Source organism: Microbulbifer halophilus, from assembly GCF_026183675.1.
Classification (GTDB): Bacteria; Pseudomonadota; Gammaproteobacteria; order Pseudomonadales; family Cellvibrionaceae; genus Microbulbifer; species Microbulbifer halophilus.
In genome coordinates, this window is the sequence record NZ_JAPIVK010000034.1 from 1 (window position 1) to 45,122 (window position 45,122).

Consider the following 45,122-nt stretch of genomic DNA (forward strand, 5'->3'; position numbering starts at 1 on the left):
TAGCCAGAGCCCAAGGACAGATACAAGGGTGCGCCGTGCGCACCGGTCTCAGAGCCGGTGCGAGTTACAGGCCGTTTTGGTGCGCGCGGCGCACCCTACAATCAGATGAGTGCAAGCCAGATTTGAATTCCGCTTGCGTCGGGCATGGTCCGATGGCCGCTCCCGGCCGGACTGCTCCCGCCAAATTATCCCGTCTCTCAATAAACCTCCAGTCTCCAAGCAAATAGCCGTAACCGGTAGCGCGCTGCAGCCCCTGCAGGCGCAGGTAACGGCCGCTGGTATCCAGATTGATTTCGTCGACACTGCCATCGCCGCCGGTTACCGAAGCCGCCGTGGTCCAGTTGTCGCCGTCAGTCGAAACCCGGATTTCGTAGGCGCTGCCGCAGGCCGCTTCCCAGTCTGGCACGACCTTACTGAGCGGTTGTACCGACCCAAGGTTCACCTGGATCCACTGGTCATCGCTGAAGTCGCTGGACCAGCGGGTGCCGGCATCGCCATCCGCGGTGTAGTTGGCGAGCCTAGCCGCCTTCTTCGGAAGAGGTGGAGACGTTCTTGCCGCAGGCCAAGTCTTCGGAGGGGTCCACTATAGCGGGACGGCGGATCGGGAGCAGAAATTGTCAGAGTAATGAAGCTCCAGGGTCGGTACGGGGCGCTGCGTTCCGATCGGTCAAGAGGAAGCCCAACCCGTTATCGAAGATATTTTGCTTAATCCGGGTGCGGCGCAAAACAGCTCTGAAGAATAAAGTATGACAATACCAAGAATATCGCGCCAACCGACTGGAATTGGTACGACCAGCCCGGTATAGTTCGCGCCGCAATTCAGGCAGAGATGTCTATTGCGCGAAATCCCAACTCCTGGCAATAGTTTGTCAGAACTGTAGTCTTCGCAGCAAAATAATCCTAATTCTAACAATGGCAGTCCACGCTTTTCCCGATCGGAAAAGGCGATGGACTCTTATTGCTCGCCATTGGGTATGGGGCTTCGCTGATACTCCCAACTGATTTCAAGGAAAGTACAAATGTTTGAGATAGCTTTGATCAGCATACTCGCGCTGGCCCTGGCACCGCCCCTGTATCTGTTGCACCAAGTGTCGGTGCTGAAGAAAAAAATCAACCGGGCGCTTTTGGTCGATGCGAACCGGGAATTTTCACACAACCAGGCCGCAGTACAGCGCGAGCTGGTGCAGTCTTTTCATGTCTTCGACACCCTGCTGGCGTCCGTGCAGTACTGGCCGGATGGATTGGACGACACGGCCCGCGACTTTATCTCCACATTTCGCGAGCGTGCGGTCGCCTATGTGGAGCGGGGCTGCGAAGGTAGCCTGTTGTCTACCCAGCTGCGCGATGACCGACTGAAGTTGCTGGCCCTTCAGCTATTGAGCAAGCACCGTGAGACTTCCCGGCAGCGTGCAGTGATCAGCCGGGACGCGATCGACAATGGCGATTTTACCGAATACCTGAAACTGCTGAACGAGCTGGTTCAGTGTCACCTGGGCTATATGGACGGCGCAAAAGACGAGCGGCTCTCGTTGTCCGAACTGCGGTTCGCGGCGGTCTGAGGTGGCGATGGAGCAAACATCAACAGCCCTTTCGGCCTTTATCGCACAGTGTCGGGTCTGGAGTAGGGAGGCGGAGGAAACAGGGCCGCGTCTGCACCGTTTTGTAGAGCAGGTGGGGGACTTCCTGCGCGTACATGAGGCCGGTGGCTGGATACCACGGGAGTTGCCGGAAGATACCGACACAGTATCGGAACTGGCTTACTGGCAGGTACAACAGGTGATGGGTATGGGGGCGGCGCAGGTCTGCGACAGCACTATCGCCATTGCCGATGCATGCCGCGTGTTCCTCTTCGCCGCCGAGCTGGACCCGGATGCACTGTCAGCAGAGGTGCTGCAGGTCTTCGAGGCACTGCTGGAATACACCCAGCAGGTGGAGATTGTGCTGCTGACCTGTCCCCTGGGGGACGCCAAATCCTTTCAACTGGTGCAGCTGGTGCAGGCCATCCACGACAACTGCCACTGCCCGCCGCGGTACCGGACCGGTGAGTGGTTGGCCAGAAGCCCGAAACCGGTAATGGGACGGCTACCGGGCTAGCTCCTGGGCCGTGCTCCAAGCGCGCGGCGCTTAGTCTGGAGTGATTCTTCCGGGTAACGGATTTCGCTTGGCGCTGACAGCATTCGGCATCCCGTTGTGCGATGCCCCTGAATCTTGAGGTGCCGTCTAGACTGTTAGTGCTTTTTGGCAGTTTCGGCGCCTGGTGGAAACCGTCGCCGACAGGAAATAGAGGCATCGACGCAATGGAATGTGAGCGAAAGACAGCCACCCGGTGTGGCGGGAACCAATCCATTTTTATCCCGGCCCTGCTCGCAATTGCGGCGGCTTTTTCCGGTACGGCGCGGGCCGATTGCGAACCCTCGCCGCCGGCATCCGGAGACACGGTGACCTGTACCGGCAATCCGCCCGGTTATTCGGTCAGCGGACTCGGGAGCCTGACAATAGACATTCTCCAGGGCACCAATCTCAACGGGCCTTTCAATGCATCCACGATAGGCACGCTGGATGTCGATAACAGCGGCAACCTGCAAAGTGTCACTTTTGAAGACAATGGCACTGTCACTTTTATCAACCGCAGCAATATAAACAGCGGCCTGGAAATCATCGGCGACGGCGACCACAGGGTGACCAACGTTTCCGGCGGTAATATCAATGCCTTTTTCACCTTCTCTGGTGATGGCAATAACAGCGTGATCAACCGGGGCACGCTGAATCCGGGGATTACCGTTAACGGCAACGGCACCATGGATATCCTCAACGAGGCCGGTTCCTTTATCAACCAGGGCATCTCTGTTACCGGCTCTACTGATACCGCCATCGACAACTACGGCACCATCCAGGGCTCGGCCATCTTCCTGGATTCGGGCAGCGACCAGATCATTAATCGCGCCGGCGCCAATATCAATGGTGAGGTGAACCAAGGCAGCAACGACGACGATTTCCTGATGGAGGGCGGCACTGTCAACGGCAATATCCAGCAGGGTGCCGGCAGCGATACCGCCACCATCCAGGCCGGCCAGATTTCCGGCTACCTGCGCGCCGGCAGTGGTACAGACGACCTCCTCTGGACCGGCGGCCTGGTCGGTGGCATCGATATGCAGGAGGACGACGACACTGCGCTGTTTATCGACCTGACTGACACCGAGCTGCGCACCATCGAAATCAACGGTGGGCTCGGCAACGATGTGTTGACCTGGCAGGGGGTGATCGGCAGTCGACCGGACCGCCTGCTGAACTGGGAGTTGATTCAACTGCAAAGCAGCTCCGAACTGACCATGGGCGGTGACCTGGTACTGGGTGACAGCGGCACCGGTACCGGTCGATTGACCATCGACGGCTCCAGCACACTGCACGCCAGTGAGGGCCAGTACAACATCGATCCAGCCGCTTCCGGCGACGGCGTCACCGTGGTCAATGCCGGCACTATCGATATGACCAGCAGCGGCGACTCGGTAACTGATGTGCTGCGGATCGACGGCGACTATATCGGCAGCGGTGGCTCCCTGTTGCTGAACACCTATCTGTTCGAGGACGGTGCGCCGTCGGACAAGTTGGTAGTCACCGGTGACGAGTCCGGTACTACGACAATTTTTGTAACCAACGTCGGCGGCCCCGGTGGGCTGACCACAGGTGACGGGATCCTCGTGGATCAGGTTATCAACGGTGTCAGCACCAGCAATGCTTTCGTGCTCGGTGATGTCGTGGCGGCCGGGCCCTACGAGTACCTGTTGTTCCGTGGCGGATCGACTCCGGACACTGCGAACAACTGGTATCTGCGTTCGCATATTGAGGACCCCGATGATGGGAACGGCGGGGACGATGGCCACGAACCGGATGGTGGCGGCGATAACGGAAGCAGTTCGGGCAGCTCCAGCGGGGGGCATGTTCCCGGTGGCAGCAGTTCCAGCGGTGGTTCCAGTAGCTCGGGCAGCAGCTCCAGTGGCGGCTCCACCAGTTCCAGTAGTGGCGGCAGTGGCTCCAGTGGCGGCGGAGGCCAGGGCGGCGGAGATATCATTCCCCTGTATCGCCCCGAAGTTTCCACACACGTCACCATTCCCGGTGTAAGCCGCGCACTGACGCTGGCGACCCTGGGCACCTTCCATGAACGCGAAGGCGAACAGGCCTGGTCGCGCCGCGACGACGGGCGGAGTTCAGTGTGGATGCGCGCCTTCGGCAATCACTACAAACAGCGCTGGGGCGGCACCGTGGATCCCAAGTTCGACGGCGATTTCTGGGGCGTTCAGATCGGCGTTCCACTCTACGGCGCCGATAGCCGCAACGGCCGTCGCAACGCGGCCGGACTGATGCTGGGCGGCGGTCGCGCCAGTGGCGACACCCGCGGCTTTGCGATCGCAGTGGAGAATGCGGACACCGGCGACATATCCCTGGACAGTTACAATCTCGGCGGTTACTGGAGCCACCACTGGGCAGACGGTGGCTATCTGGACGGGGTGCTGCTGCTGTCTTCCTTTGACGGTGACAGCCGCTCCAACCGCGACCTCCACGCGGATATCGATGGCGATGAGGTGACCGCCTCCATCGAGGGTGGCAGGCCCTTTCCATTGGATGGTTTCTGGAGCCTGGAACCCCAGGCCCAGTTGATCTGGCAGTACCAGGACATGGACAACACCGAAGACCGCTATTCGAGCATCCGCTTCGATGACGTCGATGCATTGACCGCGCGTGTGGGTGGGCGCCTGGTCGGCGATATAGAGCGCGGCACATCGGTGTGGCGGCCCTATATCAAGGTGAACATCTGGCACGAGGTGCACGGCAGGGACAAGGTGATGTTCAACACCACGGCCATCCGTACGCACCGCGGTTTCACGACGCTGGAGGCCGGTGTCGGTATCACCGCCGATCTGGACGGCACCACCAGCCTGTTCGGGGTGCTGGACTACACTACCGACCTGGATTCCGAGGAGTTCGATGCCGTGGAGGCACGCATCGGGTTCCGCAGGCGCTGGTAGCGCGGTTGTCTTCGCGAGCATTCATCGGACTGCGTGTCCCACTTACAGAAACAGGGCGGTCGGGGCCGCCCGAAAGGTCCGTCTTATAGCGAGTCGACCGAGAATCATGCCAGTTGCGCCAGCTGCTCCTGCGCCGCCTCCAACGCCTTCTGCCGCGGTTCATCGCCGGTAGCCAGGCCCTCGGCGTGTACGAACGCGACGTCGTCGATACCGATAAAGCCCAGAAACTGGCGGATGAAAGCCGTCTGCGGGTGCTCATCACCGTAGACGCCGCCGCGGGTAATCACCACATAGGCCCTCTTGCCTTTGAGTAGTCCCTCCGGTCCGCTTTCCGTATAGCGGAAGGTTACACCCGCGCGGGCGATATGGTCGAAGTAGGCGTGCAAGCTGGAGGGGATGCTGAAGTTATACATCGGGATACCCAGAACCAGCACGTCGGCGCTGCGGATCTCGTCGATCAGCGCATCCGAATAGTCCACCACTGCCTGCTGTTCCGCGCTGCGCTCCGCCGGATCGCTGCCAAAGGCCTGGAAACGGTCGAGCGTCAGGTGCGGGACCGGCGCTGCGGCCAGGTCGCGGGTAGCGACTTCGGCACCGGGGTTGGCAGCCAGCCAGTTGTCGGCGAACTCATCGGTCAGTTGGGAAGATTGCCCATCATTCCGGAACAGGCTGGTCTGGATCTTGAGTAGTTTGGCCATGTGAACTTCTCCATATCGGTTCTGCGTTTCAGATGACCCTATTTAATCATTGAATAATTAGATTAAAAATTATAAAAATACGCTCAAATTAATCAGGTTAATCGATAAATGCCCGACAAATACAGAGAAAATGGCGGCCTGACACCCCGTATCAGCCTCGAACAGTGGCGTTGTCTGGTCGCTGTGGTGGAGGCGGGCGGCTACGCCCAGGCGTCGGAGCGGCTGCACAAGAGTCAGTCTTCGGTCAGCTACGCGGTGCAGAAACTGGAGTCGGTGCTGGATATGAAGGCCTTCTCCATCGAGGGACGCAAGGCGGTGCTGACCCCGGCGGGCCAAATGCTCTACTCGCGCGCCCGCCTGCTGCTGGACGATGCGTCGGGACTGGAACGCGATGCACGCAAGGTGTCCGCCGGCTGGGAGTCGGAGATCGGCATTGCCGTGGAGGTACTGTTTCCCACCTGGCTGTTGCTGGACTGCCTGAGCCGCTTCGGCGAAGAGAGCCCGCAGACCCGCATCGAGCTCTACGAGACAGTGATCGGCGGCGCGCCGGAGGCGTTGCGGGAGCGGCGCGTGGAGCTGGCCATTTCTCCTCATGTACCCGGCGGCTTTATCGGTGAGCCCCTGGCGCGCCAGGTGCGCATTATTCCGGTGGCCCATCCCGATCATCCGCTGCACCAGCTCGATCGCGATATCACCATCCGCGACCTGCGCAAGCACCGGCACCTGGTGGTGCGGGACTCCGGCTCCCGGCGCGACCGGCAGACCACCACGGTGGAAGTGGCCCAGCGCTGGACCGTGACCAACATGGCCACTTCCATCGGCGCCGCCTGTCGCGGTTACGGCTTTGCCTGGTTGCCGGAAGAAAAGATCCGGCGGGAGTTGACCGACGGCATTCTCAAGCCGCTATCCCTGCGCGGCGGCAGCGAGCGCTATCAGCAGATGTATCTCATCTTTGCCGACCGGGAATCTCCCGGGCCTGGGGCGTTGCGACTGGCGGAAATCATCCGCAGGGAAATGGAAGTGAATCGCTGCGGGGTCGAGGACCGCTGATCGCTCAGCTTTCCGTATCCAACTCCGGGGAGTGTGGCCCGCTATACCAGAAGTTGTAAAAATCCTCGGTCACCCGCTGCTCTATCTCATGTGCTTCCTCGCGCGGGCAGAAGAGGGTGATTGTCACCACGTCGTGGCCCAGTTCGTTGGTGGTAAAGCTGACCTTGGGGTCGGTGCCCACCAGCTCCACTCCGGTGCGGTGCTCGATCATCTGGCAGTAACGGGCCGCCACCTCGCTGAACGCTTCGCTGTGCTCGTGGATGCGCCCGATCAGGAACTCCTTGGCGGCAAAGGGGTTGCCTCCCTTGTTTTCCCGCACGATAGAGAAGGTGTGTTCAATATAGCGGCGCATGAAGTTCAGGTTCTGGACCGATTTGGTAAAGAACACATTGTTGGGAATGTACAGGGTGATGCCGGTATAGCCGCTACCCAGCCCGTGGGGATCGATTTCCAGCAGGGTGGTGCTGAGCCAGTCGCTATCGATCACCTCGCCGAACTGATCCCCGACCTTGATCCAATCCCCCACCGTGAATGCGCGCATGCTGGCCTGGTAGATACCACCCACCAGGCACTGCACTACATCCCGCAGTGCGATCACGATAGCAACGGAGAAAGCGGCGATCGACAGGGCGAAGTCGCGCAGCTCCGAAACCCAGATGGCCACCACACCCAGGACCAGCAGCAGGTTGGAGATGTTGTGCACCGTGTTGATATGGCGCCGTTTATTCTGCTTGCTCCAGCCGGTGCGGGAGAAGATAAAGGACAGAGCCATCCGCAGTAGCACGATCGCCACGATGACAATACCCGTCTGGATGAACTTGTTGTTGAGTAGCTGTTCCAGCATCCCGAATCCTGCAAAAATTAGAGGGGATAGTTGCCTGGCCGACAGGAGTCGGTCCCGCTCAGCTTGGCCGGACGCAACGACTGGTCGAATGCAACGCCGTACTGTAGCCTGTCGTACAGCGAATTATAAGTGGCATGATAAAACTGCCATGCCCTGTATGTATTTGCCGGGCCGGGGTAATCCAACAACAGGAGTGCGTGTGAGTAACCTGACCAGGACTGCCGAACAGGAGTGCGACGTCATAGAGGGTTGCGGTGCCATCGAGGTCATCGTCGAACCTCGGGAGAAAGAGCTCGGCGGCTTTTCCGTCAGGCGTTCATTGCCGAGCCGGCAGCGGCGGATGGTAGGCCCGTGGATATTCTTCGATCATATGGGGCCGGCGGACTTCCCGGTGGGAAAGGGCATCGATGTGCTCCCCCACCCGCATATCGGTATCGCCACCGTCACCTACCTGTTCGAGGGCGAGATACTGCACCGGGATTCCCTGGGCAGCGTCCAGCCGATCCGGCCCGGCGATATCAACCTGATGGTGGCCGGCAGGGGAATAGTGCATTCGGAGCGGGAGCGCCCGGAAGTTCGCGACTCCGATCACTGCCTGCACGGCCTGCAGTTGTGGCTGGCGCTGCCGGCGGAGGACGAGGAGATGGCGCCGGAATTCCACCACTATCCATCCGATGGGATCCCGGCCCTGACGGTGGGCGGTGTTTCCCTGCGGGTCATGATGGGCACGGCCTACGGCGTCACCTCGCCGGTCCGGACCTTCGCCGACACCCTGTACGTGGAAGCCAGGCTAGAGGCCGGCCAGACTCTGGAACTGCCGGATGCCGAGGAGCGAGCCGTGTATGTGGCCAGTGGCAGCCTGAAAGCCCGGGACACGGAAATACCGGAGCATTCCCTGGCGGTTTTCTCGAACCGGCCCGGCGTGTCAGTGGAAGCCACCGGGGACAGCCGCATCGCGATCATCGGCGGCGAGCCGCTGGGTAAACGGTGTATCGTCTGGAACCTGGTATCCAGTCGTCCGGAGCGCGTCGACCGGGCGGTGGAGGATTGGAAGGCGGGGCGCTTTCCGAAGGTGCCGGGGGATGAAGCGGAATTTATCCCCTTTCCCGACAAGTAAGGGGTCGGCAACCGCTTACCGCCAGGAAGAATTCGACTGCCGGCCCGGTCGCGGTATGCGGCCATCGGGTAATCGGTCTCGAGGTTGTGGGGCTTCCTGTGCTAGGGGTTCATGCGGTCAATTCGGTGACTCTAGCGCACAGCCACAGGTTCCAGGGCAAGGCGAAAAAGCGCAGGACTAGCAGCGCTAATTCAAGCTTTTTCAATGCAGCACTGGGGCCTGTGGCGAAGAGATAGTGTTACTGAATTTACCGCATGGACCACTAGGGGTCAGTTCGCGATACGCAGCTCCGGCATCGCCGGGAGTTCCAGGTAGTAGGACATATAGCGGTGGGTGGCGTGGAACGCCGGGGCATTGCCGTTGATGGCGCGTTCAAACGCCGGGTCGCAGGCGATGATCTCCGCCATCCGCAGGTGATAGTCGTCGCCGGAAAACTGCCGGAGCGACTCCGCCGCGATGTGCGTCATCTCCATCGCATTGGGGATCGGCGCCCCGTGCGCCACAAGGGTGTCGCGGAACACCTGCTTGAACTGCTCGAAATAGGGCTCTTCGGCGCTGAAAAATTCAACGGCGTTATAGAGTTTCTGTGCAGTGGTCATCTTCTTTCCCCCGATTAAAGCAAGCGGCGCATACTAACGGAGCCGGGCCGGTGGATAGAAATATTTCACGCGCCAGACCATGAAATAGGCGACTTTTTTGAACAGACTGTTTGCGTGATGACGTCGGAGTGGCTACCGCGCAGCCTCTTGACGCTGCCTGCTTTTCCTCGCTGATCTGGTCGCACAGGTCGAGTGTCGGACTGCTTCGGGAAGGGAGTGGATGGACGTACTCACCACTCGACGCAGATCTTGCCGAAGTGGGTGGCACTCTGCTGGTAGCGGAATGCCGCAGCCAGTTCCTCAAAAGCAAAAGTGCGATCGATGACCGGGCGAATGCCCGTCTCGTTCAGCGCCGCCACATAGTCCTGCTGCTGGCGGCGGGTGCCGACGATCAGGCCCTGCAGGCGCGCCTGTTTGGCCATCAGCAGCGCCGTGGGTACCTCGCCGGCGCGGCCGGTCAGCACGCCGATCAGGGCGATATGGCCACCTGCGCGCACCGCATCGATTGATTGCGCCAGGGTGCCCGGGCCGCCCACCTCGACAATATGGTCGGCGCCGCGGCCGCCGGTGAGTTCGCGGACTTGGCGGCCCCAGTTTTCCTCGCGCCGGTAATTGATCGTGTGGTCGGCCCCCAGGGCCCTGGCCTGTTCCAGTTTTTCATCGGAGGACGAGGTCACGATCACCGCTGCGCCCATGGCCTTGGCGATCTGCAGTGCGCAAATGGAGACGCCGCCGGTGCCGAGCGCCAGCACGGTGTCGCCGGCCTTGAGCGGGCCGTCACCCACCAGTGCCCGCCACGCGGTCAGGCCGGCGGTGGTGATGGTGGCGGCTTCGGCATGGCTCCAGCCATCCGGCGCCAGGGTGAAGGCGCCGGCGGGTCTGACGGCATGCCTGGCGGCGAAACCGTCCACGCCGTCGCCGGGCGTGCCGGCAAAGTTGCTGACGCTGTTTCCCGGTGCGCCGTCCGGCCAGTGCGGAAAAAAGCCGGATACCACCCGATCCCCCGGCGCGAACTCTGTGACATCTTCCCCGACCGATTCCACGATGCCGGCGCCATCGGACATCAACACCCGGTCTTTTTCCGTGGGGATCTGGCCCGAGGCCACGAGGAGATCGTGAAAATTCAGGGAAGTGGCGTGGATGGCGACCCGGATCATACCCGGGCCGGGTTCGCCGGGGTCCGGAATATCCTTGACTGCGAGCTGATCCAGCCCACCCGGCCCCCGTACGACAACTGCTTTCATTGGGCTCCTCCGTTTAGGTCCTGTCGATGGGTATTGGTCGTGTTCCCGCGCTGATACATTACCAGCACCGGGAAAGGATGTGTCACATACCAACCGCTATCAAGGTAATCGCCGGGCAATCCCATGGAATGCCCGCCAGGCGGTTGCCGGTCGGATATCGATTCGGCTACTCGACGGTATGCTCGCCCATCAGGCGCGCCACTTTTTCCATCAATGGATCGGTGGCATTCTCGGTCAGTTGCTGGCCCTCCTCGATATACTCCCAGACGGTCGCATCACTCTTCCAGCCGCCCTGTTTCTTGATCAGTTCGAAGTCCACCTTTTCCCGCGCAGCAGAGGTGGACAGGCCGCGGCGGAAGCTGTGGCTGCTCAACTCGCCGGCGAATGCAAATCCGCAGGTCGTCCCCAGTTTTTTCAGCAGTTCGTTCACGGCGCCCGGGCTCAACTGCCGGGGCTGTATCTGGTCCCAGCGGTTGATTCCGCGAAATACAGGTCCTTCCGAAATCCCCGCTGCGTCCAGCCACTGCCGGAGAGCGGTAGCGGGACACACCAACGGATCGCCAAAGGGCAGGGCGCGGGTAACTCCCTGTCCGCTCTGATCGGTTTTCGATCTCGGCAGGTGCACGAGCAACCCCTCCTCTTCCCAGGCCAAGTCCTCGACCCGGATCGCCACCAGCTCGCTGCGCCGGAAGGCGCCGAAGAAGCCGGTCAGTAATAGCGCCAGGTCCCGCCGCCTCTTTTTGTTGTCCGGCTGTGTGCGCAGGTAGCGAGTCATGGCCGCGATATGTTCCAGGCGCAGGGCCCTGGCCTTCTGCTTTGGCCGGCCGTGCAGGCGTCGGATGCCGTCCATGGTTTTCCGCACCAGCGGATCGGTTACCGGGTCCGCGATGCGCTGGTAGCGGTGCCACTGGCCGATGGCGGTCAGGTGGAGTTCCAGCGTGCGCGGATTGACGGCTTCGGCGCGGTCGCGCAGGTAGCGCACCAGTTCTCGGCTGTCCGTGGGCAGCCGCCCGCCCCATTTCTCGAACTGCCGGATGGCCGAGCGGTAGGCCCTGCGCGTGCTGTCCGAGGTGGCTGCCCGCAGGTATTTCTGTGCCACCTGGGCGGATGGCAATGTCGTACTGGCATGGGCTTCGGCGAGAGGACCGTCCCGGACGGGCAGCTCTGGGGGTTTCTTGTTCATAGGCTTAGCGATCGCGAGCTTCTGTACCGGCGTTGAAGAGCATGGAGAGTTAGCGGGATTTATAACCTTCGATAAGTTTCATTATCGATGGTTAGATTGGGTGCTTCAAGGAATGATTTAAAACAGAAAATAATGTTATATTACATAACACGTAATACGTTACCAAAAATCGAGGAGCACGATGATGGCGCGTACGGGGGTCACTTATCCGGATGTAGCCCGGGCCGCTGAGGCAATCAAAGGCCGCAGCGAGGAGCCGACCGTGGACAGGGTCCGCGCGGAGCTGGGTACCGGCAGCAAGAGCACCATTGCGCCGCTGCTGAAGCGCTGGCGATCCGAGGCCGGCGATCGGGCGGATACTGGCGACTTGCCCAAAGATCTTCTCGATGCGCTGAAGGCGTTACACGAGCGGGTGCGGGAGGAAGCCGGGCGGCAAGTGGAGGCGGCCAGGGAGAGCTTCGAGGCCGCCGAGGAGAAGCACCGGGCGGAAGCCGAAGAGGCGTGCGCCAAGGCTGCGACCTTGGCGCAGGATCTTCGTGGGCTGGAGCACCGGTTACGGATTTCCGGGGAGCAGAATCGCAACCTGAAGCGGGAGCTGCAGGAATCCCGGGCGGCGCTGGACAAAAGCGAGTTTCAGCGGCAGCAGGGTGCAGCGCGCATTTCCGAGCTCAAATCCGAAGTGGATGGGTTGAAACAGGAAAACCGCGATATCCGCGATCACTTCGAGCATTTCCAGCAGCGTACGGCCGACGACCGGCAGCAGGAGCGAGAACAGTTCCGGCTGACCAATGACCAGCTTCGGGGGCAGGTAGAAAGCCTCTCGGAACAGCTGTCCGACGTCGGCCGCAGGCTCGCCGAGCGCGAGAATTTGTGCGAGCAGCGAGAGGCTGCCATCGCGGAACTGGGGGCCGAAAAGCAGCAACTGCTAGAGCAGGTCTCCGGGTATCGCTCCGAGGTCGATAGCCTTTCCCGAAAGGCCGACGCCCAAGCGGATCAGGTCAGCGAAAAAACGGTCGAGATCGCCACTCTGCAGGACAGGGTATCCGCCCTGTCGAATAGCAACGCTTCCGCCAGCAGGGACGCCGAGTGGTTGCGGCAGTCGCTGGCCAGGGCGGAGTCCGGACTGGAATCGACCGGGGAGAAGCTGGAGGCCCTGGTTGAAGAGAACCGGGTGCTGCTGCAGGAGAAGGCAGTGATTCAGGGGCAGTTCAATCAGTTGCAGCGATCCTTGGCGGAATAGAAGCCGGAAAGCGGGTGGCCGCTCACCGGATGCCCGGAGTGTTGCGCCCCAACTCTTTCGCGCCGGAAAAGAGTAGGGCTGTTGCGAGTGGTGTTGTCGAAGGCGGGCCGTCAGTTCCAGCCCGGAAACGGATCCGGCAATGTTTGCCATGATGCCTCACCGGCACGGAGCTCCTCGCTGCTCAGCAGGCAATCTTCCAGCTGCTGTCCCAGCCACTGGGGATTCAGGTGCTGGCCGATGAAAACCAGTTCCTGGCGCCTGTCCCCGAACGGTTCCTGCCAGTTATCCATGATGTACTGCCGCTGCTCCGGGTTTTCCGGCCACTCCTCCCTGGGTACGGCGCTCCAGAAGTAACCCGCGGCGCCGTGCCGGGCGATACCGCCGGCCTGGCTCCAGGTCCCCGCGTAGTCGGGGCGGCTGGCCAGCCAGAAGAAACCCTTGGAGCGCAGCAGTCGGCCGCTCAGCTGCGGGTTTGAGAAGAAATCGTGGAGTCTCTGCGGGTGAAAGGGACGCCGGGCCCGGAAGCTGAAGCTGCTGATGCCGTATTCCTCGCTCTCGGGTGTATGTTCTCCGCGCATCTCCCGAAGCCATCCCGGTGCCAGCTGCGCCTGTTCAAAATCGAACTTGCCGGTATTCAGCACCCTGTCGATGGGCACCTCGCCTTTCACCATGGGAATAATGTCCGCCCGGGTGTTGAGGCTGCGCAGTACCGCCTTCAGTTCGGCGAGCTGCTTGTTGTCGATCAGGTCGGCCTTGCTGATCAGCAGGGTATCGCAGAACTCCACCTGGTCCACCAGCAGGTCCGCTATATTGCGCTCGTCCTCCTCGTCGAGATGCTCCTTTGTCTCTTTCAGTTCCCGGGCGGCGCGGTAGTCGCGCAGGAAGTTCGCACCGTCGACCACCGTGATCATGCTGTCGAGACGCGCGATGTCGGACAGGCTCTGGCCGTCCTCGTCGGGGAAGGTGAAGGTCTCGGCCACGGGCAATGGCTCGGAAATGCCGGTGGACTCGATCAGCAGACAGTCGAAGCGTCCCTCCCTGGCCAGGCGTCCGACCTCGATCAGCAGGTCCTCGCGCAGGGTGCAGCAGATGCAGCCGTTGCTCATCTCCACCAGCTTCTCTTGCTCGCGCTGGAGCCGGACCTGGTTGTTGAGCAGCCCGGCATCGATATTCACTTCGCTCATATCGTTGACGATCACCGCCACGCGCAGATCGGCGCGGTTGTTGAGAATCCGGTTCAGCAGCGTGGTCTTTCCGGACCCCAGAAAGCCGGAAAGAACCGTTACTGGTAAGCGCTCTGACATATTGGCATCTCCTCCTGTTGTTGCCTGCCGGGCCTGCATGTCGGTGCCACGGTAGATGGCAGGCCCGATTGTGTTGATATGATACATTGTATCATAATAAGATGAGTGGCAGCGTTGCAAACCGGGGCAGCACCGGGCGTTCGCTACTGAAACTGAAATGGATCTGGAGAATTGATGATGAAAGATACTGCGGGCATGTTGGTTTCCGGGTTGTGCCTGGTGCATTGCCTGGCGACACCGCTACTGCTGGCTCTCGGGGGTGCCGGGATGCTGGGTGCATTGCTGGGGCATGAACTTTTTCACCTGGTGCTGTTGGGACCGGTATTACTGCTGGCCCTGGCCAGCTTCCCGGCAGCCTGCCGCCACCACCGCCGCCCGGTGGTGATGGTCTCCGGTTTCTCCGGCCTGTTGATACTCATAGTGGCTCTGGGCCTGGAAGGACACTGGGAACTGCTCGCCAGTACGGTTGGCGCGGGCCTGCTGGTGGCGGCCCATTGGGCGAATCGACGCCTGCTGCAGCGTGGGGCCCTCGCCGGGCAGGGCGAAGATGCGATTCAAGAGTGCCGTTCTCACTAGTGGGAGGGCTGACGTTCGGTAATAAAAAGGTTGATGTGGTGAGTGATTGGAGAGCGGGAGAGGGGCAATGGACCTGAGGGTGATCTTTATCTTGACGCTTGTTTTTGCCGGCGCTGCCGCTGCCGACGGTGGTGCCCATGTGCACGGCGAGGCGCGGCTCGATATCGCCGCTGAAGCGGACAGCGTTTACATTGAGTTTGAATCCCCGGCGGCCAACCTGGTTGGCTTCGAGCACGCGCCGCAGAATTCCCCGCAGAGGCGGGCCCTGCGGCAGGCGGCGCGGACGCTGGCCGGTGCCGAGGATTGGCTGCGCTTCGCCGGCGCCGACTGCCACCTGCAGGAGGCCGGGGTGGAGGCGCCCCACGGTGAGAAAGAGGAGACCCGGCACCGGGCGCATTTCAGCTTCCATGCCAGCTACCACTTCCAGTGTGATAATCTGGCACAGCTCGACAGCGTTGCCGTGGCGCTGTTTGCGAGCTTTCCCGGCATTCACGAGATCGCCGTGCAGTGGCTGGCCCCCGGTCGCCAGGGGGCCGTCTCGCTCACTGCACAAGACAACGAGCTGCAATTGAAATAGTCCATGAAAGCATCCCAACTCAAACAGACCCTGGGGGCGGCGGAGCAGAGCTGCCGCGTTTCCGGGGCCCGCCTGACCGAGAAACGCAGGAGTGTCCTTACCATACTATTGCGCTCCAGAACCCCACTGTCCGCCTATGAGATTGCGGAGCAGTACAGCCGGGATTACGGCGAGCCGATCCCGGCCATGTCCGTGTACCGGATGTTGGATTTTCTGGCAGAGGAGAATCTGGCGCACAAGCTCAATTCTGAAAACAAGTACCTGGCCTGCGCCCATATCGCCTGCGATCACAGCCACGAGACGCCGCAGTTCCTGATCTGTAACCGCTGCAACAAGGTACGGGAAATCGGTATCAAGCCGGAGGTGATCGCCGCGCTGCGTGATACGGTGGAGGGGGCCGGCTATCACCTGCAGACCTCGCAACTGGAGCTGGACTGCCTGTGCGACGAGTGCGGTCGGAGCGCCGCCTAGTGACACAGAAGGAGCCCATACGTGAGGTGCCGGCCAATGTGATTACCGGTTTCCTCGGCGTCGGCAAGACTACCGCTATCCGCCACCTGCTGGATAGCAAGCCGGCCGGCGAACGCTGGGCGGTACTGGTCAACGAGTTTGGCGAGGTGGGCGTCGATGGTGGCCTGTTCGGCCCGGAGAAAGACGGCGAAGTCTTTATCCGTGAAGTGCCCGGCGGCTGCATGTGCTGTACCACCGGCCTGCCCATGCAGGTGGCCCTGAACCAGCTGCTGGCCAGGGCCAGGCCGCAAAGGCTACTGATCGAACCCACCGGTCTCGGCCACCCCCGGGAGGTGTTGTCGACCCTGTCTGACGCGGTGCGTGCCGGCGTGCTCGACCTGCGCGCCACGCTCACTCTGGTGGACGCACGCTGTATCGAGGATGAACGCTACCTGCGCAGCGATTCTTTCCGGCAGCAACTGGAGGTGGCCGACCTGGTAGTGGCCAACAAGTCAGACCTCTACGGCCCGCAGGAGCTGGAGAGCCTGCGTCGCTATCTCTCCTTTTTGCAGGACGACACGGAGATAACGCTGCAAGCGGTAGAGCAGGGGCGCATCCAGCCGGATTGGCTGTACGCGCCCAGCGGTTTCCGGATAACAGCCGGCCACAAACATGGACATCGCGCTGCGCCACTGCCAGACGAGCAGGAACCGCTGTCGGAATGCGGTTACCTGCGGCTGGAAAACAGCGGCGAGGGATATCACAGTTGCGGCTGGCGCTTCGACCCGACGCTGGTTTTCGACTACGAACAGCTTTTCTCCCTGATCTCCGGTGTCGACGCGGAGCGGGTGAAGGGCGTATTTATAACCGAGCAGGGCGTATTCGGTTTCAACAAGGCGGATTCGGTGTTGAGTGTGCTGGAACTGGACGATGCGCTGGACAGCCGGGTGGAAGCGATAGATCCCAAACGCCGGGACTGGGACAAAATGGAGTCCGGCTGGTTAAGCACACTGAGTACCGGTTGATTTTCGGACTCGCCGGCCCCTTCGCCGGGCACCTGCGGGGTGATCTGTCCGGGGAGTCAGGGATACTCCATTGGGATGAATGGTTGCGTTACCGCGACAAACGACGTGGCGCAAAATTTCCAATTACGCATGAGATGATATAGTGTTTCACTATTTGGCTGCCATCAGTTTCCGGAGCCCGGGGGCACGCCCAAACACTCGAAATAGAAAAATCGGAGAATGCAATGCGCAAATCCCTGCTCGCCGTAGCCATCGTGGCTATTGCTGCCTGTTCAGAGTCGCCCGAACCAGGTTCAAAGAAATCTGCACAGGCATCTGAAGCGGAAAACACACAAGTAACTGGCGATCCTACAGACCCGGCAACGCAAGATAACCCCTTGCTCCACCCCAGCTCCCTGCAATATCAGGCGCCGGATTTCAGCCAGATCAAGGATGAGCACTTTCAACCCGCCTTCGCGCAGGGAATGCGCGAGCATTTGCAGGAAATCCAGGCGATTGCCGACAACCCGGAACCGGCCAGTTTCAACAATACAATTGTGGCCATGGAGCAAGCCGGCTCTCTGCTGACCCGGGTATCGCGTATCTTCTTCAACCTGGTAGGTAGCGACAGCAACGAAACCCGCCGGGCCCTGCAAAGCAAACTGGCCCCCAAACTTGCTGCCCACTCCGATAGTATTTATCTGAATGCCGACCTGTTTTCCCGCGTGGGAAATCTCTACAACCAGCGTGTTGAGGAGGAGTTGGATGCGGAATCCGAGCGTCTGCTGGAAGACTATTACGAAAAGTTCGTCAAGGCAGGCGCCAAGCTTTCCGACGAGCAGAAAGAGACCCTGCGCGCGCTGAACGAAGAGCACTCCAGGCTCACCACGGAATTCAGCCAGAACCTGCTGAAACTCAACAAAGCCATCGCCGTGGTTGTCGATGACAAGAGCGAGCTGGATGGCCTGTCGGACAGCAAGATTAAAGCCGCCGCGGAGGCTGCCGCCGACGCCGGCCATAAAGGCAAGTATCTGATCAGCATCACCAATACCACCCGCCAACCGGTACTCGCTTCGCTGAACAATCGCGCGCTGCGCCAGCGTATCTGGGAGGCTTCGGCAAATCGAGGTACATCCGGCGAGCTGGACAACCGCCCGTTGGTCAAGCGCCTGGTGCAGATCCGTGCACAGAAAGCCGGTCTGCTGGGCTATGACAACTGGGCCGAGTACCAGTTGACTGGCACCATGGCGGAGAATTCGAAGAACGTCATGGGCATGCTGAATTCCATGGTGCCCGCGGTGGTGAGCAACACCAAGGAAGAGCAGGCCGATATCCAGGCCATGATCGAGCGCGAAGGTGGTGATTTTGACGTGCAGCCCTGGGATTGGGCCTACTACGCGGAAAAGGTTCGCCAGCAAAAGTACGACCTGGATGAAAGCGAGGTCCGTGAGTACTTCGAATTCAACCGGGTGCTGGAAGACGGCCTGTTTTACACCATGAACCGTTTGTACGGCATTCGCTTTGAACCCCGCCCGGACCTGCCGGTCTATCACCCGGATGTACAGGCATTCGAACTGTTCGATCACAACGGCGAGAGCCTTGCGATTTTCTACGCAGATTATTTCGCGCGCGATGGCAAACGCGGCGGTGCCTGGATGAGCTCTTTTGTGGGGCAGTCAGGTCTTTTGGAACAGAAACCGGTCGTGGTCAACGTGATGAATATTCCCAAAGGCCCGGAAGGCGAGCCGACATTGGTCAGCTTTGATCACGTTACCACCATGTTCCACGAGCTGGGACACGGCCTGCACGGCATGTTCTCGAATGTTCATTACCCCAGCCTGGCTGGTACCAGCGTATCCCGCGATTTCGTCGAGTTCCCGTCCACTTTCGAAGAGGACTGGGCGAGCGATCCCGAGGTACTGGCCAATTACGCCTACCACTACAAGACCGGTGAGCCCATCCCCGCAGAGCTGCTGGAGAAAGTGTTGAAGGCCAAGAACTTCAACATGGGCTTCGATACCCTGGAGTATATGTCCGCTGCGCTGCTGGATATGGAATGGCATTCCCTGCCCGCCGACGCACCGCAACAGGACGTGGAAAAGTTTGAAGCCGAGGCCCTGGCAGAGCATGGCGTCGACCTACCGGCGGTGCCGCCGCGTTACAAGTCGACCTATTTTGCCCACTCCATCGGTGGCGGCTACTCGGCCGGTTATTACGCCTATATGTGGAGTGAAATCCTGGCCGCCGATGCCTTTGCCTATCTGCGCGAACGCGGTGGACTCACCCGGAAGAACGGTGACTTGTATCGCAAGCACATCCTGGAAGTGGGTAACTCCCGCGCACCAATGGAATCCTATGTAAAATTCCGGGGCCAGGAACCGACTACCGAGGCGTTACTGATCCGCCGTGGACTCAATCCAGAAGGCGAATAGCCGCTGACGGGGTTGCGCAGGGAGGCGCAGCCTGCCGGTCCTTCCCGGTGGCCTGAGTCCCATCCGGTGACAGAGAAGATCCCATTCTGATGAGCGAGATCTTCCAGGCTGGATTCACTCGGGCACATACACCATTTTGCCATCGGGCAGCTTGTAGGTGACGCCCGCCTTGATACCGTCACCTTCGCCGATGGCACCGTTGCTTTCGTAGCGGGTCAGTTCCTCGCCATCCTTGATCGTTATCGTCATATTGTCCTCACCCGGGTTCTCGACCACCACCACGTTGTCACTGGAGAAGGGGTTGAGCGGATTCCTGACCACAATGATCAACAGGATTACCGTGATCACCAGGAACAGGTCGATCAGGTTGACCACCGACAGGATGGGATCGTCGTCGTCGTGTTCGAGAAAACGTCCGGCCATATCAACGCTCCCCCGTGTTGCCGGATTCACTGGCCTGTTCGATCAGGCGCAGCTCCTCGAACAGCCAGCGACGGCGGATGTTCAGCACCACAAAACTGAGACTGGCGGCGATCAGTGCCAGCGTCACGCCGGAAAAGGCGACGACCATATTGCTGCCGACGGAGGCAGTATCGTTTTCCGAAAGCGCCAGCAGGGCAGGGCCCATGGGGATCAGGGTGGCCACCAGCCCCAGCATGGGCGTTACCCGGGAGGTGAGCCGCAGCAGTTCGAGCCTGCGCATGATCCAGAGCTCCAGGTCATCGCTGCGGATGCCTTCCCGGTTGGCATGGCGGCTGAGGCTGGAGGCGAGTCGGCCCCTGTGCCGCAGACTGGCCTCTGCCAGCAGGGCACCCAGGGCATAGAGGGTATATGCCAGGGCGGCGACGATAAGTAACAGGCACGGCACGAGAAATATTGCCGATACCTGGTATAGAACGCTTTCCAGATTATTGATGAACATTGTTTAATTCCACTCTAGTTTGCGATTCAAGTTTCGTAGTTCGGAAAAGTTAAGAGAGTTGGGAGGTGCACAGCTCCGGGCCGTATGGCCCTTTGCGGGACCTTCTGCGGCCATGGATGGCCGTGGAGAGCGTACAGGGATGTATTCACAGCGTGTCCCGCAAAGGGTCATACGGCCCGGAGCCCCCGACTTGAACTCCGAAACTTGAGTAGTAAAAGTTCCGACGGCGGGTCAGGACCCGTGCCATACCGGTAGTGAAGCAGGCCAGCAGGAAAAACCAGGCCAGCCACAGCAACCAGTTGGCGTCGGGCTGCTGCTGTGGTTCTGCCGATACCTGTTCCAGTATCTGCCCCTTCACCTGGTTCTCTGCCTGATCCTCAGGCTGGCCGGTCTGATCGGCTGCGGCGGAAACCAGCCCGAAACCGGCCGACTGCTGCTGGATAAATTCCACCGTCTTTTCCGCGCCGGCATCCGCACCCAGCTCGTCGACCAGCGTCTGCCAGCGCTCGATCATCTCGCGGCGGGTCTGTTCACTGGCATCCCAGTAGCCCTTGCGCACCGCCTCCATCATGCGTTCGATCAACTGCGCCTGGGCCGTGGCATTGTGTTCGGCGAACCATTGGTTCAGTTCGAGATCCCGCCGGTCCATTACGTAGGTGTCGTGCATCGCCTGCCACTGGTCGTCCCGCACCATATTACGATCCATGACCTGCCAGCCGAACAGGTTGTTGGCGACTTTCAGCATCTGCACGGTGCCGGCATAGCCTTCGGCCTTCATGCCCTCGATCCACTGCGGGTTCTGGTAGCGGGTGCGGAGTTCGCTGCTCAGGAAAGCATCGGCCCCGGTGATACTGGCGGTTTTTGATCGGGCATCGGACACATAGAGTCGCGGGTTTTCCCCCGTCACCTTTTTGACCGCCGACGACAGGCCGCCGAGGTATTCGTAGGGGTGGTCGGTGGACAGCAGCCCGTGCAGGTTGGAGGAACGCGATAACAACACGGCGTCCACGCCCTGCAACTGGGATTCCAGCAGGCCGAGCGACTGCACCGGCGTTCCCCAGTCTTCCTCGGTGTACATATGGGATTGGCTTCGAATAAAGGTGTCGGCGAGCACACCGTCGTCTTCCCAGCCCGTGGAATCCATGGCGACATCGGTGACGCCGCTGCCGTAGTCGTCAGGCGGATTGCTGAAGATTCTCGCGTGTGCGTAGCGGCTGGCCTCGGCGGCGGGCAATCCCTGTTCCCGCAGGGATAGGGCCAGGCGCCGGCTGTTGCGGGCAATCGGATTGGTATCGCCTGCGTCCTGCCGGGACAGTTCCGCGATTACCCGGGCCAGTTTTTTCATGATGCCGTCGAACTGGTCGCGGTAGACGCTGGTCGCCTGGATCAGTGTATCGATCCTGGGGTGGCCGAGTTCCGACTCGGGGATGATCTCCAGCCCGGTGACCCGGCCGCCGCGACTCCATACCGGTCGTACGCCCAGTGCGTGCATTATCTGCGCTTCGCTGAGCCCCAGAGTGCGGATGGTTTCCGAGGACCAGAGGGAGAATGCCAGCTTGTCCGGCCATTGATCGCCGTGCTTTTCGCGGTAGTCCGTGACCAGCTCCATAAACGTCGTTTCGGCAGCGCGATAGGCCTCGCGGCTGGGTATCTTGTTGGGGTCGAGCGCATACAGGTTGGTGCCGCTGGTGGTCTGGGGGTTGCGCACCGGATCACCGCCCGCGCCGGGTGCTACAAAATCGCCGCGCAACGCCGTCAACAGCGCCTCGATCTCATTATTTTCTTCCAGCTTCTTGTGATAGATCTGCGCCTTTGCCATCAGTGTTTGCAGGGCGTCGGTCCGGGCTTCTGAAGGTGCTTTCTCTTCCCGCAGATAGGGTTCGAGATACTGGTAGGCCGGTTCGCTGAACAGCTCGTCGTAACTGGCGGCAAAGATTTCGGTCTGGTCGAGATCCAGGGCTTGATAATAGTCGCTGCCCAGCTGCTGCATGACGGTCGCAATCCGGTGCTCGATGGTCGCCGATTCGCCAAAGCTGTGCAGGCCCACAGGGGTGCTGCTTTTTGCCAGCGTGTGCAGGTGATCGTGAAGCAGGGGAATAAACTCGTCACTGCGCTGGCGGATTTCCTCCGGCGTCCAGCCCAGGTCCCGATTCAGATTGTGTTCCTCGACTTTCGCCAGCATGCTGGCGAGCGTGGTATCGCGCACGACACCGCTTTCCAGCTGCAGGTAACGGTGCATCAGGTCGTGGATATCGCGAAGCTCTCCGTAAAATCCGGACGGCGCGAAGGGCGGCGTCTGGTGGCTGATGACGGTGGCGCGGCCGCGCCTCTTGGCCTGCATCGCCTCGCCGATATTGTCCTGGATATAGGGGTAGAACACCGGCACATTGCTCACCGCCAGGTTGGGGTAGTCGCGAGCCCAGAGACCGCGGTCCTTGCCCGGCGTCCACTCCTGGGTACCGTGGGTGCCCAGGTGGATCAATGCATCTGCGGCGAAGCTCCTGCGAAGGTAGAGATAGGTCGCCAGGTAGAAGTGACCCGGCGGTTGGAGCAGGTCGTGGGTACTTTCCCCGAGCCGGTCGGCCCGGGGCGGCTGTGGCAGTATGGCCAGTTTCCCCGCGCGCGCCAGTGGAATCACGAAATGATTTTCACCGTCGATCCGGCGCAGGCTCCAGTGGTTTTCGGGCCCGCCCCAGGCCTGTTCCAGTTCCTCGCGGACAGCCGGCGGCAGGCTCTGCAGCCAGCTTAGGTAAATATCGAGCGGCAGTGTTACGGCCAGGCCGTCGGCGAGCAGCGCGTCGAGTTTTTCCGGGTGGTAGTAGGCGGACAGCAGCCGTTGCGCGGTGGAAATGATCTCCCGTTCTTGTGCCGGCTCCACCGCGTATCCGCTGTCTTCCAGGCCGCGCAGGATATTTTCGATACTGCGCGGCACATTCAGGTTGGAGGCGGAGAGGTTTCTCTCGCCGCTAGGCGTGTTCCAGAACAACAGTGCGATATTCAGGTCATCGCGCCTTGCATCGCGCAGGCGGGCCATGGCCCGAAAGCGGCCGATCAGCAGTTCCACCTGTTCGGGTATTATCTCCGGCGTGCCGTCTTCGATCGCGGTCAGCACCAGCGGGTCTGACATGCCCCAGCTTTCCGGAACCATCATCAACGCCGCGGCCGAACCGGCGGACAGGCCCTGGGCCGCGTCGCGCCATTCCCGAATACTGCCGCCGCGATAGTTGAGTCCCATCACCACCGGAATATCCAGGCGCTCCAGGTCCCGCCGGAGTTTTTCGCCCATCATATGGGTGGTGTTGACCAGCATCACGGGATCGGCGTCGGCGATCAGCGGCGTCAGCGGTCGCGCGGCATCGCGGTCGTACCAGAACACCAGCGGAACAGCGCCCGCGTCTTCAATGGCTCGGATCAGGTGGTCGTAGGCGGCAGTCTCGCCGTCGGACACACTGCCGGAGGACATTGCCACCGCGAGCACCGGCGTATCCCTGTGCCAGCGTTTTTTACCCCAGTCCAGGTAGTCGGACAGCCGTTCGAAATGTTCCGGCGCCTGCGGATGATAGAAAGCGGCTTCGGGCAGGGCCTGCGGAGCCGGCACGTCCGCTGTGCCCTGGCCGCTCTGCCAGGCCTGCACAAACGCCATCATATGGCGAAAGTTGGTCTCCCCCCCGGCGCCGTAGTAGGCCAGCAGCGGTCGCATAATCTGCGGTGGCAGGTTTTTGCCGAGCGGCTTGCCACCGCCGACTGCCAGCCAGGGGGTGGAGGTGCTCTCCAGTGCACCGCCGACAAACTCCATCACCCGGGCGCGATCGTTGCCGCGGGGCGTGTCGAGAATGACCAGATCGGATTGCGAAAACCAGGTCCGCGGCGCGCCGGAAGACCGCTCGATGCGATAGCCCGTCAGCTCGATTCCCCGGGGTTGTGCGATTTCCCGCAGCAGGGAAATTTTTCCGGGCAGTACGAAATCGTTGCTGACGACACCGATCTTAATGGGTTCAACCTGCGCAAAGGCGCTGCAGGCGGCCAGCCACAGTATCAGCAGCCAGCCGCCCCTGTTCTGTCTTGCCATGGGCGCCACCTCAGAATTTCGCCGTCAGGCCCAGGCGGATTTCGCGGCCGGGCTCGGCCAGGCTGTACTGGTCCGAGATTTCCAGCAGCCGCTCGTCGAGCAGGTTTTCTATTCCGGAATACAGCGTCAGTGAAGGGGTCAGCTCGACGGTCATATCGAGATGTTGCAGGTTGTATCTCGGCGCATAGTGGTCGGCGCCGACGTATTGCTTGCCGACAAATTCGGCGCGCCAGCGCAGCTGCATCGACTCGAAGGGCGTCCAGGCCAGCACCATGTTGCCGATGTACTGGGGCCGGTTCTCCAGCGGCTCGCCGCTGCCCAGGTCCTCTGTGTCCAGGAAGGTGTGGTTGACGTCCAGCCGGAGTGTATCGGTCAGCTTGCGGCTGGCTTCCAGTTCGAAGCCGCGTATCTGCGATTCACTGATGTTCTGGTAATTGCGACGCTCGCGGCCGCGTATGCCACAGTCGACATAGCACAGGGTCTGTACAAGATCGTCCAGCTGGTTTTCATAGGCCCTGGCGGCCATCGCCCAGACATTCCCGGAATATTCCGCGCTCATTTCGTAAGTGCTGGAGCGCTCGGGTTCCAGGTCCGGATTGCCTTCGACCCAGAAACGTCCGCCGGCGGCCAGTACCTGGTAATCTCCGGACAGCTCCGTCAGGGAGGGCGCCCGGAAGCCTTCGCCGTAGCCGCCTTTCAGTGTCCAGGCATCATTCAGGTTGTAGACGGCGTACAGGCGGGGATTCACCTCGCTGCCGTATTCCTCGTGGTTGTCCAGACCCACTCCCGAGACGATTTTCAGCGGCTCTGACAGTTGCCACTCATCCTGCAGGAACAGGCTCTTGTGGGTTGCGGTGGACTCGCCATCGGTGGATGCCAGAGTGTCGACCAGTTTTTCCTCGCGCAACTGGCCACCGACGCTGACCAGATGCCCGGGGACCAGCGACAGGCCGACATGGCCGTCGATGATGCGGTCCTGCACCTCCTGGGGCCGGGAGGCTTCCGCTCCGTTTGTGCGGCTGTTTTCCCGTTGCAGATCCGCCTGGTAGGCATTGGCCCGCGCGTGTCCCCACTGCCAGTCCCCCTGATAGGAAAGGCCGTATTGCTGGCGCTCTATCTCGTCGGTGGAGGTGTAGTGGCCGGAGCGGGCGGCGACGCCGCGCTCTCTCTCGTCGTCGTTCCTGCTGTAGGTAAACCGCACCTTCTGGCCGGCGGCGGGTGTCCACTCCAGGGCCCCCTGGGCGGCCCGGGACTCCCGCTGCTCGATTTCGGAAACGGTCTCGTTTTCCCGCATGGGCAGGTTGTCGCGATTGAAAAACTGCCCCGCCAGCGTAAACGCCAGGGTATCCGCGACGATCGGGCCCGACTGGTAGAACGAGGCCTTGCCGGTACCGCCCTCGCTGGATTCATCCAGCTGCGAGACGGACGCCGAAAGCTCGCCGTAATAGGCGTCGCCGGGGTCCCGGGTAATGACATTCACTACACCGCCCAGGGCATTGGCGCCGTACAGGGAGGACATGGGGCCGCGCACGACTTCGACACGCTCGATCGCCGACTGGGGAAGCCAGTTCAGCTCGTAGTCCGAGTGCGCAATCACGCTGTTGCTGGAGCTGATGCGGCGGCCGTCGATCAGGTACAGGGTGTGTTCCACGGGCATGCCGCGAATGCTGATGCCGCGCCGGGTCTGTCCCACGGAAGTGACGTTCAGCCCCGCCTCGGCGGTGAGCGCGTCGGCCAGGTCGTCGGCGTCGATCCGCTGCAGCTCCTCCGATGTCACCACGGAAATGCTGGCCGGCGCCTCCCGCAGGGTGGTTTCCTGGCGGCTGGCCGTGACGACGATATTTTCCAGCCTGGAGGCTTCAGCAGCGCCGGCGACCACGGCGTTAAAGCTCAGTGCGGAGAAGCTGGCGGTCAGCAGCAGGGATTTTGGTGCGTTCATAATTTATACATTCTTGAGAGATATTATTGTGTCCGTAATCAGGGCAAAACCCGGGTGCCCGATCCGGATAGGGGTTTATCCATAAGGATATGATGCAACATATCTTTATGGTTCTGCAATAGATCTGTCTGCAGGAGGTGCTATTTCAAGCGTGTGGTTGTAGGGGTGAAGGGTAGGGCGAATAAGTGAGCGCGGGATTTGCCGGCCGGCTCTGTATCGGGTTGGCCGCTTGTTACAGCCGGTAAGATATGGCCGGCCCGAAAGCTTCCTGCCGGGCCGGGTTGTGCTAAAGACCGAGATATTTAGCGTGAAAACGCAGGTGCTCGCCGATAAAGCTGGCGATAAAGTAGTAGCTGTGGTCGTAACCTTCATGGCGCCTCAATTGCAGCGGATAGTCGCTGGCAGCGGCCGCTGCTTCCAGGGCTTCCGGTTTCAGTTGCTCGACAAGGAAATTGTCCGCTTCGCCCTGGTCCACCAGCGCCGGCACTCTGTCATCTGCATCCCGCATCAACAGACTGGTGTCATACTGCGCCCACTCGGCGGTATCCTCTCCCAGGTAGGCCGCAAAGGCCTTTTTGCCCCAGGGGCAGTTCACCGGGTTGGCGATGGGACTGAACGCGGACACCGAGCGATAGCGCTGCGGGTTGCGCAGCGCCAGCACCAGCGCGCCGTGGCCGCCCATGGAGTGGCCGGCGATCGAGCGCACGGTGGCGACGGGGAACACGGATTCCACCAGGTGCGGCAGCTCGTCCAGCACATAGTCGTACATGCGGTAGTGGCGATTCCACGGCGCCTGGGTCGCGTTGACGTAAAAGCCGGCGCCCTGGCCCAGGTCGTAGGCCTCATCGTCCGCCACCGTTTCGCCGCGGGGGCTGGTGTCCGGAGCCACCAGTGCCATGCCCAGCTGCGCGGCCATCTGCTGTGCGCCGGCCTTCTGCATAAAGTTCTCATCGGTGCAGGTCAGGCCCGACAGCCAGTAGAGTGCCGGCACCTTCTGGCCGCCCGCCGCCTGGGGCGGCAGGTAGATGGCGAAGCGCATATCGCAGTTGAGCACTTCGGAGCGGTGGCGGTACTGCTTGTGCCAACCGCCGAAGCTTTTGTTGCTGCTCAGGTTTTCAATGGTCATCGCAGGCTCCGGTTACTGGTCGAAATGGATCACGGAGCGGATGCTCTCGCCCTTGTGCATCAGGTCGAAAGCGTCGTTGATGCCATCCAGGCCCATGGTGTGGGTGATGAAATCGTTCAGCTTGAACTCGCCGGCCATATAGCGCTCCACATACTCGGGCAGCTCGGAGCGCCCCTTGACGCCACCGAAGGCGCTGCCTTTCCAGACCCGGCCGGTGACCAGCTGGAAGGGGCGGGTGGAGATCTCCTGGCCGGCGCCAGCCACACCGATAATCACGGATTCGCCCCAGCCCTTGTGGCAGCACTCCAGCGCCGAGCGCATCACGTCGACATTGCCGATGCACTCGAAGGAGTAGTCCACGCCGCCGTCGGTCAGCTCGACGATCACTTCCTGGATCGGCTTGTCGTAGTCCTTCGGGTTGACACAGTCGGTGGCACCCAGTTGGCGGGCCAGGTCGAATTTGCTCTCGTTGATATCCAGGGCGATGATGCGCCCGGCTTTGGCCATGGCGGCGCCAATGATCGCCGACAGGCCGATACCGCCCAGGCCGAAAATGGCCACTGTGGCCCCTTCTTCCACCTTTGCAGTGTTCATCACCGCGCCCATACCGGTGGTGACGCCGCAACCCAGCAGGCAGACCTCCTCCAGCGGCGCGGCCTTGTCGACCCTGGCCAGGGAGATTTCTGGCAACACCGTGTATTCGGAAAAGGTGGAACAGCCCATATAGTGGAAGATCGGCTCGCCATCCTTGGAGAAGCGGCTGGTGCCATCCGGCATCAGGCCCTTGCCCTGGGTGTCGCGGATCTTGCCACACAGGTTGGTCTTGCCGGACTTGCAGAACTTGCACTCGCCGCACTCGGGCGTGTACAGCGGGATCACGTGGTCGCCCACGGCAACACTGGTCACGCCTTCGCCCACGGATTCGACGATACCGCCGCCCTCGTGGCCGAGAATCGCCGGGAAGTTGCCTTCCGGGTCGTCGCCGGAAAGGGTGAAGGCATCGGTGTGGCAGACGCCGGAGGCAATCACCCGGATGCGCACCTCGCCCGCCTGCGGCGGCATTACGTCGACTTCTTCGATTGACAGGGGTTTTCCGGGGCCCCAGGCCACGGCGGCTCTGGACTTGATTGTCTCGGTCATAGCGTACTCCTTGATCGTTGGGCCGCGGCGGTCCGCCGCGATTGGGGGAAGTCTATCCGTTTCCGTTTTGTTTATAATCGCCAAATCATGAAATTTATATTTTCTGTCTCGTAATAATAGAGGACAAGGGCAAAGATGCAGAACTGGGAAGGGGTCAGCGAGTTTGTGGCCGTGGCCGAGTCCGGCGGTTTCACTGCCGCGGCGGGCAGGTTGGGCATTTCCACTGCCCAGGTCAGCCGCCAGGTCAGCGCCCTGGAGGCCCGGTTGTCGACCAAGTTGCTCTACCGCACCACGCGCAAGGTGTCGGTGACCGAAGCGGGGCAGATCTATTACCAGCACTGCCGCCAGGTGCTGGATGGGCTGGCGGAGGCGGAGCGCGCGGTCACCGATTTACAACAGGTACCCCGGGGCAGGCTGCGGCTGACGGCGCCGGTGACCTACGGCGAGACCACCCTGGCGCCGCTGGTCAACGATTTTGCGCTGTGCCACCCGGAGCTGCAGGTGGAGATGCAGCTGACCAATCACAAGCTGGACCTGGTGGCGGAGGGCTATGACCTCGCCATCCGCCTGGGCAGACTGGAGGACTCCAGCATGATGGCGCGGCGGCTGGGGTCGCGAACCCTGTATGTCTGCGCCTCGCCGCAATACCTGTCCTCCCGCGGCGAACCCCACAGCCTGTCGGAGCTGGGGCAACACAATTGCCTGCCGGGCACCCTCGATTACTGGCGCTTCCGCGAACAGGGGCGCTCCAGGAATATCAAGGTCAGTGGCAGCATCCGCTGCAACAGTGGCCGAGCGCTGGTGGATGCGGCGTTGAAGGGCATAGGTATTGTGCAGCTGCCGGACTACTACGTCGAGGAGCACCTGAGGGCGGGCCGCCTGGTTTCGCTACTGGAACATTACCGGGAGGAGGACGACGGCATTTGGGGGGTCTATCCCCACAATCGCCATCTGTCGCCGAAGGTGCGCATGTTGTTGGACTATTTCAGCGAATCCCTCGGCGAATAGATAATCCCTGAGCAATGGGGCGGGGGACGACAGGCGCAGCGGAGTGGTTGAGTGCTGACTTTGACAGGAAGGAATCATTCTGAGATAGTTATCATGATAACTATGGAGGTTTCTGTGAACGATCATCTTTTTGTCATTGCCAAAATAACCCCGAAGTCCGAGTACTACTCGGTTGCCAGGGAAGCCATTCTGGGCATTGTTTCCCAGACGCGATCTGAAGCCGGTTGTAAAGCTTTCCATCTGCATGAGGACAGCGACGGTGGCACTCTCTTCCTTTACGAGGAGTGGAGTGACGAGGGGGCTCTGGAAGAGCACTACCGCCAGAATTATACGAGAGCGGTGTTTGAGCAGTATAAGGAGTGGCTTGCCACTCCCGTTGAAGTAACCAAAATGCGGAGGGTTGCCTGATGAAAGAGACCGCCATGCAGCATCCCGTCAGGGATCGCTCGGCCATCGTATTCATTGAGTTCCAACGCGAATGGGTATCGGAGGCCGGCCGGCTGCGGCGGCTTCTGGTGAAGGACGACGGGCACTTCCAGCAGGCAGTCGATCGGGCGGCGTCCCTGCTCGCGAGCGCCCGTGCAGAGGGCTTTCGCGTGGCCCATGCCCCGCTCGATCTGCGCCGCGACCCGAACTACAGGCTGTTTGGCGGGGGGCGCGATGTAATCGGTCTCAGGCGTGCGATCCCGAACGCCGGCACCTGGACGGATGAGGGGGCGGAATTCGTAGAGCCCTTTGTACCCCGGCAGGATGAGTTTGTCGCGGCAGGTAGGTCCGGGGCGAGTGTTCTCAAGAACTCGACCCTGGATCCTTACCTTCGCAACAATGATGTCCGGACATTGTTCCTGGCCGGTTTCGCAACACATGTCTGCGTTGAGTCCACGCTGCGCGAGGCGCATGATCTCGGATACAACGCCTATCTTGTGTCCGATGCCTGTGCCGCATTTGAAGAAAGCCAGCATGAACACGTACTGGACCATGTTGTCCATCACTTTGGGGGCGCCGTCGCGACAGACGACCTGATCGCCCAGATGCGTGGGGCATCCTGATGTTCTTCCTGAAAGAACTCCCGTCGCGCGAGATGATGGAGCGCTACGGGTCGCGCTATCCTGAAATGAATGTGAATGCCGTCAGTGATGCGCTCGTCATGATGCGTCGGGCCAGCCTGCTGATCCGTGAGCTGGAGGCATATTTCGCCCGCTTCGATCTCTCACTCCTTCGCTTTCTCATTCTTATCATCATTGATCGCGAGCCGGGAAAGGAGGCGTTGACAATGGGAGAAATCAAGGAGCGTGTCGATGTCTCGAAACCGGTCATGACTCGGACAATAAAGACACTTGATAGCGATGGCCTAGTCGCTGTCTCTCATAGGGGGGCAGATCGGCGGTCGAAACTTGTCCTATTGACAGAAAGCGGAAGACGCACGCTCGACAAAGTGTTGCCCGGATATTTCGAGCTGATCGGAAACTTCATGGGAGCAGGCGATGGCTCCTCGTAAACTGTTGCGCACGGGCCTGGTTTGGCTTTGCGTCTATCCCCTGGTAACGATTGGCCTGGTCGCGCTGAACCTGGTAGCGCCGACGATACCATTAGCTCTGAAGACGCTAATCCTTACCCTGGTCCTGGTGCCACTCCTTAATCTGTACATCGGCCCTCTCGCTGTAGCGCTGTTGCCAGAGAGGTGAGAGAGCGACGGTTAACCCGGATTCGCCGAACTGGCGCTTTTACACAAAAATGATATAAAGTATCTTTCTGGTGCCAGGAAAGGACGCCTGTAGTGGATCGGGTGAAGGAATCCCAAGGTGCTATCCGCCTGCGCCGAGAGTTATGTAGAATCTCTTGAGTATAAAAAAAGACCGGAGTAATCATGAAAACAAAACATCCCGCTGTACTGGCCGCAGCCGCGCTGCTTGCCGGTGCTGCCCACGCCGCACCGGCAGATAACAGTATTTCCACCGAGGGCATGTGGCAGCCGCACCAGCTGCCGGAGCTCTCCGATGAGTTGCGCAGCCTGGGGCTGGAACTGGACCCGGAGAGCATGACCGAGCTCACCGACTTCCCGATGAATGCGGTGATCAGCCTGGGTGGCTGTTCCGCGTCTTTCGTCTCCCCAAAAGGCCTGGTGATTACCAATCACCACTGCGCCTACGGTTCCATTTCCTACAACTCCACCGAGGACCGGGACCTGCTGGCCAACGGCTTTCTTGCCGGAGACCTGTCCGGGGAGCTGCCGGCGGCGCCGGGATCGCGCGTCTATGTGACCGTGTCCATGGACGAGGTGACCGACAAGGTCAACAGCCGCCTGTCCGACGATATGGACGGCGCCGCGCGCTTTGCGGCCATTGAAGACGCAGAGAAATCGCTGGTGGCGGAATGCGAAAAAGACCCGGGGCACCGCTGCGAGGTGTACAGCTACTACGGCGGCCTCAACTACTACCTGGTCAAGCAACTGGAAATTCGCGACGTGCGGCTGGTGCACGCGCCGGCGTCTTCCATCGGCAAGTTCGGCGGTGATATCGATAACTGGATGTGGCCTCGCCACACCGGCGACTACGCCTTCTACCGTGCCTATGTGGGGAAGGACGGCAGCCCCGCGGATTATTCTGAAGACAATGTGCCCTACAAGCCCAAACACTACCTGCCGGTGGCGGCCAAGGGGCCGGAGGAGGGCGACTTCGTGATGGTGGCCGGCTATCCCGGCAGTACCAATCGCTATCGCACTGCGCAGGAGGTGAAGAGCAACTTCGACTGGTACTACCCGACCATGCAGAAGGTGCTGAAGGAGTGGTCGCAGACCATCGCTGCGGCCACTGCCGACAACAAGGATGCGGAGCTGAAATACGCCAGCCTGGTGGCGAGACTGAACAACTATTCCAAGAATTTCACCGGCATGATGGAGGGCTATCAGCGCAGTGATCTGCTGCAGCGCAAACACAAACTGGAAAAGGACCTTCAGGCCTGGGTGGAATCGGACAAAGCCCGTCGGGAAAAATACCAATCCACCATCGACGAACTGGATGCGCTGGTTGCGGAAAAACAATCCACCCGCGAGCGGGACCTGGCATTGGACTATATGGATCGCTCCGCCATGCTCGGCGCGGCGCGCAAGCTGTACCGGCTGGCAATGGAGAGCGAAAAGCCGGATGCCGAGCGCGAACCGGGCTATCAGGAACGGGACCTGACTCGCTTTACCGAGGGCCAGAAACGCATCGAGCGCAGCTTCCACCCGGCGGTGGACAAGCAGATCTGGCTCTATTTCCTGCAACGCTATGGGGCACTGCCGGAGAAACAACGTATCGCCAGTTTTGATGAATTCCTGAACATCGACGCTGGAAACAGCGACCTGGATGCGGCGCTCGACAAAATGTATGCCGAAACTGAACTGACCGATACCGATGCGCGCCTGGCCTGGATAGGCAAGGAGCCGGAGGATTTCGCCAACAGCGAGGATCCGTTTATCCAGCTGGCAGTGGCCGTGTACGACGAGATGCTCGCCCGGGAAGAACAGGAAAAGTCGATGGAAGGACGCTTTGCCCAATTGCGCCCGCAGTACATGGCGCTGCTGATCGACTACTATCGCACCGCTGGCAAGCCGGTCTACCCGGATGCCAACAGCTCCCTGCGTGTGACCTACGGCCAGGTAAAAGGCTACACACCGCCCGCCGGCACTATCACCGAAGTGGCCGATGGCAATGACGGTGAGGACAGCTTTGTGCCCTTTACCACGCTGCGTGGTATTCAGGCCAAGTATACCGGCGAGGATCCCTTCGATGCGCCAGAGGCACTGCTCACTGCCATCGATGAAAAAGATTTTGGCCGCTACTACGACAAGCAGCTGAACTCGGTACCGGTCAACTTCCTCAGCACCCTGGATATCACAGGCGGCAATTCCGGTTCACCCACCATGAACGGCCGCGGCGAACTGGTAGGGCTGGTATTTGACGGCACCTATGACAGCATCAATGCGGACTGGGATTTCACCGACAATACCCGGGCCATCCATGTGGATATCGCCTATATACTGTGGGTGATGGAAAATATCGACGGCGCCGGTTACCTGGTGCAGGAGATGGGCTTGTAGCCGGAAGCGCCGAGCTCTTTTCTATGGGGCGCTGAAGGCTTCAGCTCGGCCAGCGGGCTGCTGCAAGGTTCGCCCCTGCAACGCGATTATCGCCATACTGGCGAAGGTCGGAATCCGGGCGTCCCCTGACTGGATTCCGGCATACGCCGGAATGACGACGGGGTGTAGGGGCGAACCTTGTACTCGCCCAACCTCGGTGGTCACTCCTCGTACGGATAAATCCGCCCGACCTCCATACGGTAAGCCGCCGCACCCTGCTCGGTGTCCGTGGGCAGCGTGCGCAACTCCCCCTCCACATGAAAGGGATCGTACAGAAACTCCACCTTAACCCCCTGCGGAAAGTCGGCGTAAATCACCTGATTGGGCGGCGGTGGCGGCAGGTGAATACAGGCGCCGAAGTAGGGCACCAGCAGGAAGCGGGTGATCTTCTGCGCCTCGTCGAATTCCAGCGGCACCACGAACCCGGGAATGCGCACCTGCTGGCGGTCGTACTCCGGCTTGATACGGGTGGAGGTCAGAGCCTGTTGGTAGCGGCTCTCTTTATCCGTCTCTTCGGAATTGGCCAGCTCGCCGGGGATCTGATCCCCCGCGGATCCCTCGGCGATGGTATCCAGGTAATCCGGCGGGTTGAGCAATGCGTCCAGATCCTCCTTTGGGATCAGCTCCTCCCACTTCACATCCCGGTACACTGTTTCCGCGGCTTCGGGGGCCGGATCGGTTTCCTGCAGGGACGCAGCGGCAGGTTCCAGGGCCTGGGTGGCGTTTCCATCCGGCTCGGCGCAGCCTGCCACCAATACGGTGCCGAAAAGCAACACGCGGGGAAATACGGCAATAGACATAGGCATCAAATCGTGGGATTGTCATGTTTGAGATATGTTATATCATCAATGCCTTGCTCGAAGAAATACCCGGAAAAGGTGACAGATGAATGCACCGGTAACACAGCTGACCGGAGACGCCATCGCCGTGGAACAGTTGCAGTTCTGTTACAGGTGCGGCCCTGCGGTACTGGATATTCCCCGCTGGTCGGTGCCGCGGGGCGGGCGGGTGTTTCTGCGCGGCCCGTCCGGTTCCGGCAAATCCACGCTACTCAACCTGCTGGCGGGCATACTGGCGGCGCAATCGCACCTGGAAGTGCTCGGCCAGCCGCTGGATGCGCTGTCCGGCCGCCGCCGGGATCGCTTTCGCGCGCGGCATATTGGCGTGGTGTTCCAGCAGTTCAACCTGATTCCCTACCTGAGCGTACTGGACAATCTGCGCCTCGCCGCACATTTCGGCAACTCTAGTGGCGATGTGCGCAGCCGTTCCACGGAACTGGTAGCACGATTGAAACTGGACGAGCACCTCCTGGAACGGCGCGCCGAACAACTGAGCGTCGGCCAGCAGCAGCGGGTCGCCATCGCCCGCGCGCTGATCAATCGTCCCCGGTTGCTGCTGGTGGATGAACCCACCTCCGCACTGGACCCGGAAGCCCGCGACGCTTTCGTACAATTGCTGATGCGCAGCTACCGCGACGTCGAAAATACGTTGGTGTTTGTCAGCCACGATATGGCGCTGGCGCGACACTTTTCGATGGTGGCGGATATGCGCGAGTTGAACCGGGCCTGGAAAACGGAGAGCACGGATGCTTGCTAAACTGGCCTGGCACAGCCTGATGCACCGCAAGGGCAGCGTGCTGCTGGCGATTGTCTCTGTGGCTGTCAGCCTGTTTGTGCTACTCGGAGTGGAACAGATCCACAACCAGGCAAAACACAGCTTCAATCGCACCGTATCCGGGGTGGACCTGATTGTCGGCGCGCGCACCGGGCAACTGAACCTGCTGCTCTACAGCGTGTTTCGCATCGGCAGGCCCAGCAACAATATCTCCTGGCAGTCCTACCGCGATATCGCCAGCCGGCCGGAAGTGGCCTGGAGTATCCCGATCTCGCTGGGGGATTCCCACAAAGGTTACCGCGTGGTGGGAACCTCTACGCATTTTTTCCGCCACTACCGCTACGGACAAAATCGATCACTGGCGCTGTCCAGTGGCCGGTCTTTCGCGGATACGCACGAGCTGGTGCTCGGTGCAGAGGTGGCGCAGAAGCTTGACTATAAGACGGGTGGTTCCCTGGTACTGGCCCATGGGCTGGGTAGCACCAGTTTCCAACTGCACGACGAATACCCGTTTACGGTCACCGGCATTCTCGAGCCCACCGGTACGCCAGTGGATCGCGCTCTCTATATCAGCCTGGAAGGCATGGAGGCGATACACAGCAACGGGCCAGCGAACGATGAACTGATACCCGAAAGCATCACCGCCTTTATGCTGGGGCTGGATTCTCCGGTGACCACCTTTCAGTTACAGCGACAGATCGACGAGTACCGCGATGAGCCGCTGCTGGCAATCCTCCCCGGTGTGGCGCTGTCGCAACTGTGGCAGATGTTGAGCACGGTGGAGAATGTATTGTTGCTGATATCTGCGATGGTGGTGCTGACATCCCTGCTGGGGCTCTGCATCATGTTGCTTACGTCCATGCGCGAACGCCGGCGGGAAATGGCCCTGTTGCGCACGATCGGTGCCGGGCCCACTCAACTGTTTCTGCTGGTGCAGTTGGAGGCGTTATTGGTAGTTCTGTTGGGTATGACCGTCGCTTTCGCCACGCTGCTTGGTGGGCTGCGGCTTGTGGAGCCGGTATTGGCTGAACGTTATGGTATCTATCTGGCGGAATCGCTGGTAACAGGGCGGACACCAGTCCTGCTCGCCGGGATACTTGCCGCCACCCTGCTCGTGGCGACGATACCGGCGCTGGGAGCCTATCTCCAGTCGCCCAATCGCGATCTGCAGGCCTGACGGCGTCGCCCCTCTACTGGCTGCTCCCGAACACGGCGGTGTTCAGTCTGTCACCCCATACTTGTGGGTAGCGCCGGGGTGATCGCTGCTGTTGGCGGGTTGCTCCAGGTTGTGCAGATGCGTCGGTGCAGTACTTGAGAGCATTTGAACACTGCCCGTAGGCTCGACAGTCGAGCCCCGGAGCGTCGGCTAGTCGCTGCCGGCCTCGGCCAAAAACCGGGCAATCAGGTCTGCCGCCGGCAGTTCGCGCGCCAGTGGCGCGCCCTGACCGGCCCACTGCGCCGCGAATTCACTATTGCCTTGTTTAGTGGCGGCTGCATTGAGTTGCTTGGCGGCATCGTAGGCCAGTGGGTAGTCGGCCGGAGCCGGGCTTCCGTCCGCTTCCCCGAAGGTGATCAGGCGATTCAGCATACCGCGCGCCGGACGCCCCGACAGAACGTCAGTGAGGCGGGTCTCGGCCGCCCGCTCACTTTTCAGATTGTTGCGATAATCCAGATTCGCCGACGATTCCGGGCAGAGTATGAAGGCCGTGCCAAGCTGCGCTGCCGACGCGCCGAGATCCAGCGCGGCGCGGATGCCGTAGCCATCCATGATGCCACCCGCGGCGATGATTGGCAGTTGCGTTTCTCGAACCAGCCAGCGGACCAGCACCTGCGTGCTCAGTTTCTCGTCTTCTGCTTCCGGATCGAAGATGCCCCGGTGCCCGCCGGCCTCGATCCCCTGGGCCACAACGGCATCCACACCCGCACGCTCGATCAGTGCGGCCTCCTGCGGGCTGGTCGCGGTGGCCAGCGTGTAGATACCGGCTTCGCGTAGTGCTGTGATGATATCGGCCGGGGGCAGCCCGAAATGGAAGCTGACGACGGGCGGGCGCAGTTCCAGCAGCATCTCGAGTGTTTCGGTGCTTGCAGGAAACGTCGTATAGATTTCCTCAAGATCGGAAGGTGTCTCCAGCCCGGCCTCGGCAAACAGTGGCGCCAGGTGCCGGAGCCAGGCCGCTTCGCGTGCAGGGTCCCGCTTTGCCGGTGCATGGCAGAACACATTTACATTGAACGGCTGCGAGGTCAGGGAGCGGGTTTCCTCGATCATCTGCCGGGCCCGGGCCGCGGTGGTGGCGCCGATACCCAGAGAGCCGAGCCCGCCCGTATTCGAGACTGCGGCCGCGAGCCGGGGTGTGGATACACCGGCCATCGGTGCCTGGATGATAGGGTGTTGGATTCCCAGTTGCTGAAGAAGCTTGCCGGAAGAATTCATTGTTGCTCCTGCTTCCCGGGACGGCTCAGAAATATTTGACCCACCCCATTTTCGTACTGTGCTTGAAACGGGCAAAGGCCCTGGTGGGGAAATAGAGTACCACTGTCAGAATTGCCGAAATCATCCAGATCCACCAGATATGCTCGACGCCGAACAGCTCGCCGTGATTGGGGCCGACTGTGGCCAGAATAGTCTGGTAGAGGATCAGCAGCACGTACAAGTGCAGGATATAGAAGAACATGGGCGCGGAGCCGAGTACCTCCATTGCATCCATCAGGCGGCTCTTACCGTTCTCAAACCAGGCCAGCAACGGGAAAGCCACGCCCAGCGTCAGCAGCAGGAAATCCAGCGACGGTGGATACTTGGTGAAGTTGACGAAGGACATGGCCGTCTGCAGCGCTGTCCCGCCCGCTACCCAGGGCAGGGTCTCGCCGTAGATATTGAAACCGCGCAACACCAACAGCAGCGCCAGACAGCCGAGCCCCAGTCCCACCAGCGCCCTCCGGCGCACCGCCGCGTCCGTGGTGCGCGCGTACAGCGGGCCGGCGAAGTAGCCCAGTGCAATCACACCGATCCAGGGCAGCAGCGGATAGCTGATCTTGATACGCAGTGTTTCGGTATCCAGCAGGTAGCCGCGGTCGTGCAGCAGGGTCCACAGGCCGTAGCCGAATTCGCCGGGCTCGAAGGTGATCGGTGTCAGCAGGTTGTGGCCGAACACTATCAGGAAACCGATGGCGCCGATCATCCAGTAGCGCAGTGTCACCAATAGCGACAGGGCGATCATGCTGAGGCCGATAACCCAGATCACCTGCAGCCAGAAGGTGCCGAAACTGCCGGCCCAGGAGAAGTTGACCAGGGTCACCTCCAGCAGCACCAGGAAGAGGCCGCGTTTGAACAGGAACCCGCTCGGCGAGCGGGCGCCGCCGCGGCTCGGATGTGCGTACAACCAGGCCGACAGGCCGGTCAGGAATACGAAGGTGGGCGCGCACAGGTGCGCGGCCAGCCTCGTAAAGAACAGCGCCGGCGAGGTGCTGTCCACGTCCATCGGATCGGACACCTGCCTATGCAGGTAGAAGCGCTCCCGCACATGGTCGACCAGCATCAGCACGATCACCAGGCCGCGCATGATATCGATGGAGGCGATGCGGGACTTGTTTGCGACCGCGGCGGCGGTCAGGGGTGGCGTGGATACAACTGCCATCGTGTTACGACTCCTGGAGGGGGTTACAGATCGTAGCGGATACCGACGTTATAGGTCCTGGGCGCACCCGGCATGGTCCAGAGTTTGTGATAGGAACTCACATAGTGGCGCTCGTCAAACAGATTGTCGAGATGCGCAAACAGTTCCACCCCTGCCGCGGGCGAATAGGAGCCGGACAGATTGACCAACGTATAGGCCGGCAACACATAGTCCGGGTCAATGGTTTCGCCGAGGCGCTCGCCCACATAGTGGATGCCCAGCCCCAGGGAGGCGGGCGCACCGCCGAGAGTGAAATCCTGCGATAGCGACAGTCTGCCACTGTGTTCCGCGATATTGACCAGGCGGCTGCCGGCCGGAATCTCCATACCCCAGTCCCGGTTGACCACATCGTTGCTGGTCTCGGCGTCTATGTAGGCGTAGGAGAGTACCAGCTGCAGATCACCGGCGAGTTCGGCGGCCAGGTCGAACTCCACACCCCGGCTCTGCGCCTCGCCCAGCGCGGCGGAAAAGCCGGGGTTGGCGGGGTCGGCGGTCAGCACGTTGGATTTTTCCGCGCGGAACAGCGCCAGGGTGCCGCTCGCGCGGCCGTCTTCGCTCGATACCTTGATGCCTGCCTCGTGGGAGCTGCTCTCCTCAGGATCGAAGGCTGTGCCGTAAAAATCGGAGCCGGTGTTGGGTCGGAAACCCTCGGAAAGCTGGTGTAGAGTGACAGTTCGGAGGTCGCCTCGTACACCAACCCGGCCCGGGGGCTGGTGGCGGTCTGGGACATTTTGCTGCGCACGCCGCTCAGCCGGTCGTCGATGCTCTGGTCGAAATTGTCGAAGCGCACACCCAGCAGCATTTTCCATTGCTCTGTCAGGTCTATCTGGTCCTGCACATAGACACCGCGGGTGCGCTGTACCTGCAACTGGTCGATCTGCGGCGGCGGCTCCGGGCGCACGCCGTCGTAGGCCGGGTTGAAGATATCGATGGAATAGGTGGGGTCCATGGAACCGTAATCGACCCGCCAGCGGCCCAGGGTGAAATCCAGTTCGAATTCGTAGGCGTCAATACCCAGCAGCAGGTGGTGGCTGAGGGGACCGGTATCGACAGTACCGGTCAGCTCCAGCCGGCCCGACAGGTCTTCGGCAGTATAGTCGCGGGAGCGGCGCTGCCGGCTCAGGGTGCTGCCGTCGGTCAGCAGCAGTTGGCGGCCATCGGAGAGTTCCGCATCGGCGGAGTAGCTTTCCAGGGAGGAGGCCCGATAGCCCAGCCCGGCCAGCAGCATCCAGCCGCTGTCCAGGTCGTGCTGGACCACCAATTGGTGACCGGTCGCGCGGATTTCCGAGCGGCCGTTCTCCGGGTCGCCCAGAAAGCGGGTGGCCGGCAATACATCCGGGTCGCCGTCGACGGCGACGATACCGCGGTCGAACAGCGATTGCTGCTTCGCCAGCTCCAACTCGTAGGACAGCGAGGTGCTGTCGGACAGATTGAATAGCAGGGAAGGGATCAGGGCGTATTGGCGCGGCCGGGTGTTGCGGTAGTCGTCGGCATCCTCAAAGGCGCCGTTGACCCGGAAGGCGGCATCGTCCGTCAGTGCACTTGTGTAGTCTCCCTCCAGCCGGTGGCGGTTGTAGCTTCCCGCCGACGCCTGCAGGTATCCCTCGGTTTCAAACTGTGGCTTCTTGGTAACCAGGTTGATGGTGCCGCCCGGCTCGCTGCGCCCGTACAGCGCCGAGCCCGGCCCCTTCATGACCTCGATACGCTCGATATTCGACACGTCCCGGCGGCCGCTGAAACCCCGCCCTGCGCTGAAGCCGTTCACCAGGTAGCCGCCGGGCATGCTCTCATCGCCGGCAAAGCCACGGATCGCGAAGGTGGTCTGCAGGCCGCCGAGGTCGTTCTGCCGCGCCACGCTGCCGGCGAGATCCAGCGCCGACTGCAGCTCGGTAATGCCCTGTCCGGACAGCAGGTCGCCGGACAGTGTCTGCACCGCTTGCGGCAGCGACTCCAGTGGTACATCGCCGCGATAGGGCTGCTTCTGTGCAACCACGGTGACTTCTTCCAGATGTTCCGCTTGCGGCTCCCGGGCCGGCACTTCGGCTGCGACGAGCAGCGGCAGGGCGCTGGCCGGTATCAAGTAGCGACAGGGCAGTTTTCTGTTGGCGGGCATAGGGCGACTCCGTAAATCAAATCTCAATTATGATACATCATATCTTTTTTAATTTGGAAGCCTTGTCGATTGCCGCAGGACCGGATTCCCAGGCGCGTGTCGACCCGGTTCGCAAGCGCGCCGCGACAGTGGTATACCTGTAGTCGGGATAATCGACAGCAGAAGAGCAATAGGACACGACCAATGAAGGCATCTGATCTGTTTGTTCGCGCACTGGAAGCGGAAGGGGTTGAATACGTATTCGCAATCCCGGGAGAAGAAAATCTGGACCTGCTCGAATCGTTGCGGGGGTCCAGGATCAACCTCGTGGTTACGCGGCACGAACAGGCGGCGGGTTTCATGGCGGCCACCTACGGCCGCCTGACTGGCAGGTCCGGCGTCTGCCTGTCCACCCTCGGGCCCGGCGCCACCAATCTTGTAACGGCCGCAGCCTACGCCCAGCTGGGTGCCATGCCCATGGTAATGGTCACCGGCCAGAAGCCGATCAAGAGCTCCAAGCAGGGCCAGTTCCAGATCATTGATATCGTCGACATGATGCAGCCGCTGACCAAGTTCACCCGGACCATCATCAGCGGCGACAATGTGCCGGCTCATGTGCGCGAGGCCTTTCGTCAGTCACAGGAGGAGCGGCCCGGTGCGGCCCACCTGGAGTTGCCAGAAGATATAGCGTGTGAGCTCTCGACAATGCCGGTGCTCGAGCCGAGCTATACCCGCCGGCCGATTGCGGAAGAAAAAGCCATTCGCCAGGCGGCGGAAGCCATTAAAGCTGCTTGCAGGCCGCTGTTGCTGATCGGCGCCGGTGGCAACCGCAAGCTGACGGCCAAGATGTTGCGGGAGTTTGTGGAAAAACTCGGCATTCCCGCGGTAACCACACAGATGGGCAAGGGAGTGATCGACGAGTCGGGGCCCCACTTTATCGGAAACACGGCGCTGTCAGACCACGATTTTGTCCACCGCGCCATTGATCAGGCGGACCTGATTATCAATGTCGGCCACGATGTGGTGGAGAAACCACCTTTCTTTATGCGGCCCGGCGGTGCCGAGGTGGTGCATATCAACTTCAGCTCGGCCCAGGTCGACCCGGTTTATTTCCCCCAGATCGAGGTGGTGGGCGATATTGCCAACAGCCTGTGGCAACTTAAAGAGCGGCTGGAGCCGCAGGAACAATGGAGTTTCGCCAAGGCGCACCGTATCCGCGACGCCTTGCAGAAGCATATCCACGAGGGCAACGGGGATGGCAGCTTCCCCATTCGCCCGCAGCGGCTGGTGAAGGAAATCCGGGACGTGATGCCCGAAAAAGGCATCCTGGCGCTCGACAACGGCATGTACAAGCTCTGGTTCGCGCGCAACTACCCTGCGCATTCCTCCAATTCCATATTGCTCGACAATGCCCTGGCCACCATGGGCGCCGGGTTGCCATCGGCCATGGCGGCCAAGCTGGTCTTCCCGGAGCGCCAGGTGGTGGCGATCTGCGGCGACGGCGGCTTTATGATGAACTCCCAGGAACTGGAAACCGCCGTCCGCCTGAAGCAGGACCTGGTTATCCTGCTGCTGCGGGACGACAGCTACGGCATGATCAAATGGAAACAGAAGCAGATGGAGTTCCTGGATTTTGGCCTGGATTTCGGCAATCCGGATTTCGTCGCCTATGCCGAATCCTACGGGGCACACGGTCACCGCATTGCCGCAACAGCCGAACTGAAACCGCTGATCGAGCGATGCTGGCAGCAGGGCGGGGTGCACCTGATCGATGTGCCTATCAATTACTCCGACAACGACCGCATTCTCAACCGGGAAATACGCGAGCTGGCCGATAAGCTTTAATCTGCACCGGGTGGCAGACATCCGCTCAGCGGTTGCGTTTTTGCCTTTCCAGGATCCTCCGCGCCAACTCCCGGCACAGGTTCATCAGCAGCACGCCGAAGTCCAAAGGTTTCTCGACATGCAGGGCGTAGAACAGGTCTGTCGTTATCTCCAAAACATAACTGTGACTAGAGGCTATCGCTGTTCCCGGCCGCGGCGTTAGTGCGATCATACTGACGAATCCTATCTCCATCCCAAAATGGAAATCGCGTATATACTCGCTGCGATTATTCACTGGCAGGTAATAAGCAAAAGAACCCTTGAGAATGACAAAGAAAGTATCCCCCGGTCCGCCGTCTTCGAACAGTTTCTCGCCTTTGCGCAGCGCGTAAACACGTCCCCTTTCCATCAGGTGAGTGATCGTCTGGTCGGACAGGGCACCGAGTGTCGAAGCATCTCTTAAATGGTCGATGCCGAGTTCATCCAGTAAAAGCTTACCGTCTATCTGGCGCATGGCAGCCTTCGCTCTCAACGATTGGTGCTTTTCAGTTCTCCCACCGTCTGGATAAGATCCAGGATCCTCCGCGCCAGCTCCCGGGACAGGTTAATCAGCAGTACGCCGAAGTCCAGTGGTTTTTCGCAGTGAAAGGTGTAGAAAAGATCTGACGTCACCTCCAACACTTGGCTGTCCCGGGCGGCTATCGTGGTTCCCGGCCACGGCGTCAGCGCGATCATACTGACAAAGCCTATCGCCTCTCCAAAATGGAAATCGTATATATGCTCGACGTGATTATTCACTGCCTGGTAGTAGGAAAGTGAACCCTTTAGGACGACAAAGAAGGAACCTGATGGTTGGCCGGTCCTGACGAGTCCCTCGCCTTTGCATAACGCGTGAATGTGCCCTTTTTTCATCAGATAGGCGATTGCCTCGTTGGACAGAGCGCCGAATGCCGCAGCATCCTTCAGATAGTCGATGCCTAAGTCGTCCAGTAAATGCTCGCCGTCCAGCTGTCGCATGGCAGCCCTCTCGACAGAATGATCATTGAGGTCTACAGCCTGTTTGTAAAGTATAGGGCCAATGGCGACCCGTGCGCTTTGTCCGGGGGGTTAGGTCGATTACCGGTATGTCGCCTACAGCTGGGGATACAAAGCTTTTCGGCTACCGCTCGTACCCCGCTTATGCCGATACATCGCCAAGTCAGGGGAAACTAGGAAGAACCACCCGAGGGGCGCTTGCTACAACGTCCTGATCGGATTCGGCAGCTGTTCTATCAAACTTCCATTCTTATCGCGACGAACTCATACCGATGATCTCTTAGGCGCATCTACATGGCGGGCTATACGTTTTACTGGAACGAAAAGCTCCATGTGTTGGAAAATCAACTATATTGTTCGGTCTATTGACAAGTTCCTTTCTCGCCACGGAGTATCAGGATGAAACATCGTGCACCTTACCGCCGGTCAATTATCAATGTTGCCATCATTCTGGCAGGGCTGTCTGTTGGTGCCGGAAATGCGGATGCAGAGACGGTGCAGGCTGACGGAAAGACGTGGGAGTTCTATGTTGCCCCCTACCTGTGGGGGATTGCACTGGACGGCGATATCTCTCACAAACCCTATTCCGTGAAGGTTGATGAAAGCTTCAGTGATCTCTGGTCTGATCTCGATGCGGGATTTATGGGCGCATTTGAAGCTCGACGTGATCGCTTCAGTATCCTTGTGGATGGGTTTTATATTGACTTGACAGACGATGGTGAGTTCAAGGACCTGCCGCTACCATTCCCCGTCGATCTCGATGTGGACAACAGAACTTACACTGCGCTGCTCACGGCCACATATCGGGTGGCGCAATCATCGTCGGGATTCATTGATGTATTGGCGGGATACCGCTATTGGTCCCTGAAAACAAGACTGAAGGTTGATACACCAATTGAAGGGCTGCAGGTTTCTGAAGACAACAGCTGGCACGATGCCCAGTTTGGGGTTCGCGGGCACGTTGACCTGACCCAACGGTTATATATTGAAGGGATGGCATTGACAGGCGCGCGGTCTGATCGAACGGTTGACCTGGCTGCCTTTATGGGCTACGAAATGAACGATTGCACAGCGATAATGCTCGGTTATCGTCATGTCAAAATTGACTATAGCGAATCACTGTATGATTTCGACGCCGCCTTGCGCGGGACAGCTATCGGTTTCAGTTACAGGTTCTAGCCTGAATATTTCACCAAAATAAGAACGGCGGTTCTTTTTCC

Annotated in this window: 39 protein-coding genes and 1 pseudogene; 20 read left to right on the forward strand and 20 right to left on the reverse strand. The window is 60.5% G+C overall.

The genetic code is table 11. The features are described from left to right. Positions 1–64 precede the first annotated feature (64 nt). Positions 65–502 (reverse strand): annotated as a pseudogene (locus tag OQE62_RS15675) (discoidin domain-containing protein); the annotation flags it as partial. A 517-nt stretch (positions 503–1,019) separates the two neighbouring features. On the opposite strand from OQE62_RS15675, the gene OQE62_RS15680 reads away from it, so the two are divergent. The 3 genes from OQE62_RS15680 (at position 1,020) to OQE62_RS15690 (ending at position 5,024) form a co-directional block, all read left to right on the forward strand. Continuing rightward, positions 1,020–1,559 (forward strand): hypothetical protein, encoded by a 540-nt coding sequence (locus OQE62_RS15680; protein ID WP_265722984.1) that lies wholly within the window; start codon positions 1,020–1,022, stop codon positions 1,557–1,559. A gap of 7 nt (positions 1,560–1,566) precedes the next feature. Continuing rightward, on the forward strand, positions 1,567–2,094 hold the full coding sequence (locus OQE62_RS15685) for a hypothetical protein (protein WP_265722985.1): 528 nt from the start codon (positions 1,567–1,569) through the stop codon (positions 2,092–2,094). 344 nt (positions 2,095–2,438) lie between these two features. Further along, a complete protein-coding gene (locus OQE62_RS15690; protein WP_265722986.1) occupies positions 2,439–5,024 on the forward strand; it encodes an autotransporter family protein in 2,586 nt (861 codons plus the stop codon). Positions 5,025–5,128: 104 nt separating this feature from the next. On the opposite strand, the gene OQE62_RS15695 is transcribed toward OQE62_RS15690, so the two are convergent. Continuing rightward, positions 5,129–5,722 (reverse strand): FMN-dependent NADH-azoreductase, encoded by a 594-nt coding sequence (locus OQE62_RS15695; protein ID WP_265722987.1) that lies wholly within the window; start codon positions 5,720–5,722, stop codon positions 5,129–5,131. 108 nt (positions 5,723–5,830) lie between these two features. Between OQE62_RS15695 and OQE62_RS15700 the strand changes: the two genes are divergently transcribed. Continuing rightward, positions 5,831–6,772, forward strand: a complete 942-nt coding sequence (locus OQE62_RS15700) for a LysR family transcriptional regulator (protein WP_265722988.1) — start codon at positions 5,831–5,833, stop codon at positions 6,770–6,772. Positions 6,773–6,776: 4 nt separating this feature from the next. On the opposite strand, the gene OQE62_RS15705 is transcribed toward OQE62_RS15700, so the two are convergent. Next, on the reverse strand, positions 6,777–7,616 hold the full coding sequence (locus OQE62_RS15705) for a mechanosensitive ion channel family protein (RefSeq protein WP_265722989.1): 840 nt from the start codon (positions 7,614–7,616) through the stop codon (positions 6,777–6,779). Between the two features lie 199 nt (positions 7,617–7,815). On the opposite strand from OQE62_RS15705, the gene OQE62_RS15710 reads away from it, so the two are divergent. Further along, positions 7,816–8,733, forward strand: coding sequence for a pirin family protein (locus OQE62_RS15710; protein ID WP_265722990.1), 918 nt, complete (start codon positions 7,816–7,818; stop codon positions 8,731–8,733). Between the two features lie 269 nt (positions 8,734–9,002). Here the strand turns inward: OQE62_RS15710 and OQE62_RS15715 are convergent, their stop codons facing one another. The 3 genes from OQE62_RS15715 to OQE62_RS15725 all read right to left on the reverse strand — a co-directional run bounded on the left by OQE62_RS15715 (position 9,003) and on the right by OQE62_RS15725 (position 11,759). Further along, positions 9,003–9,332: a hypothetical protein gene (locus OQE62_RS15715; protein ID WP_265722991.1), complete on the reverse strand. Its 330-nt coding sequence runs from the start codon at positions 9,330–9,332 to the stop codon at positions 9,003–9,005. Positions 9,333–9,562: 230 nt separating this feature from the next. Then, on the reverse strand, positions 9,563–10,576 hold the full coding sequence (locus OQE62_RS15720; protein WP_265722992.1) for a zinc-dependent alcohol dehydrogenase family protein: 1,014 nt from the start codon (positions 10,574–10,576) through the stop codon (positions 9,563–9,565). A 166-nt stretch (positions 10,577–10,742) separates the two neighbouring features. Continuing rightward, on the reverse strand, positions 10,743–11,759 hold the full coding sequence (locus tag OQE62_RS15725) for a site-specific integrase (RefSeq protein ID WP_265722993.1): 1,017 nt from the start codon (positions 11,757–11,759) through the stop codon (positions 10,743–10,745). Positions 11,760–11,943: 184 nt separating this feature from the next. Between OQE62_RS15725 and OQE62_RS15730 the strand changes: the two genes are divergently transcribed. Continuing rightward, positions 11,944–12,999 carry a DNA-binding protein gene (locus tag OQE62_RS15730; RefSeq protein WP_265722994.1) on the forward strand — a complete coding sequence of 352 codons (1,056 nt, stop codon included), beginning with the start codon at positions 11,944–11,946 and terminating at the stop codon, positions 12,997–12,999. A gap of 110 nt (positions 13,000–13,109) precedes the next feature. Here the strand turns inward: OQE62_RS15730 and zigA are convergent, their stop codons facing one another. Then, positions 13,110–14,303, reverse strand: a complete 1,194-nt coding sequence (gene zigA / locus OQE62_RS15735) for a zinc metallochaperone GTPase ZigA (RefSeq protein WP_265722995.1) — start codon at positions 14,301–14,303, stop codon at positions 13,110–13,112. Between the two features lie 174 nt (positions 14,304–14,477). Between zigA and OQE62_RS15740 the strand changes: the two genes are divergently transcribed. The 5 genes from OQE62_RS15740 to OQE62_RS15760 all read left to right on the forward strand — a co-directional run bounded on the left by OQE62_RS15740 (position 14,478) and on the right by OQE62_RS15760 (position 19,342). Continuing rightward, a complete protein-coding gene (locus OQE62_RS15740) occupies positions 14,478–14,879 on the forward strand; it encodes a MerC domain-containing protein (RefSeq protein WP_265722996.1) in 402 nt (133 codons plus the stop codon). Between the two features lie 67 nt (positions 14,880–14,946). Next, a complete protein-coding gene (locus tag OQE62_RS15745; protein ID WP_265722997.1) occupies positions 14,947–15,456 on the forward strand; it encodes a ZrgA family zinc uptake protein in 510 nt (169 codons plus the stop codon). Between the two features lie 3 nt (positions 15,457–15,459). Then, on the forward strand, positions 15,460–15,927 hold the full coding sequence (locus OQE62_RS15750; protein ID WP_265722998.1) for a Fur family transcriptional regulator: 468 nt from the start codon (positions 15,460–15,462) through the stop codon (positions 15,925–15,927). Next, positions 15,927–16,931, forward strand: a complete 1,005-nt coding sequence (locus OQE62_RS15755; protein WP_265722999.1) for a CobW family GTP-binding protein — start codon at positions 15,927–15,929, stop codon at positions 16,929–16,931. The genes OQE62_RS15750 and OQE62_RS15755 overlap by 1 nt, the downstream gene beginning before the upstream one ends. A 377-nt stretch (positions 16,932–17,308) precedes the next feature. Then, the gene (locus tag OQE62_RS15760) at positions 17,309–19,342 is read left to right on the forward strand and encodes a M3 family metallopeptidase (protein WP_265723000.1); all 2,034 of its coding nucleotides are present in this window, start codon (positions 17,309–17,311) and stop codon (positions 19,340–19,342) included. Positions 19,343–19,456: 114 nt separating this feature from the next. Here the strand turns inward: OQE62_RS15760 and OQE62_RS15765 are convergent, their stop codons facing one another. The 6 genes from OQE62_RS15765 to OQE62_RS15790 all read right to left on the reverse strand — a co-directional run bounded on the left by OQE62_RS15765 (position 19,457) and on the right by OQE62_RS15790 (position 28,538). Then, complete coding sequence (locus OQE62_RS15765; protein WP_265723001.1) at positions 19,457–19,765, reverse strand: DUF2149 domain-containing protein; 309 nt, start codon at positions 19,763–19,765, stop codon at positions 19,457–19,459. A gap of 1 nt (position 19,766) precedes the next feature. Next, on the reverse strand, positions 19,767–20,264 hold the full coding sequence (locus tag OQE62_RS15770) for a MotA/TolQ/ExbB proton channel family protein (protein ID WP_265723002.1): 498 nt from the start codon (positions 20,262–20,264) through the stop codon (positions 19,767–19,769). A gap of 145 nt (positions 20,265–20,409) precedes the next feature. After that, positions 20,410–24,333: a cobaltochelatase subunit CobN gene (gene cobN, locus OQE62_RS15775; protein ID WP_265723003.1), complete on the reverse strand. Its 3,924-nt coding sequence runs from the start codon at positions 24,331–24,333 to the stop codon at positions 20,410–20,412. 10 nt (positions 24,334–24,343) lie between these two features. Then, on the reverse strand, positions 24,344–26,272 hold the full coding sequence (locus OQE62_RS15780; protein WP_265723004.1) for a TonB-dependent receptor domain-containing protein: 1,929 nt from the start codon (positions 26,270–26,272) through the stop codon (positions 24,344–24,346). Positions 26,273–26,558: 286 nt separating this feature from the next. After that, positions 26,559–27,398, reverse strand: coding sequence for an S-formylglutathione hydrolase (gene fghA / locus OQE62_RS15785; protein ID WP_322746588.1), 840 nt, complete (start codon positions 27,396–27,398; stop codon positions 26,559–26,561). A gap of 12 nt (positions 27,399–27,410) precedes the next feature. After that, positions 27,411–28,538, reverse strand: coding sequence for an S-(hydroxymethyl)glutathione dehydrogenase/class III alcohol dehydrogenase (locus tag OQE62_RS15790; RefSeq protein ID WP_265723005.1), 1,128 nt, complete (start codon positions 28,536–28,538; stop codon positions 27,411–27,413). A 135-nt stretch (positions 28,539–28,673) separates the two neighbouring features. Here OQE62_RS15790 and OQE62_RS15795 point away from each other — a divergent pair, with 135 nt between their 5' ends. The 5 genes from OQE62_RS15795 (at position 28,674) to OQE62_RS15815 (ending at position 33,627) form a co-directional block, all read left to right on the forward strand. Further along, complete coding sequence (locus tag OQE62_RS15795; protein WP_265723006.1) at positions 28,674–29,546, forward strand: LysR substrate-binding domain-containing protein; 873 nt, start codon at positions 28,674–28,676, stop codon at positions 29,544–29,546. A gap of 51 nt (positions 29,547–29,597) precedes the next feature. Continuing rightward, positions 29,598–29,954 (forward strand): putative quinol monooxygenase, encoded by a 357-nt coding sequence (locus OQE62_RS15800; protein WP_265723007.1) that lies wholly within the window; start codon positions 29,598–29,600, stop codon positions 29,952–29,954. Further along, positions 29,954–30,595 carry a cysteine hydrolase gene (locus OQE62_RS15805; protein ID WP_265723008.1) on the forward strand — a complete coding sequence of 214 codons (642 nt, stop codon included), beginning with the start codon at positions 29,954–29,956 and terminating at the stop codon, positions 30,593–30,595. The genes OQE62_RS15800 and OQE62_RS15805 overlap by 1 nt, the downstream gene beginning before the upstream one ends. Beyond that, positions 30,595–31,044 (forward strand): MarR family transcriptional regulator, encoded by a 450-nt coding sequence (locus tag OQE62_RS15810; protein WP_265723009.1) that lies wholly within the window; start codon positions 30,595–30,597, stop codon positions 31,042–31,044. Before OQE62_RS15805 ends, OQE62_RS15810 begins: the two co-directional genes overlap by 1 nt. Before the next feature lie 369 nt (positions 31,045–31,413). Then, positions 31,414–33,627, forward strand: coding sequence for a S46 family peptidase (locus OQE62_RS15815; RefSeq protein WP_265723010.1), 2,214 nt, complete (start codon positions 31,414–31,416; stop codon positions 33,625–33,627). A gap of 200 nt (positions 33,628–33,827) precedes the next feature. On the opposite strand, the gene OQE62_RS15820 is transcribed toward OQE62_RS15815, so the two are convergent. Beyond that, the gene (locus tag OQE62_RS15820; RefSeq protein ID WP_265723011.1) at positions 33,828–34,466 is read right to left on the reverse strand and encodes a DUF3299 domain-containing protein; all 639 of its coding nucleotides are present in this window, start codon (positions 34,464–34,466) and stop codon (positions 33,828–33,830) included. Between the two features lie 85 nt (positions 34,467–34,551). On the opposite strand from OQE62_RS15820, the gene OQE62_RS15825 reads away from it, so the two are divergent. Together OQE62_RS15825 and OQE62_RS15830 are read left to right on the forward strand one after the other, a co-directional pair. Next, complete coding sequence (locus OQE62_RS15825) at positions 34,552–35,262, forward strand: ATP-binding cassette domain-containing protein (RefSeq protein ID WP_265723012.1); 711 nt, start codon at positions 34,552–34,554, stop codon at positions 35,260–35,262. Next, on the forward strand, positions 35,252–36,457 hold the full coding sequence (locus OQE62_RS15830) for an ABC transporter permease (protein ID WP_265723013.1): 1,206 nt from the start codon (positions 35,252–35,254) through the stop codon (positions 36,455–36,457). Before OQE62_RS15825 ends, OQE62_RS15830 begins: the two co-directional genes overlap by 11 nt. A 189-nt stretch (positions 36,458–36,646) precedes the next feature. Here OQE62_RS15830 and OQE62_RS15835 read toward each other — a convergent pair whose 3' ends face one another. From OQE62_RS15835 to OQE62_RS15850, 4 genes are read right to left on the reverse strand one after another with little or no spacing between them, the layout of a single operon-like run. Next, on the reverse strand, positions 36,647–37,711 hold the full coding sequence (locus OQE62_RS15835; RefSeq protein ID WP_265723014.1) for an NAD(P)H-dependent flavin oxidoreductase: 1,065 nt from the start codon (positions 37,709–37,711) through the stop codon (positions 36,647–36,649). A gap of 25 nt (positions 37,712–37,736) precedes the next feature. Then, on the reverse strand, positions 37,737–38,912 hold the full coding sequence (locus tag OQE62_RS15840) for a DUF1624 domain-containing protein (protein WP_265723015.1): 1,176 nt from the start codon (positions 38,910–38,912) through the stop codon (positions 37,737–37,739). Between the two features lie 23 nt (positions 38,913–38,935). Then, entirely contained in the window at positions 38,936–39,520 is a 585-nt protein-coding gene (locus tag OQE62_RS15845; RefSeq protein WP_377535915.1) for a TonB-dependent siderophore receptor, read from the reverse strand. Then, positions 39,445–41,064: a TonB-dependent siderophore receptor gene (locus tag OQE62_RS15850; protein WP_265723016.1), complete on the reverse strand. Its 1,620-nt coding sequence runs from the start codon at positions 41,062–41,064 to the stop codon at positions 39,445–39,447. Before OQE62_RS15850 ends, OQE62_RS15845 begins: the two co-directional genes overlap by 76 nt. A gap of 183 nt (positions 41,065–41,247) precedes the next feature. Here OQE62_RS15850 and OQE62_RS15855 point away from each other — a divergent pair, with 183 nt between their 5' ends. Continuing rightward, on the forward strand, positions 41,248–42,888 hold the full coding sequence (locus tag OQE62_RS15855; protein ID WP_265723017.1) for an acetolactate synthase large subunit: 1,641 nt from the start codon (positions 41,248–41,250) through the stop codon (positions 42,886–42,888). A gap of 25 nt (positions 42,889–42,913) precedes the next feature. Here OQE62_RS15855 and OQE62_RS15860 read toward each other — a convergent pair whose 3' ends face one another. Then, positions 42,914–43,381 (reverse strand): Crp/Fnr family transcriptional regulator, encoded by a 468-nt coding sequence (locus tag OQE62_RS15860; RefSeq protein WP_265723018.1) that lies wholly within the window; start codon positions 43,379–43,381, stop codon positions 42,914–42,916. Between the two features lie 14 nt (positions 43,382–43,395). Next, positions 43,396–43,884, reverse strand: coding sequence for a Crp/Fnr family transcriptional regulator (locus OQE62_RS15865; protein WP_265723019.1), 489 nt, complete (start codon positions 43,882–43,884; stop codon positions 43,396–43,398). A gap of 417 nt (positions 43,885–44,301) precedes the next feature. On the opposite strand from OQE62_RS15865, the gene OQE62_RS15870 reads away from it, so the two are divergent. Beyond that, positions 44,302–45,081, forward strand: a complete 780-nt coding sequence (locus OQE62_RS15870; protein WP_265723020.1) for a hypothetical protein — start codon at positions 44,302–44,304, stop codon at positions 45,079–45,081. Positions 45,082–45,122 lie beyond the last annotated feature (41 nt).

Bases quoted from the DNA above. Each gene is read 5' to 3' on its own strand.
- OQE62_RS15680 (WP_265722984.1), top strand. From the start codon at position 1,020: ATGTTTGAGATAGCTTTGATCAGCATACTCGCGCTGGCCCTGGCACCG.
- OQE62_RS15685 (WP_265722985.1), top strand. From the start codon at position 1,567: ATGGAGCAAACATCAACAGCCCTTTCGGCCTTTATCGCACAGTGTCGG.
- OQE62_RS15695 (WP_265722987.1), bottom strand. From the start codon at position 5,722: ATGGCCAAACTACTCAAGATCCAGACCAGCCTGTTCCGGAATGATGGG.
- OQE62_RS15700 (WP_265722988.1), top strand. From the start codon at position 5,831: ATGCCCGACAAATACAGAGAAAATGGCGGCCTGACACCCCGTATCAGC.
- OQE62_RS15705 (WP_265722989.1), bottom strand. From the start codon at position 7,616: ATGCTGGAACAGCTACTCAACAACAAGTTCATCCAGACGGGTATTGTC.
- OQE62_RS15715 (WP_265722991.1), bottom strand. From the start codon at position 9,332: ATGACCACTGCACAGAAACTCTATAACGCCGTTGAATTTTTCAGCGCC.
- OQE62_RS15720 (WP_265722992.1), bottom strand. From the start codon at position 10,576: ATGAAAGCAGTTGTCGTACGGGGGCCGGGTGGGCTGGATCAGCTCGCA.
- OQE62_RS15725 (WP_265722993.1), bottom strand. From the start codon at position 11,759: ATGAACAAGAAACCCCCAGAGCTGCCCGTCCGGGACGGTCCTCTCGCC.
- OQE62_RS15730 (WP_265722994.1), top strand. From the start codon at position 11,944: ATGGCGCGTACGGGGGTCACTTATCCGGATGTAGCCCGGGCCGCTGAG.
- zigA (WP_265722995.1), bottom strand. From the start codon at position 14,303: ATGTCAGAGCGCTTACCAGTAACGGTTCTTTCCGGCTTTCTGGGGTCC.
- OQE62_RS15740 (WP_265722996.1), top strand. From the start codon at position 14,478: ATGATGAAAGATACTGCGGGCATGTTGGTTTCCGGGTTGTGCCTGGTG.
- OQE62_RS15745 (WP_265722997.1), top strand. From the start codon at position 14,947: ATGGACCTGAGGGTGATCTTTATCTTGACGCTTGTTTTTGCCGGCGCT.
- OQE62_RS15750 (WP_265722998.1), top strand. From the start codon at position 15,460: ATGAAAGCATCCCAACTCAAACAGACCCTGGGGGCGGCGGAGCAGAGC.
- OQE62_RS15765 (WP_265723001.1), bottom strand. From the start codon at position 19,765: ATGGCCGGACGTTTTCTCGAACACGACGACGACGATCCCATCCTGTCG.
- OQE62_RS15770 (WP_265723002.1), bottom strand. From the start codon at position 20,264: ATGTTCATCAATAATCTGGAAAGCGTTCTATACCAGGTATCGGCAATA.
- cobN (WP_265723003.1), bottom strand. From the start codon at position 24,333: ATGGCAAGACAGAACAGGGGCGGCTGGCTGCTGATACTGTGGCTGGCC.
- OQE62_RS15780 (WP_265723004.1), bottom strand. From the start codon at position 26,272: ATGAACGCACCAAAATCCCTGCTGCTGACCGCCAGCTTCTCCGCACTG.
- fghA (WP_322746588.1), bottom strand. From the start codon at position 27,398: ATGACCATTGAAAACCTGAGCAGCAACAAAAGCTTCGGCGGTTGGCAC.
- OQE62_RS15790 (WP_265723005.1), bottom strand. From the start codon at position 28,538: ATGACCGAGACAATCAAGTCCAGAGCCGCCGTGGCCTGGGGCCCCGGA.
- OQE62_RS15795 (WP_265723006.1), top strand. From the start codon at position 28,674: ATGCAGAACTGGGAAGGGGTCAGCGAGTTTGTGGCCGTGGCCGAGTCC.
- OQE62_RS15805 (WP_265723008.1), top strand. From the start codon at position 29,954: ATGAAAGAGACCGCCATGCAGCATCCCGTCAGGGATCGCTCGGCCATC.
- OQE62_RS15810 (WP_265723009.1), top strand. From the start codon at position 30,595: ATGTTCTTCCTGAAAGAACTCCCGTCGCGCGAGATGATGGAGCGCTAC.
- OQE62_RS15815 (WP_265723010.1), top strand. From the start codon at position 31,414: ATGAAAACAAAACATCCCGCTGTACTGGCCGCAGCCGCGCTGCTTGCC.
- OQE62_RS15820 (WP_265723011.1), bottom strand. From the start codon at position 34,466: ATGTCTATTGCCGTATTTCCCCGCGTGTTGCTTTTCGGCACCGTATTG.
- OQE62_RS15825 (WP_265723012.1), top strand. From the start codon at position 34,552: ATGAATGCACCGGTAACACAGCTGACCGGAGACGCCATCGCCGTGGAA.
- OQE62_RS15830 (WP_265723013.1), top strand. From the start codon at position 35,252: ATGCTTGCTAAACTGGCCTGGCACAGCCTGATGCACCGCAAGGGCAGC.
- OQE62_RS15835 (WP_265723014.1), bottom strand. From the start codon at position 37,711: ATGAATTCTTCCGGCAAGCTTCTTCAGCAACTGGGAATCCAACACCCT.
- OQE62_RS15840 (WP_265723015.1), bottom strand. From the start codon at position 38,912: ATGGCAGTTGTATCCACGCCACCCCTGACCGCCGCCGCGGTCGCAAAC.
- OQE62_RS15850 (WP_265723016.1), bottom strand. From the start codon at position 41,064: ATGCCCGCCAACAGAAAACTGCCCTGTCGCTACTTGATACCGGCCAGC.
- OQE62_RS15855 (WP_265723017.1), top strand. From the start codon at position 41,248: ATGAAGGCATCTGATCTGTTTGTTCGCGCACTGGAAGCGGAAGGGGTT.
- OQE62_RS15860 (WP_265723018.1), bottom strand. From the start codon at position 43,381: ATGCGCCAGATAGACGGTAAGCTTTTACTGGATGAACTCGGCATCGAC.
- OQE62_RS15865 (WP_265723019.1), bottom strand. From the start codon at position 43,884: ATGCGACAGCTGGACGGCGAGCATTTACTGGACGACTTAGGCATCGAC.
- OQE62_RS15870 (WP_265723020.1), top strand. From the start codon at position 44,302: ATGAAACATCGTGCACCTTACCGCCGGTCAATTATCAATGTTGCCATC.